Here is a 57671-nt window from a genome sequence, read left to right on the forward strand (position 1 = left end):
TGTAAGGACTGCGAGGTCTTGAGCTAACTGATACTAATTGCCCGTGAGGCTTAACCATACAACACCCAAGTAGTTTTTGACTATAAAGTGTGTGTGAGACTGACATAAATATATAAAACACGTACTCGTGTTACTTGAATTGCTTTTGTAAACTTTTTATATCAAATTTCTAGATTGTACCCTTTTTTGTTTAGCGACCATAGCGCTGTGGCCCCACCTGATCCCATTCCGAACTCAGAAGTGAAACGCAGTTGCGCCGATGGTAGTGTGGGAGTTCCCATGTGAGAGTAGGACATTGCTAAACTTCTATTTAAGAAACCCGTAGTTGATGCTACGGGTTTTTTGCTTTCTGGGATTTTAAAATAAGCGCGAATAAATTCCCGCCTACAGTATGAGAGCTGTGTAGGCGGGATTTCAATCGCGCAAGGTAATAGCACCGAAGATAGTAAGCGTGTGGGTGTATTTCTCTTTATGTGAGGTCACTCCTTTGCATCAGGACAATATGCTCAGGATAATTTCTCAGGATAATATGCTCCTGCATTATCCTAATAAGTGGCATCCATGCCACGTCTGCATTATCTAATAAGGTACATCCTGTACCGTCTGCATTATCCTAATAAGTGGCATCCATGTACGTCAAGTAGTTGTGTCGAAGCTAGTAAGTGTGTGGGTGTTCTTATTTTATGTGAGGTCACTCCTGTGAATCCATTCACGTCAGTAGGACATTCTCGATTTCTATTAAGAAAAACCCGATTCATAAGAGTCGGGCTTTTTGCTGTCTGGGATTTGAAACAATTACTAATAAGTGCGAATAAATTCCCGCCTACATATTGTGGCCCCACCTGATCCCATTCACTCTTCTCTAACGGAAAGTGCCGCAGCGCTTCAAAAGTTGAATATGCTGCTTGCCATCAGGATATGTGCTCTTGCATTATCCTAATAAGTGGCATCCATGCCACGTCTGCATTCTCTATAAGTTACATATATGAACCCACTCCGTTTGCAAGATATTTGATCATAGTGTGAGAGGTAAATCATTGCTCTCATATATCCGGCCTGTTTATGGAAGATTTTTACTTCCTGGCCCCGATGGTTATTTGCGCTCATTCTCCTCATCATCCATACGGCTTATTAAGAGCCGAAGCAGCTAGAAGGTTTTGAATGAGCCGGTCTGACCTATCTCACCATCCGATCTTTTATCTTTTGCAACTGAAGTAAAGGGTTTTACCTTTATTTAATAAGTAATAGTGTTTTTCACTAATACGATTAAATTTCTATTACATGGCTGGGCGGTATGTTTCACCCTTTGCCATAATGACCCATGCTATTCTTGCAAGCTTGTTGGCGACTGCTACACAGGCTTTATTGTGCCCCCTACGTTTGAGTAGTGCCTGAGCCCAAAGACTGAAACGATCATTTTTCTTCTCCGAATGCCTTAATACCACTCTTGCTCCATGTATCAATAACGTCCTCAAATAGCTAATGCCTCGTTTACTGATATCTAATAACCTCGGCTTTCCACCCGTTGAATGTTGACCTGGAACTAAACCAATCCATGCGGATAAATGACGCCCATTAACAAAGTCTTTTCCATCGCCAGCCGCGGCATAAAGTGCAATCGATGTGATAGCACCAATACTTAACACATCACCTAGCCGAGTACATACGTCATTATTTTTATTCGCTATTTGTATTTTCGTATCACAATGTACAAGCAGATCATCCATAGCGCGAAACTCTTCAAGTAGCTTGTTAAAAAACGCTTTGGACATCACAGTTAAGTCATTTTCTGCATCTTCAATAATTGAAGGTAATTCATTTCGTATTGCTGAGATACCTTTTTTGATCACGATGCCATATTCAGCGAGCAACCCTCGTATTTGATTGGCTAAAGCCGTTCTTTCTTTTTTACACGTTCTCGTTGGCGATGGACATTTTGCAAGTCTTGCTATTCAACCGATTTAATGGGCACAAATCGCATGCTAGCACGTTGTGATGCTTCCGCTATTGCTTGAGCATCGTTGGAATCATTTTTATTTCCTTTAACAAAAGGCTTTACATATTGTTGTCTATTAATTTGACTTGGTGACCTTGCTTGATAAATTCTCTTGCCCAATAGTTTGCACCACCACAAGCTTCCATCACTACAATACTAGGCTCAAGTTTGGCAAAATAAGCTAATAGCTGTTTACGCTTGAGCTGCTCCTTTATAACCAATCGCCCGGTATGATTAATCGCAAACGAATGAAAGATAGATTTTGCTATATCAAGTCCAACTGTTGTAATCTTCATTATGCCCACTCCGCTTTTGTTAAATGGTATGTTTACACTTCCATTTTGGCCCATTCCGAGGCCGTTAGAAAGTGGAGTGGGTTCATACCATTATCCATGTAACCTCATAGTAACGCGACATGAGTTAATCCTTTCATGTCAAAGTCGGTGCGTTGCAGGAATTGCATGTGGATGTTCTTCTCTTTATGTGAGGTCACTCCTGTGCATCAGGGCAATAAGCTCAGGATAATATGCTCCTGCATTATCCTAATAAGTGGCATCCATGCCACGTCTGTATTATCTTATAAGGTACGTCCTGTACCGTCTGCATTGTCAAATAAGTAACTCCATGTAAAGTCATGATACTTATAGCATTAGTGAATACATTCACGTCAGTAGGACATTGTCGATTTATATTCGTTCTTAGCTACAAAGGAAAAGCCCGTTAGGTAAGTAACGATTTTGGTAATTGTGTGATTTTTTGTTGTCAGCAAGAAGCATCTGTCGCGTTTTTAAGCTCTATATCATCGTTGATCGCTAGACAACCTGCCTGCTATTTATTTTAGCCTTAAACAGGTCAAATAAAGCGTTTAATTCAATAATCTCTATGGTACTTAATGAGATGATAACTTCTTTGTTGAATATATGATAAACGCACAAATAAAGGAAGTTGCCTGCCCTAATATCTTGCAAAATAACCTGAGTTCAGTATACTTACGCAAACTTTTTATAGTTAAAGTTTTTACTTTAAAAACTATAACACATACGAGTTTTTTCGTAATTTAGAAACAAGTCAACTATGAGTAATACATTAACAAAAGTTGGACGGGAATTTGCTTTTAAGCAAATTCTGTTAATGATTGTTGTCGTTTTTATTATAACGCTGACAGTCTATTTTTTTTGGGGTTTTTTACATGCTAAGTCAGCCTTTGTCGGTGGTTTTGTTGCCATAGTCCCGAATATGATTTTTGCATACAAAGCTTTCCGTTATGCAGGAGCTCAGTCGTCAAGCAAGGTGATGGAATCTTTTTATAGTGGCGTAAAATTTAAAATGTTATACACCGCGTTATTATTTGCACTAGCTTTGAAGTTTTTAGTGCTTATACCCGCAGCATTCTTGACTACATATTGCGTAGTAGTGTTTTTACCACTATTACTGCCAGTTTTTTTAATAAAAAATAATTAACTGGCGCTAACAAATTTATAAACTTTAACTTTTGGGATAAGACATGGCAGAAGAAGTTACTCTCTCAGCTCATATTCAGCACCATTTAACTAATGCAAAAATGTGCTCAACTGATACCGGTTGGGCATTTAATAAAGCATGTAGTGATAGTGGTTTCTGGACATGGCATATAGATACCCTTGCATGGTCAATCGGATTAGGCATTATGTTTTTATGGGTTTTCCGACGGGCCGCTATGAAGGCAACCACAGGTGTACCTGATAAATTTCAATGTTGTATTGAAATGGTCATTGAATTTGTTGGTGATAATGTCAGCAAAACCTATCATGGTAAAAGTAAATTGATCGCGCCGCTAGCCTTAACAATTTTTGTTTGGGTATTTTTGATGAATTTAATGGATCTGATCCCCGTTGACTTCTTGCCTGCACTTGCTGGTCTAGTAGGTGAAACTGTATTTAATATGGACTCACATGATGTCTATATGAAAGTTGTTCCAACAACAGATATTAATATGACAGCTGCATTAGCAATTGGTGTTTTCATGCTGATGATAGGTTATTCAATTCGTATTAAAGGTATTAAGGGGTTCGTAGCAGAACTTACTCTACACCCATTTAATTCGAAAAATAAAACTTTGCAAGCTGTGCTAATACCTTTCAATTTATTACTTGAAACCATCTCGTTAATTTCTAAACCGTTTTCATTGTCATTGCGTTTATTTGGTAACTTGTATGCAGGTGAATTGATCTTTATATTGATTGGTGCTGTGGGCTTAGCGCAGTTACCGTTACACTTCATGTGGGCTGTATTCCATATTTTGGTCATAGTATTACAAGCGTTCGTATTTATGATGCTGACAATTGTATACCTCAGTATGGCAAGTTCAGACAATCATTAAGTAGAAAACTTTTTTAATTTTTAATTTTAACTTTGGAGAAAAAAATGGAACTAGTATTAGGTCTTAAATATATCGCAGTAGCGCTACTAATTGGTTTTGGTGCTATTGGTACAGCAATTGGCTTTGGTAACATGGGTGGTAAATTTTTAGAAGCGTGTGCACGTCAACCAGAACTTGCCCCTTCTTTACAAGTCAAAATGTTTATCTTAGCCGGTCTTATTGATGCCGTAGCTATGATCGGTGTTGGTATCGCAATGGTATTATTGTTTGTACTTTAATTTTATCATTTGAACAGCTTACTATTAAGGAGGAGCGGTTGTGAATTTAAACGCCACTCTAATTGGGGAATTAATAGCATTTCTATTTTTTGTTTGGTTCTGCATGAAGTATGTATGGCCACCATTAAACGGTGCTATTGAAGCTCGCCAGGAGAAAATCAAAGATGGTTTAGCTGCTTCAGACCGTGCTGAAAAAGACTTGGCTCTAGCCCAAGAAAAAGCAACGGCACAACTAAAAGAAGCTAAAGCTCAAGCCGCATCAATTATTGATGCAGCGAAAAAGCACGAAGCTAAAATTGTTGAAGAAGCTGCTGGTAAAGCAGAAGTTGAGAAAGAAAAAATCTTAGCTGCTGGCCAAACAGAAATTGAAACTGAACGTAACCGAGTGAAAGAGGAATTGCGCATACAAGTTGCACTTCTTGCTGTTGCCGGTGCCGAGAAAATTCTCGAACGTTCAATAGATGCCGCTGAACATAGCGATATCTTAGATAAACTCGTCGCTGAGTTGTAAGGGGAGCTTTATGTCTGAATTGGCAACTATCGCACGTCCTTATGGTAAAGCAGCGTTTGATTTTGCTGTTGAAACAAATGCTCTTGACAGTTGGCTTAGCCAACTAACATTTGCTGCTCAGGTTTCTGAAAATGAAACTATTGTGGACTACCTTACTGGCGGTGCATCGGTTGAGCAGGTCACCTCATTATTTTTAAATGTATGTGGTGAACAAGTAAATAGTCAAGTCCAGAATTTATTGAAAATAATGGCAGAAAATAGACGCTTGCAAGCGCTACCACATGTTTTAACCGAGTTCTGTTTACTTAAAGCAGAATACGAGAAAACTATTGAAGTGGACGTAACCTCTGCTGTAGAAATTACAGTTGAGCAGGAAACGAAAATTAGCGCCGCGCTTGAAAAACGCTTGGCACGTAAAGTTAAGCTCAATTGTAAAGTAGATGCGTCCATTATTTCTGGTTTGATTATTAAAGCAGATGATATGGTGATTGATGGTTCTATCCAAGGTAAATTGAACCGTTTAGCACAAACATTACAATCCTAGCACTGATAAATTAAGGGAACAGAGCATGCAACTGAATTCCACTGAAATCGCTGAACTGATCAAAAAACGTATTGGACAGTTTAACGTTGTCAGCGAAGCTCGTAACGAAGGTACTATCGTTTCTGTAACAGACGGTATCATTCGTATCCATGGCCTTGCAGAAGTAATGCAAGGTGAAATGATCGAACTTCCTGGTGGCCGTTATGCTATCGCATTAAACTTAGACCGTGATTCGGTCGGCGCGGTAGTTATGGGACCGTACGCGGATCTCGCTGAAGGACAAAAAGTAAAATGTACTGGTCGTATATTGGAAGTTCCAGTAGGACCAGGCTTATTAGGTCGCGTAGTAAACACTTTAGGTGAGCCAATTGATGGCAAAGGCCCTATCGAAAACGATGGCTTTGCTCCTGTTGAAGTACAAGCTCCAGGTGTTATCGAACGTCAATCAGTTAACCAACCAGTACAAACTGGTATCAAGTCAATTGATGCAATGATTCCAATTGGCCGTGGTCAACGTGAATTAATCATTGGTGATCGTCAAATTGGTAAGTCTGCCATCGCAATAGATGCCATTATTAACCAAAAAGATACCGGCATTAAATGTATTTATGTTGCGATTGGTCAAAAATCTTCTACCGTTGCTAACGTAGTACGTAAGTTAGAAGACCATGGCGCTCTAGAAAATACTATTATTGTGGTTGCTTCAGCTTCTGAAGCTGCTGCCTTAATATACTTAGCACCATACGCGGGTTGTTCAATGGGTGAATACTTCCGTGACCGCGGTGAAGATGCGTTGATCGTATATGATGATTTGTCTAAGCAAGCTGTTGCTTACCGTCAAATTTCATTACTACTTCGTCGTCCGCCAGGTCGTGAAGCCTACCCAGGTGATGTTTTCTATCTTCATAGTCGTTTATTAGAGCGTGCTGCTCGAGTAAATGTAGCTTATGTAGAAAAATTCACCAAGGGTGCGGTAAAAGGTAAAACGGGTTCTTTAACTGCCTTACCTATTATTGAAACTCAAGGCGGTGATGTATCTGCATTCGTTCCAACGAACGTTATCTCAATTACCGATGGTCAGATATTCTTAGAGTCTAGTTTGTTTAACTCAGGCATTCGTCCAGCGGTAAATGCAGGTTTATCTGTATCGCGTGTTGGTGGTGCTGCACAAACAAAAATCATCAAGAAACTTGGTGGTGGTATCCGTTTAGCATTAGCTCAATACCGTGAATTAGCTGCGTTTGCTCAATTTGCCTCAGATTTAGATGACGCCACTCGTGCTCAATTAGAGCATGGTCAACGTGTGACTGAATTAATGAAGCAAAAGCAATACAGCCCATTATCAGTAGCTGAAACTGCAATATCATTATTTGCTGCAGAAAAAGGTTTCTTGATCGATATTGCGGTTAATAAGATCAATGATTTTGAAGATGCATTACATATTTATGTAAATAATGAGTATGCTGAGTTGATGGCTAATATCAACGAAACAGGTAACTACGATAAAGACATCGAAGCCAGTTTGACTAAAGCACTTGAAACATTCAAGTCTACGCAAACTTGGTAAGACCTATCTATTAACTAGTTTCGGAGAGAAGAGTCATGGCCGTTGGTAAAGAAATAAAAACCAAGATTGCGAGTGTGCAAAACACTCAAAAGATCACGAAAGCTATGGAAATGGTTGCTGCTTCAAAAATGCGTAAAGCTCAAGAAAGCATGAGAGCCTCTCGTCCATATGCAGAAAATATACGAAATGTGATCGGTCATATCGCGCTTGGTAACTTAGAATATCGCCATCCATATATGGAAGAGCGTGAAGTTAAGCGTGTTGGCTATATTGTTGTATCAACCGATCGTGGTTTGTGTGGTGGTTTAAATATTAACTTATTTAAGCAAGTACTAGCTGATGCTGCTAAATGGCAATCATCTGATGCTGAAGTTGAGGTTGAATTTTCGGTAGTGGGTGCAAAAGCCACGTCGTTTTTCAACAACATGGGCGCTAAGGTTTTAGCTCAAATCTCAGGTCTGGGTGATGCTCCTTCACTTGCCGATTTAATCGGTAGTGTGAAGGTCATGTTAAATGCATATAACGATGGTAAAATTGACAGACTATTTATTGTTTACAATAAGTTTGTTAATACCATGACGCAAGTGCCAACAATTGATCAATTGTTACCTTTGCCTAAATCTGACGATGAAAATATGAAATATCGTTGGGATTATATTTACGAACCTGATGCTAACGTATTGTTAGATCAATTATTGGTTCGTTATGTAGAATCGCAAGTATATCAAGGCGTGGTAGAAAACATCGCCTGTGAACAAGCTTCCCGTATGGTAGCGATGAAGTCAGCGACAGATAATGCTAGTGACTTGATTGATGATTTACAATTGATATACAACAAAGCGCGTCAATCAGCAATCACTCAAGAGTTAGGTGAAATTGTTGCTGGTGCTGCTGCGGTTAGCTAAGTTTTTTCTTAAATAGATGAGCTTAGGGCAAATAACAAATTTCGTAATTTAACGACAAGCTAATTAACTATTAATATTTAGTTAGCTTAAATTAAGAGGAATAAACATGAGTGCAGGTAAAGTCGTCCAAATAATTGGCGCAGTTGTGGATGTTGAATTTCCACAAGATGCCGTACCTCAGGTATATCACGCAATAAAGATAACCGAAGGTGACCTAGCAGGTTTAACACTTGAAGTTCAGCAACAGCTGGGCGGTGGTGTTGTTCGTACTATTGCAATGGGTTCATCAGACGGTTTACGTCGTGGTTTGACTGTAGAAGATACAAAAGAAGCTATTCAAGTTCCTGTTGGTGTTGAGACTTTAGGTCGCATCATGAACGTCTTGGGTGAGCCTATCGATGATGCAGGTCCAATTGGCGAAAAAGAACGTTGGGGTATTCATCGCGAAGCACCAGCATACGTCGACCAAGCATTATCTAACGAATTGTTAGAAACCGGTATCAAAGTAATCGATTTAATTTGTCCTTTTGCTAAGGGTGGTAAAGTTGGTCTTTTCGGTGGTGCTGGTGTTGGTAAAACCGTTAACATGATGGAACTTATCCGCAACATCGCTATTCAACATAGTGGTTACTCAGTATTTGCTGGTGTTGGTGAGCGAACTCGTGAAGGTAACGATTTCTACCATGAAATGAACGACTCAGGTGTACTTGATAAAGTATCACTTGTTTACGGTCAAATGAACGAGCCTCCAGGAAACCGTTTACGTGTTGCCATGACAGGTTTAACCATGGCTGAAAAATTCCGTGATGAAGGTCGTGACGTATTATTCTTTATTGATAATATTTATCGCTATACTCTTGCGGGTACTGAAGTTTCAGCATTACTTGGTCGTATGCCATCAGCGGTTGGTTATCAACCAACCTTAGCTGAAGAAATGGGTATATTACAAGAACGTATTACTTCAACTCATAAAGGTTCAATTACTTCAATTCAAGCGGTATACGTACCTGCGGATGATTTGACTGATCCAAGTCCAGCAACCACCTTTGCGCATTTAGATGCAACAGTGGTACTGTCGCGTTCTATTGCTGAGTTAGGTATTTACCCGGCAATTGATCCACTAGATTCTACTTCTCGTCAGCTTGATCCTTTAGTTGTTGGTCAAGAGCATTATGATGTAGCACGTGGTGTACAATCGATATTACAACGTTATAAAGAACTAAGAGATATTATCGCTATTTTAGGTATGGATGAACTTTCTGAAGAAGATAAACTGACAGTTACCCGTGCTCGTAAAGTTCAGCGTTTCTTATCTCAACCGTTCTTCGTTGCTGAAGTATTTACTGGTTCTCCAGGTAAATATGTATCATTAAAAGACACCATTGCTGGCTTTAAAGGCATAATAGCGGGTGATTATGATAACTTACCAGAGCAAGCATTCTACATGGTTGGTACTATTGAAGAAGCCGTAGAGAAAGCGAACAAGATGTAATCATTTGTAGGTCGTCCTTTAGGGCGTCATGGTTTTTATAAATATGTGATGGGCTAAAGCCCAACCTACAATTAAAGAGGTCAAGTTAAATGGCATTATTAAGTGTTCATCTAAATGTAGTTAGTGCAGAAGAAAGCTTGTTTTCTGGTAGCATTAAATCATTGCAGATCACAGGTAGTGAAGGTGAGTTAGGCATTTTGCCTGGTCACGCACCTTTATTAACCTCACTAAAACCTGGTATGGTATTGATCACCAAAAGTGACGGCACTGAAGAAGTGATCTATCTTTCTGGTGGTATGTTAGAAGTTCAACCAAACAAGGTTACCGTGTTAGCTGATGTAGCTACCCGTAGTGCTGATTTGGACGAACAAGCAGTACTTGAAGCTAAGCATAGGGCAGAAGAAAACATTAACGCTAATGGCGGTGATGTTGACTATGCTGCTGCCGCGGCTGAATTAGCTCGTGCTGTAGCGCAATTACGTGTTATCCAAGTGACTAAGAAAAAGGTTAGCTAGTTTATCTAGTGATCATATCTTCAGGGTTAGTGATTTCTGACTTTTATAACTAAGAGTTAAGAAGTGAATAATGATACTGATTTTAAAAGCCGCTTACTCCTAGAGTAAAGCGGCTTTTTTGTCTCTGTCACACTCTGAGTGAAGAGTATATAAAGAATAGCAATAGACACTTTATAAAGAGTCAGTAAGTTCGCAAGCAGTATTGATTCACTGTCGGTATCAATTACGGGGATTAACCATCGACATTAACTTTGGTACAGCAAGGGCGTGTGCACTAGCAAAATGGTCGAAGGCAGACCACTGCTCTATAGCTAAGGCATATAATCGATTGTCTGCTGGTAAGTTTTTACTATTATCAAAATACCATAAACCATTAATATAAAAGCTATAGAGAATGTAGTAGTTCAGTAATTTAAGATTAGGCTGGTAACTAGCGACTAATTTTCTATAGTCATTAACTATCCCCGCTATATGGTGGTCAGCAATATTGTTTACTGCGATAAACATGGCCAAATCGAATTCCACCGGTGCGAAATGTGCACATTCAAAATCTATTAGCCAAGATTTTTGCTGCTCATCTAGTAAAATATTAGTGAAATTAATATCACCATGACAAAGCATGCTAGGGCTCTGTGAAGCCTCAATTAGCCTGTTAATAGAGCAAGACAATGACTTGCTCACATTATCTAAAAAGTGCCTCTGTTTTGCTAGTAAAGGGCTAGGGTCAGTTAATAAGCGGCTGACTGACTGTCTAATGTTCAGAGGATGAATCGCTTGTTTGGTAAGTGAACTAGGTAATTGATGTAACTGTGCCATGAGCGTCAGTGCAATTGAAATCTTGCGCTCAATTTTAAGCTCAGCATCAGCAAGCGCGATACCGTTAATAAACTCAGTCACTAACCATTGTTCATCATGATAAATTACCTCTGGGCTAAAGTGGTTTTTTTTTACTTGCCCTGAACTTTCCTTAACACAATAAAGGGCAGCAAGCAGGGCACAAGATACTTCAGTATTAGCGGTATCTTGATTAAGTTTTTTAGCAAAAAACACCTGCGAAGCGGTGCTAACCTTAATAGCCGTTTGACTCAAGCCATCCGTTAATAAACTAATGGCCTGAATCTCGGTAAAACAAGGCAAAGATTGCAGAGAGTTAATAATATCTATAGGAACAAGCATATAACAACTATAGCCTTAGCTACTAGTAGCTGGCTGTAACTTGACTGCTGACTTTTTATACAGGATTAACCACTTGCCATAACCGTAACATGCAGCAATAACAAAGATAACGAATAAAACCGTGGTCGGTATTAAGCCTTTTTCGATATATAAATAGATAGAAACAAGATCAATAACAATCCAATATAGCCAGTTTTCCAAGACCTTATTAGCAACCAAGTAGGTAGTAAATACAGCATAAACCGTAGTAAAGGTATCTAAGTAGGGCAAGTGCGCAGAGGTATAGTTAGCCATAAGATAACCCAAGCCAACAGCGAGTATTGCTAAGCCAGAACAGCTTTTAACGTGCCAGCTTAAATCCCAGCTAACTATAGTAAGTCCAGCGTTATCATCTTGACTATTGTTGCTATTTTTTGACCATTGCCAGTAACCATAAACTGCCATTAGCAGATAATAGCCGTTTAAGGCGCTATCCATTAATAGTAAAACATCATAAAAAATAACTGTGTACAGTGCGGTACTAACAAAGGCAGCCAGCCAACACCATAAAGAACCTTTAGCAGCCAAAATAACATAGGCAAGTGATAGCAGCATAGCTATCAGTTCAAGCCATGGCAGTTGTTGGAAGTAACTTATTACACTAGCTAAAATTTCAGCCATTAACTTTCTGCTTCTACTTGTGAACGATCACCATTAATAAATTTACAGACAAAAACCGCCGCGCCAGTGTTTTGATGCACATGTTTGATTGCAGCCATAACATGATTAACAGCAAGATCGTAATCACCAAACACTTGGGTACTCATGCCGTTAGTGACTACTTGCAAACCTTCTACAGCTCTAAGCCTTTTGATAAACGCCCAAATCTCGGTTTTATATTGCTCTTCTGCTAAGGGATATAAGCTCAGTTCGATAGAAATTTTCATAAGGTACCTTTTATATAATAGGGGAGAGTTAATACTCCCCCTATTTCGTTGACATAAGTCGGTCACCATAAGTAACCAGCGATGGAGCTAAAATTGGTAATCTAAGCTAGCACCAAACACTAATGGCTCAGATAGCTGAGTATATTGTTTTGGCGTATAGCCATCACGCGGGTCATTAGGAAAGTAAAAACCACGGTTAGCATAATCTTTATTAGCAAGGTTACGGCCCCAAATTTTAAGCTGCCAATTATCTTGTAAATAACTTATAGAAGCATTTAATAACACTACGGCTTCAGATTTAATATCATCTTCAGGAATTGGACTAAAAATATCATCTTCATATTCATAATAACGGGTATCAGAGAAGTAGAACTCATCTTTGCCGTCAACAGAGATATTAAATAGCCATTCATCCGTTGGTTGATAATTAATACCAACATTAAACTGATAATTTGGCGCATGGGCTTGCTCTGCACCGGTTAGTGAGTTGCCGTCAGCATCAACAAAATCGTTAAACTCGGTTTTAAGTAAGCCTAATGAACCATAAATATTAACATAGTCATTGATAGTCCAAGCAGTTTCAATTTCAGCACCATAATTACTGCCAGAGGTAGCATTACCTAAATAGCTAATAAACTCAGTACTACCATCTTCACGGACAATAGTTTTTGAGCTTTTAACTTGCATATCAGTGCGATCCATATAAAACAGGGCAGTGCGAACATAGGCATTGTTGTCTAGTAAAGATACTTTATAGCCCAGCTCATAGTTCATCAGATACTCAGGATCAAAGCTACGTAGATTTGCAGGTAAGGTACCATCGGTATTATGGCCACCAGCTTTATAACCTCTGTTAACAGAAACATACCAAAGGTTATCGTCGCTTTGTTGGTAACTCAGCACTAACTTACCACCAAGCATAGTATCGTCAATACTGTCATCAAACAGATCTGAATTGTTATAGTCAGCGCTATAATTTTCAATACGCAAACCCGAGATAAGCGACCAACGCTCGCTCAGTTGAGTATCTAATTGGCCATAAACGGCAACGCTAGTGCGCTCATTAGTTGAGGTGAAATCAAAACTTTTAATAGGCTTATCATATCTAGTATATTGACGTAATAAATCTTCATCATCTTGCTTATAGAATACACCGACAACCCAGCTAGTGCTGCCATTAAAAAGTTCTTGCCCTTGCTTAGATATTGCACGAAATTCTGCAGTGGTTACTGATTTTTCACGAAAGTAATGATCGGTAGAGTTATATTCCCAGTATTCAAAATCAGGATCAATATCAGGGTTGATAGTAGGATCTGAAATGCCAGCATAGGCCCAATCTTCATCAAAGCCATACGCTAGATCTGAATCAGCATTACTAAAAATGGCTAATACAGTGGCACTTTCAAAGCCTTGATAGGTAAATTTAGCCGAAAAAGCAGTGGTCTCTTGTTGGTCAAAGCCAGGCTCATCCGAATAGGTTTGTCTGGTGTTATCTAGCGAGAAGGTATCATAGCCATTATCGAAATCAAAATAATAGCCAGCAAGATCAATGGTTAAATCATTACTTGCTTCTATGGCTAACTTGCCGCGGATAGTTAATTCATCGCGGTTGTTGGTATCATTTCGTTGCAAATGGATATTTTCTATATAACCATCACTATTACTTTGATTCACAGCTAGGCGATAATTAACAAAATCATTGGCGGGGCCTGATAAGGCAACACCCATATCATAACTATTATAATTGCCAACGCCAAATTGCATGGCACCTTCAAAGTCTTCGGTTGGCTCATTAGTGGTAATGTTTATCATGCCAGCAATAGCATTGGCGCCAAAACGAGTACCTTGTGGGCCGCGAAATATTTCCGCTTGTTTAACATCAAATAATGAAGCAATACTACCAATACCGGTAAAATCCACCTCATCAATAATCACCCCAACTGATGGGTTAATCGTCTCTTGGAATTGACTACGCTCACCAATACCGCGAATTTGATAATAACGTGCTCGTTGTGAACCACTGGCAAAATTTACATTGGGGCTAACGGCAATTAATTCTTCAAGATGTTTAGCATTGCGCTGTTTAATATCAATAGCGGTTAATACCGTCATTGAAGTCGGCGATTTTTGCAGGCTTTGCTGGCGAAAATCACTGGTGACAGTAATGGTTTCAATATTGTGAGTGTTACGAGTGTCATTACTCGCGTGCTGTTCAGCGAAAGCGGTAACGTTAAAGATACTGGCAGTGATAGCTAAACTAATAGCCGATTTGGAGAAGGTCATAAAAATCTCATCAAAAGAAATAAAAAATTGGGCTGTGCAAGTAGGATAATTTTTGATGAATTTTAATATTTATCTATAACCATCCCTATGCCAGAAAAATAATTAAGCTAATTTTCTGCCCAGGTTCAAAGAGTATATATCTCAGCGACTAGTCAGTTAAAAGCTAAATGACAGCGCACCCCTTGGTTGCACGCTATTCTAACAAATAATTACCCTGGAATCTTGTTATTGTTGAGCCGCTGTTAAAAGGTTTTTTGCAGCGTTATTGCGGTTAAATAGGCAGTTACTGGATGTTGCTCATTAGATAAGGTCGGAGCATATTCTGTTGAATATCCTTTATTTTCAATGAATGCTTTACCTAAAGTCTTTTAAATTGACACTGAATCCTGCATTATGAAGTAGCACGAATATCATGATTAATCCACATTGTAATAACTTTCCGATAAAATAATAGTAGCGAGTATTTATGTTTCCTAATTGGCAATTAGTGCTGTTAAGTTTGACTTATATTGGCTTATTATTTTTAATTGCTTTTCTGGGGGACCGATACCGACATCAGCTGGCGAAAAAAGGTCAGAGTATTATTTATGCACTAACGCTTGGTGTTTATTGTACCTCGTGGAGTTTCTTAGGCACCACAGGACAAGCATCTACTAGTTTACTATCGCACTTACCGATCTATTTAGGCCCGATACTGCTTTTTGTTTTTGCCTGGCCCTTTATTCAACGCATTATTCGTGTCAGTTTAAAGTTACATTTAACCTCTATTGCTGACTTACTAGCAGCGCGCTTTGGCAAGTCACATAATCTCGCTATTATGGTGACCATAGTTGCCCTCGTTGGCACCATGCCATATATCGCCTTGCAGCTTAAAGCCATGGTGTATTCTTTTCAGCAATTACAAATAGAGCAAAGTTTCACTAGTTGGGGCATTGGCTTAGTGGTCAGTCTAGTTTTAGCGGTATTTACTGTTTTATTTGGTATTAGACACATTGATGTCACTGAGCGACACCCCGGCGTGATGTTGGCCATTGCCTTTGAATCATTGGTGAAGTTATTTGCCTTTTTAGCTGTGGGTATTTTTGTCTGTTTTGTTTTGTATGATTCACCGGTAGATATTTGGCAGCAAGCCGATGCTAATGCTTTACTTGAGCAGCAATTGACCGTTGATAACGTCACTTCTATGTTGGCCATGTTAGTGATTGTTATGGCAGCATTTTTATCATTGCCGCGTCAATTTCAGGTGATGGTGGTTGAGCTGAAAGATCAGAAAGATACCTGGCTTAGTCGTCGAGTCTTTCCGCTGTATTTATTAGTCTTTGCTTTCTTCGCCGTGCCGCTGGGTTTAGCTGGTCAAATGTTACTAGGGAATACTGTGCCCTCAGATACCTATGTACTGTTTTTGCCGGATGTTACCGAGCAAACCTGGCTGACCTTGTTTGCTTTTTTAGGCGCGATATCGGCAGCAAGCTCTATGGTAATTATTTCCGCTATCGCCCTAAGTACCATGCTCAGTAATGAAATTGTTTTCCCGCTACTTTATCGTCGACAAAAAGTGGCGCAAACTGACTATGATCATTTTCGCAAACGTTTATTAAACATTCGAAAGCTACTGGCCTTGTTTGTTATTCTCCTAGGTTATGGTGTTTTTATCATGGCCTCACCCGATACACTCTCTTCCTTAGGCGAAGTGGCTTTCGGCGCTTTTGCCCAACTAACACCAGCGTTAATTGCGGCCTTTTATTGGCGACGTGCTAGCTTAGTAGGGGTCTATGCGGGTATATTGGTGGGCTTTATCTTATGGCTGACCCTTAACTTCTTACCGCAATTTGGTTTATACGCATCACCTTTTGCTGAAGGGTTTTTACCGGCAAAAACCACCGCCACGCTCTTTAGCTTAGGCGCCAATATCATAGTGATGTGGGCTTTATCACAAATCAGCCGACAGAGTGTACAAGAGCGGATACAAGCCTCGCTGTTTCTTGAGTGGCAGTCACCCAAGCTGCTTAGCGTAGAGAAAAAACGTCATTTAGATGTTAGCGAGTTAGAATTGTTAGCGTCTCGGTTTGTTGGCATAGACAAAGCGCGCGATAGCTTCAAGAACTTCTTATCGGTTAATGATAAAAAGCAATTGGGCAATGTTGGCTATAACCAACAATTATTGCAGCACACTGAAAATACGCTAGCAACTGTGATGGGCTCATCATCTGCTCGTTTAGTGTTGAGTTCAGTACTTGATGGGCGTGATTTTGCCCTAGATGAATTGGCTGTTTTTGTTGAAGAAGCCTCCAGTCATAAACAACAATTTTCCCAAAACTTACTGCAAAGTGCTATAGAAAATGCCAGTGAAGGCATTTCCATCGTTGATGATAAATTACAGCTAGTTGCCTGGAATAAAAAATATATAGACTTATTCGATTACCCAACAGAGTTAGTCTATATAGGCAGCCCGATATCTGACCTTATTCGTTATAATGTGCAACGCGGCTTATGTGGCTCTGGAGATATAGAGTCGCAGGTGAACCGTCGCTTAGACTTCTTACGTAAAGGCAAGCCACATAGTTCAGAACGGCAACAAGCAGGTGGGAAAACTATTCGCATTGAAGGTAACCCTCTGCCGGGTGGTGGTTTTGTTATGTTGTTCTCTGATATCACCGCCTATCGACAAGCAGAGCAAGTACTTAAAGAGGCCAATCTTGATCTGGAAACTCGCGTTTATGAACGTACGCTAACGCTAGCTAAAACCAATGAAGCTCTGGCGAAAGCGCATGAAAAAGCTGAACAAGCGCATTTGAAAAAAAGTCAGTACCTGAAAGCTTGTAGTCATGATTTAATGCAACCCTTAGAAGCCGCAAGATTATTTACTTCGGCTCTGTCAGAGCAAGGTGATTTAACCAAGGTTCAGCAAAGACAAGTCGATAATATTGACCGTTCGTTAAAAGCGGCCAATGATTTATTGGCTGATTTAGCCGAAATTGCTCGTTTAGAAAGTGGCAATATAAAAGCCAATGTGCAAGTTTTTGCGCTCAATGACTTATTTGAGGACTTATCACAAGAGTTTGCCGCCCTTGCTATTGAACAGTCGGTCGAGTTTCGTCTAGTGGCCAGTAAAGTTTGGATTAAGTCAGATAGACATTTACTCAGGCGTATTATTCAAAATTTGGTTGGCAATGCTTTTAGATATGCCAGCCCAGGAAAAGTGTTATTAGGTGCCAGAGTTTTTAATAACAAAGTTATTATACAAATTTTAGATAATGGTCCAGGTATTCCGCTTGAAAAGCAAGAGTTGGTTTTTGAGCAGTTTACCCAACTTAATACTCCTAATAATCAAGCGGGTAGAGGCTTGGGTTTAGGGCTTAATATCACCCAAAGTTTGGCGCAGTTATTGGGACATAGCTTAAGTTTACAATCGAAAACCATGCAAGGTTGTAAATTTTCTGTGCAAGTAGAGCAAGCGAAGCCTGTGGTGCAAGCGAGAATGGTTACAAAACCTAGCTTTCATGTCGCGTTAAAAGATATCACCGTTTTATGCATAGATAACGATCCAGATGTACTCAGTGGTATGGTTGAGCTACTTTCAGCGTGGCAATGTAATATCCTAGCGGCGGACTCTAGAGAAACAGCACTAACAGAATTTGCTAATCACAGTAATGAAATAGATATATTATTGGTTGATTATCAATTGGGCTATCAGGCTGGTGATCGACAAGAAATGCAAGTGGATGGTTTAACCTTGATTAAAGACATACGTAGTCAGTGTCATCATTCACTCCCAGCAATATTAATAACCGCGACCACAGACACAGACATTGAAGCTAAGGCCAAAAGTTACGATGTCGGTTATATGCGTAAATTAGTAAAACCGGCCGCGTTACGGGCAATGATGAGCGCTATGTTGGCGAAGAAGTTACAAGCTGATTATGTTGGCTATAGCTAGATTTAACATAGCCTATAGGTGGAGTGGCTCATGATGAGCGCGTGGTTATAAGGTAAGGTGAAGAAGCTGCAAGCGGATTATGTTGGCTATAGCTAGATTTAACATAGCCTATAGGTGGAGGGGCTCATGATGAGCGCGTGGTTATAAGGTAAGGCTAAGAAGCTGCAAGCTGATTATGTTGGTTATAGCTAGGTTTAACTTGGCTATGTTATATATGTTATAGCATGCTAGGGAACTCTAATGGCTTTTTGTGTTCTACCTTTACCAGAAGATGGTTAATAGCATTAAGTTTTATATATGGAGATTGCCCTTGTTATTTAAGAAAAAAAGAGTGTTTAGCCTGCTTACTAGCCTTGTCTGTGTAACGTCTTTAACTACGTTTGCTAGCAAGTCGAGCGCCATTGATTTTGATGAAGTTATTATTAATACGCCCTATAAACTCACACAAGAAATTATTGCCGCCGATATACTGGCAGGTAAAGGTAAGGAGCTAATTACTTTTTCTGTCGATGAACAGAGTAATCGTTGGTTAATAATTTACCAACTAGATAGTGACGCTAATCAGTATGTGATCGCGGAAAAAGCTATCATACCGAAACAGTTTTATCGCTTTGATTTAAGTGAATTACACGCAGAGAAAAAACAACAGCTCTACTTCCTTTCTGCTGATTTATTAAGCCTTTATCAAAATCAGCAGTTTAAGCCCCTAGCAAATATTGAGTCGTTATACATTCAAGAGCAAGCCGATTACCTCAGTCGCGGCGATTTTATTCAAGATCTAAATAATGATGCTTTTGCTGATGTAATTATTGCCGACTTTAATAACACCCATATTCTTATTGGTCAGGAAAAGGGTGGCTTTATTAGCCAAGTACTGCCGATAAAGCCTGAAGTTCGGGTGTTTTCATCAGGTGCCAGTTATAGCCAAGAAAAGCTGTATTTTAGTGATGTAAACTTCGATGGCAAAGTTGATATTTTACTGATCGGTGATGGTGAAATGATTATTTATCTGCAAACGGAACAGAGTATGTTTGCTAGCACGGCAGTTCACTTAACCATTAATGCAGCGATCAGTGGTACTGAATGGTGGAATAAACGCGATGAAAGTGGTGAGCAACTTGACCAAAGTGATTTGGAATACCGAAAATTAGAGCAGCTGCGTGATGTTAATGCCGATGGTATTGTCGATATGGTGGTGCGTTATACTAAGGTTTCAGGTGTACTCGACCGCGTTAATGATTATGAAATATTCCTCGGTCAGAACAAAAACGGCGAATTAAGTTATGCTCAAACTCCCGACAGTGTTATTCATGCCGAAGGTACACTGACAGGTTTAGAGTTTGTCGATATTGATAGTGATGACAAACTTGAGGTTTTACTCGCTGGCTTTGATATCGGCCTATCGCAAATTATCGGTGCCTTAATCACTGGCAGTATTGACCAAGATGTTTATGTATTTAAAATGAATGCAGAAGATAAATTTCCAGAAAAACCAACGATTAAAAAAGGTGTTGAACTGACTTTTAGTTTAAGCTCAGGGCAAAGTGGTAGTGCGGTAGTTAAGTTGGCTGACTTAAACGGTGACGGCCTAAAAGAGCTTATCTTGTCAGATGATGATGATGATGAGTTGAAAATATACCTAGGTATAAAAGCGAGCAAGAATAACAAATCATTTAAAAAACGCAGTGTTAGCTATAGCACTCAGTTACCTAAAGATGGCAAACTGGTCATGGTTGAAGATTTAAATGGTGATGGTAAAGATGATTTACTAATGAAATTCTCTCGCCTTGACGGTGAAGATAAGGCTAAAGAGTTTAAAGTACTCTTTTCAAAGTAACTTATACCATAGCCCCCAGAATGCTAAAATAATACTGAGTTAACAATGAAACAGGCGATTTGTGGTTATCATCAAGATGAAGAAGACCATTGGGTAGCAGAGCTAGTTTGTGGACATTTTCAACATGTTAGGCACAAGCCGCCGTTTATTAATCGACCTTGGGTTGTGTCATTACATGGACGGAAAAGCATGTTAGGGCAGTTACTCAAATGTAAAAAATGTGATGAGGGTGCAGCAAAAGATACCTGCTAAGGGTACTATACCCGTTACCATTCAAAGTGCTCGATTTCAGTGGGAATTAAAAGGGCTTTAGGCAAGGGAAATAATTGAAGCATAGTCATTCTATGGTTTAATTATTTAACGCGGTATAAAGTCATTTTAAACCCATCGAAGAAGCGTTTGAGCAACATCACTTCATCGTTGCTGTAACTCATAATGGAACAACCATTATTTCATCACAGCGCCTTGAATTGAAATTGCTCAAGCACTCTGAAACATGCATCTTGAATGGTCACGGGTATATACCATAGCCCCGTAATGCTAAAATAATACTGAGTTAACAATGAAACAGGCGATTTGTGGTTATCATCAAGATGAAGAAGGCCATTGGGTAGCAGAGCTAGTTTGTGGACATTTTCAACATGTTAGGCACAAGCCGCCGTTTATTAATCGACCTTGGGTTGTGTCATTACATGGACGGAAAAGCATGTTAGGGCAGTTACTCAAATGTAAAAAATGTGATGAGGGTGCAGCAAAAGATACAGGCTGAAGCACTGAAGGGTTATTACTTTGCTAAGCAATAACCCTATTACCTTATCTATAAAGCGCTGGCTTTTAACCAAATAGAATCGGCAGCTTGATACCGGCCTTGTTGGCTATGAGCCTGTGCTAAAGCGTGCAAGTCTTGGCGATCATATTGCCTACCATCATCATCGGCTAGCTTTATCAGGCTACCAAAGGCTTTTTCTGCCATAGAATATTGCCCGCTCATCAAGGCTAAATGACCTAAACAGCTTAACCATTTACCGCTATGAACATTTTTATGCAGTTGTTTTTGCACAATAACAATCAGCTCGTCGGCTTGGGTAATGGGCAGGTTACGGATTTCCTTTAAAAACTCACTACTAGGTGATTTTTTTAATAGTGGCGCTAGTAAGTTATTTATTGGCGCTATGATTTTGTTTTCGGCTAAAACTTTGCAATAAGCAAAAAGTACGGCTTCCTGTTGTTTAACCTTACGGCTAAGTGCCTGCCAATTATCAAACAAGGCTTTACTATCATGCTGGGTGATAATGTCATTAAAGCTACCGTAATAGGCTTGTCGTTGCCAAGCTTGAAGTACCTCATCGGTAATGGTCTTCTCTTTACGTGCTGCCGCTAAGTATTTTATCGCTTGGCTAAAACGTTGCTCAATAATGCATAAATCAATTTCTAGCGCCAGTAAGCGAGCGTCATGGCCAATCTGTTTATGGTGTTCATCAATTAAGCTGCGAGCTTGGCTGTAGGTTTCCGCCTTATCTTGATTCATTAATAATTTAATATTAACAAGAACACTTGCTAAACCAACATCTTGCAGCTTAACGGTTTCTTTTTCTAGCAATGCTAGGTAATGATTTGTATTGCTATCTAGGCTTAATTTTGCTGCTGCAGAGGCGGCAAGTAGGTAAGCACTTTGTTTACGTTTTGATGGAATGGCACTCTTGGCGAATAGCGCTTCTGCTTGGCTATAGTCCTCTAACATATAAGCGGCCAGACCTTTGTTAAAGTTGGCAATACCACGGCGTTGCCCGGCAAAAGCGAGCTTGTTCCAGGCACCAAAACTTAAGTTTAAACCTCCGCGCAACAGCTTTAAGCTAATAATGAGGGCAATGAATAGTAGTGTTAACATAATGCCGGCAGATAACACGGTTAATTCTATGGTGGTGTTACCCATAGCAATAAGAATGTAACCTTTTTCATCAATTAAAAAGGGGCTTATTGCCATTACGCTAAGAAAAAGGATTAAGGCAATGATAATACGGATCATAACTGGCCTCCGCTCGCGGGCTCATTGTCAACGGGTTTGTTTTCTTCGGGTGTTGGCGTTTGTCCTACCGACGGGGTTGATTTTTGCTCTAGAGGGGCATTTTTTAACTTAGGGCTTTGTGGCCGCGTAATTTGCTTAGTATCATCAAGCAAACGTTTTATTGCCGCTAATGAACGTAAATCACTGGGGTAGTCGTAATAGATAGTCTGCTGTTTTAGCTGCTCTATTGCTTGATAGAACTTTTTGTTTACCGGTGAACTCATATCAAAGAATTCATTTAGCCATTGTTGAATATCAAGCAAGGTTTGTTGATAAACTTCTTCCTTTTGTTCGCTGGCAGCCCATTGCACTAACTGTACTTTTAGACTTATATTTTGTTTTAAATGCTGCTGTTGCTCAGGAGTCATTAATGGCTCAACTTGTCCGGTTCTTCGGCGTACCGTGATAAAGTCGTTGAGAAATTTCTGCCAGGTTTTTGCGAGATTTTCTTGCCAATCACCGATATCATCGGACAAAGCAAGGTCTTCTTTGCTTGCATCGACTACGGCCGTTAGGTTCACGCTGGCCAGTGTTAATGTGGCTACCTGTTTGTTAAGTGCCATCAAGGTCAAAATGGCTTGCTGATTGTTCAGTGTTGGCATTAACGCCAAACTTTCAATATCTTCATTAATTAATGCCCGCACAGGTAGGAACTTTGGCTGATTTAATTCTTCTAGGCGATTGTCAGCATCACGGAGCAAACCGATAGCGGCTTTAGTGTCACGCTCTAGCCACATAGTACGCGCGGCCACACGCACTAAGTATTCTGCTTCATGTATTAACCAATCACTGGGCTGGCGCTGAGTCACTTGCTGTGCTAACTGGCTAATTTGAGCCGCTAATCGCTGCACCTGGGTGTCATGTTCAATATGTACTTGCTGAGCGCTTTGTTGTGATTGGCTATTGGCACTATGCTGTTGTTGCAATTGCTGGTTAAACTCTGCGCTTAAGCTGCTCTTTAGTTGAGCTTGGCTTTGTTGTAGCGCTTGGCTATTTTCTTGGCTTAGTGCTAGAAATTGCGCGCTAGTTTGTTGCTGTTGCCAAGTATAATGGCCAAGTGAAGTAAAAACACTTATCGTGGCAAGTACCAAAGCAATAGTCGCGGTTTTATTTGATGATTTTTTCTGCTCAGATTTTGTCTGGTTAGTGTTAGCGTTACTGTCAGATGATGTTTTAGCGGCCTCTTGCTGCTCGGTGCCGCTATGAGCCGATAGTTTGTTGTTAGAGACTTTTTTATCCGACATAATTCTATATTCCATCGTTATTTATTTTATAAATAGGCTACGAACCAGAGAGTGTTTGCAAGGTCTCACTAAGTATTTGAGCGCTAGCGCTATGGCTATTAATCACCCGTGTTAAACCTAAGGTTTGGGCATTTCTTTCAATACGATCACTGACTACTAACCACAAACACTGGCATTGCCAATAATTATCTGGGTTATCAGAGGTGCTGACTAGGTATTTTACTAATGCTAATAATATATCGTTACTGGTAACGACAATACAGTTAATTTGTTGTGCTCGCCATTGCTCAGCAATATTTATTGCTAATGTTCGCCATACACGTAGGTAACTTTCGACATAACTAACGTTAGCACCGCGTTGCCTTAAACAATCGGCAATATGTTCTCGCCCACCATTACCACGAATTATGACGACTTTTTTACCAGTAACCTGTGCTAATTGCGGTAGCTTAAGTATACCTTCACTGTGCTCTTGCTGAGGTGGTGGCGATATAACGCTAGTAATACCTATTGCCTGTAGCGCTTGTTTGGTGGCATTACCAACAGCAAAAAACTTTTTGCATACCTTGTTATTTAGTGGGTAGCTGGCGTGAGTAAATTCAACGGCGGCAACACTAATAAAGATCAGTATATCGGCGTGTGCTAGCGCTGTGCAGATGTCGTTAGCACTGGCGTTACTTTGATAGTCAAATAAGGTTTGGCTGGTGTTGGCTATGCCTTGTTGGTTAAGTAATAAGGCAAGTTGTTGAGCTTTAGCCTTAGGTCTAGTGATTAAGACCTTAAGCGGTTTACCTAAGGTAAGTAAAGACGGCTCTGGTGTAGGTGTCTCAAGTGCTATCACTTGAGAGCTATGTTCGGCAGACTTAGGTGTTTTCGGCATTACTTTCTGCATACACTTGCTGTAAGATTTTATCGGCACCTCGATTAAGTAATTCTTGCGCAAGCTTATTGCCGAGTGCTTCAGCTTCTGCAACCGGGCCAGTAATTTCACTTTTAATTATTTCACTGCCATCAACAGCACCCACTAAACCACGTAAGTAAAGTTCTTTACCATCTGCAGAGATAACACCATAGCTGCCAATAGGTACCTGACAGCCACCTTGTAAGGCTCTGTTCATCGCACGTTCGGCTAAAACACGTATACGAGTGGTGCTACATTCTAACGGTGCCAACAAGGCTTTAATGGTTTCATCATCATTGCGACACTCAATGCCAACAGCGCCTTGGCCATTTGCCGGCAGCATGACTTCTGGTTCGATAAATTCTGCAATACGCTCAGGCATAGCTAAGCGAATTAGCCCGGCAGCGGCTAAAATGATGGCATCGTATTCACCGTCATCTAATTTTCTTAAGCGGGTGTTTACATTGCCACGTAAATCACGAACATCTAAATCTGGGCGGCTGGCTTTTAATTGACACTGGCGGCGTAAGCTTGACGTACCGACAATGGCGCCTTGTGGTAAATCGCTTAATGACTTGATGGTATTAGAAACAAAAGCATCACGGGGATCTTCACGAGGACAAATCACTGTTAAGCCTAAGCCATCAGGAAAATCCACCGGTACATCTTTCATAGAATGGACCGCAATATCAGCACGATTTTCAAGTATTGCCACTTCAAGCTCTTTAACAAATAAGCCTTTACCACCCACCTTGGCTAAAGGCGTGTCTAAAATGATATCGCCCTTGGTGGTCATAGGTACTAATTCAACGTTAATACCGGCATGAAAATGCTCAAGTTGAGCTTTAACATATTCAGCTTGCCATAAGGCGAGAGCGCTTTTGCGTGTGGCAATGCGAACTGTAGTGTTAGTCATTCTATTTATCCAAATATATCAAGGTTACTGAGCTGAAAGCGTTAATTCAGTTTCAGCTTGTATGCTTACCGCTTTTGATAAAAACTGCCAAAATTCATCACCACTGCGTTTATCTATCCAACGCTCGTTGTTAAAGACAAAGTGGTGACCGTTAAATTTTGTTGCTACCCATATTTCATGTAAGGGCGCTTGCTTGTTGATGATCACTTTGCTGGAATTTAGAAAAGTGAGCGTTAATAATCCGCCTACGGCTTCGTAATCTATATCGACACCAGAGTCTTCGACAGCTTCTTCTATAGCGAGAAGAAGTTCATCAGTGAGTAAGTTGTATTGGCTATCGTTCATTGCCTATCCTTTAACTATCATTATTTTTCTAAGTGAGTATTATTGTTGATAAGCATGTGAGTATAATGGTAATCAGACCAAATAAATATAGATATAGAGCGGTTAAGTTAAGCTAAAAACCTTGATTTAAACGACTTTCATGGTAAAAACCATCATGAGTACCAATAGACAGCGTTACTTACATCGTAATTTAAATATCAAAAAGATTTTACTGACTTTTCTCGCTGCAGTTTTTTTATCTGCTTGTGGTATTAAAGGTGATTTATATCAAACACCTGAGCAAGCAGTTACCGAGCCAGCTGAACAAAACCAAGCACAAACCGTAACAAGGCTTGATGAGTCAAAAAAACAACAAGCTGTGCAGCAGCCAATAGAGTCAGCAGTTATTCCTTCAGTAAAACAGTCAACAGACCAAGTTAAAGAGTCACCCTAATGTTAGTCAACTTTTCTAAAATGCATGGTTTAGGTAATGACTTTCTCGTGCTTGATAATGTCACGCAAAATGTTTTTTTATCACCAGAACAAATCGCTAAAATTGCTGACAGAAACTTCGGTGTTGGTTTTGATCAACTATTAATTGTTGAGCCGCCCTATGATCCCGATTTAGATTTTCATTACCGTATTTATAATGCTGATGGCAGTGAGGTCGGGCAGTGTGGTAATGGCGCTCGCTGTTTTGCAAAGTTTGTCCGGATGAAAGGCTTGTGTAATAAACATAAGATTAAAGTTTCTACCAGTACAGGCAAGATGAATTTACACATAGAGCGTGATGGTAATATTTCCGTCACTATGCCTGTGCCGCAATTTGAACCGAGTAAAATCCCTTTTACTGCCAAGAAAATGGAAGGCACTTATATTCTGCGCAGTGAAAGTGAAACTGTTTTATGTGGCGTTGTCTCTATGGGTAATCCACATTGTGTCGTTACCGTTGATAGTGTCGCGGAAGCGCCTGTTGCCTCACTTGGCAAAGAGTTATCAACCCATGAGCGTTTTCCTAAAGATGCCAATGTTGGTTTTATGGAAATCGTCTCGTCGAATTATATTAAATTAAGAGTCTATGAGCGTGGTGCAGCAGAAACCTTAGCTTGTGGTAGTGGTGCCTGTGCAGCCGTTGTTATTGGGTATATGCAGAAAAAACTAGCCAAACAAGTAACCGTAGAGCTGCCAGGTGGTAAATTACGCATATTTTGGCAAGGACCGGGTCACCCGGTGAAGATGTCAGGACCCGCCACTCACGTATTTGATGGCCAAATATCTATATGATACTAATCCCCAACCCTATTAGCGATAGCATGCAATGAAAGAAGAAACCAGTAACATGAATGATGTACAACAAGGTATCAATAGTGAAGATCTGCCATTAACGGATGAGTTAGTGGTCAGTTACTTACAAGATAACCCTGAATTTTTTAATCGTCATAATAGTTTAATGACCAGCTTACGTTTAATCGATGAGCAACGTGGCACTGTCTCTTTAGTTGAACGCCAACAACAGCTACTTCGCCAAAAAATACACGGTTTAGAAGATGAAATTACTCAGTTAATGTCGGTCGCTAATCATAATGAGCAGTTATTTGTGCTCTATAGTGATCTCTATTTACGTTTACTTGATTGTCAGTCTGCGGGGGAATTACTCGATTGCTTACATCACACAACTATTGAGTTGTTATCGCTATCATCGTTCAAATTGTGGTTACTTCCGGCAAATAATACCGCACTTACTCATCACAGCTTATCAACAAATGATTGTGCTGACATAATGCAAAATCGTTTAAGTAAGGAGGAATACTATTTTGGTCGCTTGCAAGAAAGTGAACAAACCCTGATATTCTCGCAGCCGTGTGCAGGCTCAGTGGTATTGATTAAACTAACTCATGAAGAAAAAGTACTTGGTTTTATGGCGATTGGTAGTGCCGAGGCCCACCATTTTGATCCACGAATGGATACCTTATTACTTAATCAATTTAAACGACTAGTGGCAAAATTGTTACAACAACAGTTAGCACTGTAGTACTCGCTTTTGCTAAATCAATTTAAACGGCTGCTTACCGAGTAAATGGCAAAATTGTTACAACAACAGTTAGCACTGTAGTACTCGCTTTTGCTAAATCAATTTAAACGGCTGCTTACCGAGTAAATGGCAAAATTGTTACAACAACAGTTAGCACTGTAGTACTCGCTTTTGCTAAATCAATTTAAACGGCTGCTTACCGAGTAAATGGCAAAATTGTTACAACAACAGTTAGCACTGTAGTACTCGCTTTTGCTAAATCAATTTAAACGGCTGCTTACCGAGTAAATGGCAAAATTGTTACAACAACAGTTAGCACTGTAAATATTTTAAGTATTATCAGGGTCATGTAAGACTATGCGATTTTACCGACGATTAACCACGATTAAGGCCATCAGTTTTGATTTAGATGACACCTTATATAATAACCGCCCAGTAATGCTAGCCATTGAAAAGCAAATGTTGCAGTATTTTACTGAAAGGTTTGCCCTTTTATTGCCTGAGTTAGTTCCTAAGCTAAAGCCGATTTTTAATCGACGTTTCTGGGCACCATATCGTCAACAAGCCCTGGCAGCTACACCTGACCTTAGCCATGATGTTGTTAGAGTTCGTTATGAAACTTATCGTTTGGGGTTGCTGGCACATAATGTCTCGGCAGAAGACGCGGTACAAGAAGCACAAGCGGGCTTAGATTTTTTTATTAGCTTACGTAGTGATTTTACCGTACCGAAAGCGAGCCATGAATTGTTAGCGAGTTTAAGCAAGGAGTTCCCTTTGGTAGCCATCAGTAACGGCAATGTAAATACCAAAACCTTGGGTATAGCTCACTACTTTCAACACATTTACCATGCGGGTTTTCAACGCGGTGCTAATCATGGTGAAAGTGGACACTTGCTAAGGCAAAAGCCTGCGGCAGATATGTTTACTTTGGTCTGTCAGCAGTTAACCATTCCAATGGAGCAGTTACTGCATGTCGGTGACTGTGGCTTTGCTGATATTTATGGTGCGTTAAATGCGGGCTGTCAGACTGCTTGGTTACCGCAATACGGTGTCGGTAAAAAATTACAGCAATTACCTCATATTGAATTGACCCAAGTAAGCGAACTGTTGCAATTACTTGATTATAAACAATAGGCATACCTAAATCCGTACAGTTGCTATAGCGCTTAGTGCTATAAAACAGATCAAAAACCTTATCTTTTGCTTGCTCACTACGCAGTAATTCAGTACGGGTTAATTGCGGTAACTTCATCTTTATTGAGCATGGGCACTGTCAGAATTAAAGATAAATAACGCAGCAACACTTGTTGGGGTATGCATCATAGCTTTGAAAGTAAACAGCAGTTAAATGCTCTAGTCGCTTGTTTTATAGTGTTATTTATCCTTGTTTTCTTTATTAATTCCTTGGATATCAAAATCAGTGTAGCGAAATTGACTAGCAGGAACGAGCTATAATGCGCTGTAAGGGTACTGTAAAAATAAACAGCAGATCACAACAACTAGTTTTAAATGGTGATATACTTTTACCTATTATTATTTAGCACCACTATCTACTTCATTAGATAATGCCACCGCAAGAAAGGTTTTTAACCCTATGGACGTTTCAGAATTACTCGACTCTCTTAATGATAAGCAGCGTGAAGTTGTTGCTGCCCCTAAGCAAAATATGCTTGTTTTGGCTGGCGCAGGTAGTGGTAAAACTCGAGTATTAGTGCAGCGTATTGCCTGGTTAATACAAGTAGAAAAAGTTTCATCACACAGCATATTGGCGGTAACCTTTACCAATAAAGCGGCGGCAGAAATGCGTGCTCGTGTTGAACAGGTAGTGGCTGGTAATACTCATGGTATGTGGATTGGCACCTTTCACGGTTTAGCACATCGTTTGTTACGTATGCATTTTAAAGAAGCCAATTTACCGCAAAGTTTTCAAGTATTAGACAGCGATGATCAATTACGCCTAATCAAAAGAATCGTTAGGTCACTAGAACTTGATGAGAAAAAATGGCCGCCTAAGCAATTTGTTTGGTATATCAATGGTAAAAAAGATGAAGGTCTACGTCCTAAGCATATAGATGCCCAATTTGATCCCACAGAAGAGTTATTTGTTAAAGTGTATAAAGCTTATCAAGAAACTTGTGACCGAGCCGGCTTAGTCGATTTTGCGGAATTATTATTGCGTGCCCATGAATTATGGTTGGAAAATCCTGTGTTGTTAGAACATTACCAACAGCGTTTTGGCCATATTTTGGTGGATGAATTTCAAGATACCAACGCCATTCAATATGCTTGGCTTACCATGTTAGGTAAAGCTCGCAGCAAGGTAATGATTGTTGGAGATGATGATCAATCTATTTATGGCTGGCGTGGCGCAAAAATAGAAAACATTGAACGATTTTTAAAAGAGTATGATGATACTAAAACGATTCGACTCGAACAAAACTACCGCTCCACCGCCAATATTTTGCAAGCAGCGAACCAATTAATTAGCAACAATAATAATCGCATGGGCAAAAAGTTGTGGACCGATGGTGAGGCTGGCGAAAAAATCTCAATTTATACCGCTTTTAATGAAATTGATGAAGCGCGGTTTATCGCCGGTCGTATTAAACAATGGCGTGATGACGGTGGCAAACTGGATGAAATAGCCATTTTGTATCGCTCTAATGCGCAATCTCGTTTACTTGAGGAAGCTCTATTACAAGGACAATTACCTTATCGTATCTATGGTGGCCAACGATTCTTTGAACGACAAGAAATCAAAGACACCCTTGCTTATCTGCGCCTTATCAATAACCGTGATGATGATGCCGCCTTTGAGCGTGTTATTAATACGCCAACCCGTGGCATTGGTAATCAAACCTTATCGTTAATTAGAGATGCCGCCCGTGGTATGGAAGTAACGCTGTGGCAAGCTTGTCAGCATATGTTGCAAGCAGAGCAACTAAAAGGGCGAGGTGCTAAAACCATAACCGCCTTTATCCAGCTTATTGAGCAATTAGAAGATGATACCCAGAATTTAGATTTAGATCAGCAAGCGAATTTTGTCATTAATAATAGTGGTTTAAAGGCTATGTACCAGGCAGAAAAAGGTGAGCGGGCTGCCCAACGTATAGAAAACTTAAATGAGCTGGTTACCGCCTGCCAAACTTTTGAAAGTGATCCTGAGTTAGTCGAAGAGCAAAGCCCATTAACCGCTTTTCTCACTCATGCGGCATTAGAGTCAGGTGAGTCACAAGCCGATGAATTTGAAGCCGCCGTACAGTTAATGACCATGCATTCAGCTAAAGGGTTAGAGTTTCCTCTGGTGTTTATTGCGGGACTTGAAGAAGGCATGTTCCCATCACAAAAATCGGTTGAAGAAATAGGGCGTTTAGAAGAAGAGCGTCGTTTGTGTTATGTCGGCATGACACGAGCAATGCGTAAGCTATACTTATGCCATGCTGAAAGTCGTCGCTTATATGGGCAGGAAAAACACCATAAAGCCAGTCGTTTTTTACGTGAATTACCTGAAGAGTGTATAGAAGAAATTCGTATGCAGGCGCAAGTAAAACGACCGAGTAAAGTGGGCAGATTCTCCAACACCTTTACCCTTGAAACCTTTGAAAATACAGGTTTTAAGTTGGGTCAGCTGGTTAAACATGCTAAGTTTGGTGAAGGGGTAGTGCTTAACTATGAAGGTAGTGGTACTCAGTCGCGTATTCAGGTGAATTTTGCCGATGTTGGTAGTAAATGGCTAGTGGTGGAGTATGCCAATTTAGAAACAGCCTAAGTTCAGCAGTGAACCTAACGTCCATAGAGTAGCCGATTTAAAATCTGAAGGTGTAGTGATGTCGCAAAGATTATTAGTGGTAGAAGACAGCAAACCGATAGCAACCGTTATCAAACAGATAGCCCATTCATTAAAATTTGAGGTGGTTATAGCGACCACCTTGGCTGAAGTAGAAGATATTTTATCTGCCGATACTGACTTTTTTGCCGCGACCATAGATTATGCGCTACCTGATGCGCTCGACGGTGAAGCCATCGCCTGTGTCTTATCCCATGGTATTCCTAGCATTGTGATGACAGGGAAAATGGATGATGAAACTCGGCAGAAAATATTATCTCAGCCGGTAATTGATTATATTCCCAAAGAGAATAGCCAAGCCTTTTTGTATTTAAAGCGCGTTTTACATTGGCAGCTAACCAATGATCAAAATACCATTTTAGTGGTGGATGACTCCTCGGCAGCGCGTAATCATATTGTTGAATTATTAAAACGTCGTAATTTTACTGTGGTAACCGCTAATAATGGTGTGCAGGCATTAGAGAAACTAGCTCAACACAAAAATATTAAAATGGTGATAACCGATTTAGAAATGCCGGAAATGGATGGTATCGAGCTGACCAATGAAATTCGCCGTATTTATACACGTGAGCAATTAGCCGTAATAGGTATCTCTGGCGCGACTAGCGGCATTCATTCAGCGCGTTTTATAAAAAATGGCGCTGATGATTTTTTACGGAAACCCTTTTGCCCGGAAGAATTTTATTGTCGTATTACCCAAAACATTGAGAGTTTGAATAATATTGCCAAAATTCAACATGCCGCCAATACGGATTATTTAACTGATCTTGCTAACCGTCGTGCTTTTTTCCATGCGGCTGAATTGCGCATTAAAGAATATATCCAGAAAAAAGTACCTTACTGTTTAGCTATGATAGATATCGACTTCTTTAAGAAGGTTAATGATAGCTACGGTCATGATGCGGGTGATCAGGTATTAAAAGTGATTGCGCTTTATATGCGTAAACACTTTAGTGCAGGGCTAACAGCACGTTTGGGTGGTGAAGAGTTTGCGGTATTATTACACGGCATTGATGTCGATAATTTGTATAACAGGTTAGACGACTTTAGACGCGAAATTTCCGTGTCGACTATTCCAGTCGGTGGAGTACCTATATCAATAACGTTAAGCCTTGGCGTGATTTTTGATAGCAAAGATAAGTTCGCTAAGCAAATGAATGAAGCCGATAATGCCTTATATTTAGCAAAAGAAAATGGTCGTAATCAAGTGGTTATCTCAGGCGCTGAACTCGAAGACTAACTTGCCACCTTAAAAAATAAATAAAAGAGCGCTTATCACTGCTGAGGATAAGCGCTTTTTTTTCGCCTACTTTTATGCGCGTTTTCTTAACGAGTCTAAGGTATAGAGTGCTAATGCCGCCCAAATGAAAATAAAGGTGATCAGCTCAGCACTTTTCATGGTTTCTTGATAATAAAAAGTCGCCAATAAAAACATAATACTTGGCCCTAAATATTGAAAAAACCCTAAGCTTGACAGTGTTAACCTTTTTGCTGCTATAGTAAATAATAATAATGGTGCTGTGGTTACCAGGCCTGCCATGATCAAAGTAAAATTCAAACTAGAGCTATTTAACGCCATATTACTGGTACTGCTTTCAACAAAGAAAAACCAATAAATCAGGGCTATCGGTAGCATTAACAATGACTCAATAAATAAGCCAATAAATGAATTAACCGGCAGTTTTTTTCTTATTAAGCCATAAATGGCAAAGGTAGTGGCTAAGGCGAGTGAAATCATTGGCAGAGTACCTAAGGCAACCAACTGCACCAATACACCCGTCAGGGCTAAACCTACCGCTATTAATTGATTACGGCGTAAACGTTCATGAAAAAATATCATGCCAAGGACAACATTAAAGAGTGGGTTAATGTAGTAACCTAAACTGGCATCGAGCAAGTGGTTATTATTAATTGCCCAAATAAACAGAAACCAATTTACCGCCAGAAAGCTAGCTGATAAAGACAGCAAGAGTAATATCTTTGGCTGACGGAAAACAGTAACGAGCTGTGACCATTTTTTCATAACGACAATCATCACTAGCAAAAATAAAGCTGACCAAATAACCCTATGCATTAATATTTCACCGGGCTCAATTTCGTTGAGTAATTTAAAATATATTGGCGCAAAGCCCCACAGTAGGTATGCGCTTAAGGCACTTAAGGCGCCGTTACGGCTGCTATTGGCTTCAAGTTGATCAGAGGTTGCTGTACTCATCAGTTAATCATTCCAGGGCAAGCTATAAGGAAAGGCGGAATAATAACATGACCTTAAGCTGTGTAAGTACTAAAAGTTCAGTACTTATTGTTGGCGGTGTAAACTTGTTAATACGAGGAACGGTAAGCTGGCTATACAGCCATAATAGTCACCATGGGTTTTTAGTATGGCAGCGAAAATTATGTTCAAGGTGGGTTTTTTATTAATGGCGTGGTCTTAAAAATAGGGGCTATCAAGAGCATGAATTATGAATTTTAAGGTAACTTGGCCATAAATATCAATAAGATCGACGCTAAGTTAAAAATATATTTTTCTGTACTATGTTTTCACTGCACCGCTGAGTTAAAATAGCTTTATTACTCCTTAGAAAATTAGTCGACACCTTCTTGAATTCCTCAGTAGCCACAGCCAATACAGCAAGCAGTGCAATAGATAATGCCTTATTGCTTGAAACCTTAAAACACTATTTTGGCTATGAAAGTTTTCGTACCGGTCAAATCGAGATTATTAATAATTTATTGCAAGGGCGAGATTCTCTGGTATTAATGCCTACCGGCGGGGGTAAATCGCTGTGTTATCAATTACCAGCGGTGTTGTTGCCAGGGGTTACTATTGTTGTTTCGCCTTTAATTGCCTTGATGAAAGATCAAGTAGATGGCTTAACTCACCAAGGCATATCGGCGGCGTTTATTAACTCTAGCCTAGAGCAAAGCGAGATCAATGATATTTTTGCTCGCTTAGGGCGAGGTGAAATTAAGTTACTGTATGTGGCGCCGGAACGTTTAACTAATTACTACTTCCTACAAAGCTTAAGGCAATTGCCCTTAAGTTTATTTGCTATTGATGAAGCACACTGTATTTCTCAATGGGGCCATGATTTTAGGCCAGCTTATACCAAGCTACAATGTTTAAAACAAAATTTTCCTACGGTACCTGTGATGGCATTAACCGCTACGGCGGATGTCACCACCCGCAAAGATATTTTGCACCAGCTGGCGCTGCCAAACCCCTATATTCATCTTGATAGCTTTGACCGTCCCAATATCCGTTTTACCTTAGCGCCTAAATATAATGGCGAAAAGCAGTTGCTCGGTTATATCAAAAAGAAAGGCGAAGATAGCGGCATTATTTATTGTAACAGTCGTTGGCAAGTAGACAAACTGACTAAGTATTTAGCGGCCAGCGGTATAAATTGTGCGGCTTACCATGCCGGTTTAGAGAATGAAATCCGTACCATAGTACAAGAAGGATTTACTAAAGATAACATTCAGATAGTGATAGCTACCGTTGCCTTTGGCCTAGGTATTAATAAACCTAATGTCCGTTATGTTATACATTTTGAGCCACCACGTTCCTTGGAATCTTATTATCAAGAAATAGGTCGCGCTGGGCGTGATGGTTTAGACGCAGAAGCCTTATTTTTGGTTGATGAAAAAGATGTCGCCCGCATTAAGAAACGTATTAGTGAGGGCGATAACCCTGAGCGAGTAAATGTTGAAATGCAGCGCTTTGCTGCCATGAATGCTTTTATTGACGCACAAACCTGTCGTCGACAAGTGGTACTGAATTATTTTGCTGAATATACCGAAAAAGGCTGTGGTAACTGCGATATTTGCTTAGACCCACCGAGTCAGTTTGATGGCACTATAGAGGCACAAAAAGTATTATCATGTGTATATCGTATCGAGCAACAAGGTGATATTGACCATGTAATTGCCGTGTTACGCGGTGAACTTACCGATAAAATTAAACAGTTAGCACACGATAAAGTCTCTACCTTTGGTTTAGGCAAGGGAAAAACTGCCGGTTATTGGTACTCGATTATTGGTCAGCTAATACACTTAGGCTATTTGCAGCAAGATATCGAGCAACAATCTATTTTATGTTTAACACAAGCCTCGGGTGTGGTATTAAAAGCGCAAGAGCCATTAATGTTAGCCAGCCCACGTTTACAAAAAGCCAGCTACTGGCAGCAAAAAATCCCACAAAAGAGTTATGATCGGGCTTTATTTGCCAAATTGCGTGAACTGCGTAAAGCCATTGCCGATGGCGAAGATATTGCACCCTTTATTGTCTTTAATGATGCCACCTTATCTGAATTAGCACGGGTAAAACCGAAAACCTCTCGGGGCATGCTTGCTATCAGTGGTATAGGTGAAGTGAAGTTATCCCGTTATGGTCAACCATTTTTGGCCTTGATTAAGGAACATGGCTAAACAGTTCCTTGATTACTTGAAGTAGGTAGGAATCAATTTGTAGTAAGCCCGTTACCATTTTCTTTATTGAGTATCTGGTTAGTTTCTCTATTCGCCATAGCGTCTTTTAACCTGAGTTCGATAGAATATTTAACCGCAGATAAAAAAGCCACTGAACTTAAATAAGTTAGTGGCTTGGTCGTTAACATGAAATAACTGAGCGAAGCCAGGATAAGAAGGCTAATTTATACTGATTTGAACCGATACCAGTTTAAAGCAAGTGTAGTTAATCTTTCTCAGCAGCTTCAGTTTGTGCTGTTGTTTTATCTTGAGCTTGTTCTTGCGCTTTTTTTTCATCATGGCCTTCGCCACCACAACCAGCCATAATTTACTCCATTATTAACGTTGAGAAATAAAGTCTCGAAATGCTTTTTTGACATAACACTTCGAATTAAATAGGACTTGTTGCAATAGTACCTGAGTAATATTCTCAGGTACTTGCTCAAGATCAGCTTTGCTCATATAAAGTAAAGGTTAACGATACTTTGACTTTTTACTCTGCTACTTTGGTAACACCTTAAAACCCATGTTAAACAAGGTAAAGGCATAGATATCGGCATATTGATCGATAGTTTTAGATACCGGTGTACCAGCACCATGACCAGCATTGGTTTCAATACGGATAAGCATTGGTGCATTGCCAGCTTGTTTTGCTTGTAACTCAGCAGCAAACTTAAATGAATGTGCCGGCACTACACGGTCATCATGATCGCCAGTAGTGATCAAGGTCGCTGGGTAGCTAACACCAGCTTTAACATTGTGTACGGGCGAATAAGCTTGTAAGTATTTGAACATTTCTTCACTTTGCTCAGCGGTACCGTAATCGTATGCCCAACCTGCACCCGCAGTGAAGGTATGGTATCTCAGCATATCTAATACACCAACGGCTGGTAAAGCTACTTTCATTAGATCAGGACGTTGTGTCATAACAGCACCAACTAATAAACCGCCATTAGAGCCGCCATTAATGGCTAAGTAATCACTAGACGTATAATCTTTTTTGATTAAGTACTCAGCAGCAGCAATAAAGTCATCAAAAACATTTTGTTTGTCTAACTTGATACCAGCGTTATGCCACTTTTTACCGTATTCACCGCCGCCACGTAAGTTAGCAACAGCATAAATACCACCTTGCTCTAGCCATACCGCACGAGCAACACTAAATCGTGGCGTTAAACTAATATTGAAACCACCATAACCATATAAAATAGTCGGATTTTTACCATTAAGTTCAATACCTTTTTTATAGGTAATGATCATAGGTATTTGTGTGCCATCTTTTGATGGATAAAATACTTGTTTTGATTCATAAGCATTACTGTCAAATTTAGCGCCTGACTTACGGTAAACGTCACTATTGCCATTATCTATATTGTAGCTATAGATGGTACCTGGCGTTTTGTAGTTGCTAAATGAGTAATATAAGATACTTTCGTCTTTGTCACCTTCTAAGGCAGAAGTACTACCAATACCGGGTAAGTTGATTTCACGCACTTGTTTACCTTGATAATCGTATTGGTAAACTTTCGAAATAGCATCAACCATATACTCAGTAAAGAAGTAACCGCCACCCGTAGAAGCGCTTAGTACATATTTAGTTTCGGCAATAAAGTCGGTCCAGTTTTTACTTGCTGGTGCGCTCGCATTTACCGTGACAATTTTCTTATTTGGCGCATTTAGATTAGTCACTAAAAATAGCTTATCGCCCTCATTTTCAAGTAGATAAGTATCGGCATCAAAGTTATCGGTAATGGTTACTAATGGGCTATCTGGCTTACTTAAGTCTTTAAGATAAAGATCGTTACCTGAGGTTGAAATTGCACCTGAGATAAGTAAGAAGCGGTTATCTTCGGTGACAGTACCACCAACGTAACGACGCTTTTGTTCGGCAGTGTTACCAAAAATAATTTTATCGTCTTTTTGTGGTTGACCTAAGACATGGTAATAAAGTTTATGTTGATCGGTTTTTGCCGATAACTCACTGCCCTCTGGCTTATCATAACTTGAGTAGTAAAAACCTTCATTTTTAAACCATGAGATACCTGAGAATTTCACATCAACAAGTGGTGTCTCTAATACTTTTTTTGTTTCTACATCAATAATGATGATTTTACGCCAGTCACTACCACCTTCAGAAATAGCATAAGCGGCAATTGAACCATCTTTTGAGAAGCTAAGTTGTCCCAAAGACGTGGTGCCATCTTCACTGAAAGTGTTTGGATCTAAAAATACTTCAGCAGTGCCACCGTCTTTTTGACGATAAACCACATACTGGTTTTGCAAACCATCATTTTTATAAAAATAGGTATAGTTACCCTCTTTGAAAGGAGCACCCACTTTTTCATAGTTCCATAATTCAGCTAAACGAGACTTTAGTTGGTCGCGGTAAGGAATTTTCGCTAAGTAATCAAAAGTCACTTTGTTTTCGGCTTTAACCCAAGCGCTAGTTTCTTCACTACGGTCATCTTCTAACCAACGGTATGGGTCGGCAACATCAGTACCAAAGTAATTATCAACTACGTCACCTTTAAGCGTTACTGGGTAACTAATTTTTTGTGCTTGAGTGACTGCGATTGGGTCTGATGTTTGTTTAATGCTGTTGCCAGTACAACCGGCTAATACACTAGTGACCAAGATACTGGTCAAGAAAATACTTTGTTTGTTCATTTGAGTCTCGCTTGTTGAAGTGAGTATTATGCCGCGACTAGTACTTAGCGACATATTGACATTTATTTTACAAATCGTTGAGCAGTGTAGCAGAGGAGGCTTTAGTAAAACTATGGCTTACCTCATTGAGTGGTGAGGCAAGCGGCAGTATTTTGTTACAGAGTATTACTAACTGTTTGTCGGAGGTGAAATTAGCGCATAACTTGCTAAGTTTAAGCTAGGTTAATGAATACTGTAACCTTCTCATGGTGGGTAACTAGGTACTTATTAACATAGCTTATGCATCATATTGGCATTAATAGCGATTTCTTAGCTCAGGCACGTCGGTGTGGTATTGCACAAACTCTACTTCGTAACCATCGGCATCTAGAAAATAGATGTTCTCTCTATACTTATCAGGGGTGCCGTCTTTATGGATAGGGAAACCAGCTTGGGTTATCCGCGCTATGGTACCTTTTAAGTCACTGGTAACATAGGCAAAATGCGCTAAACCTACTTGATGGCCGGTTAAGTCTCTATTGTCACCAACACCATTATCGGCAAAGGCGATATATTGATAGTCATCACCAAAGTGTAGCCAATTTCTTGGTTTGCCAGACCATTCACCTTTGTCACCACCACGTACATGCCAGTGAGGAAAAGCGGCGCGGTAAAAAGCTAAACTTTTTTCTATATCACTGACCACTAAGTTAATGTGTTCTAAGGTAATCATAATTGCTCTCCGTTACCTATTTTGTAGGTATATTTTTAATAAGTGTAGTCGTTTTATGCCTGGTATTTTTTCTCAATCCGCCAAGGCGGATTTAAACGATTTTCTCCTGCCCAATAGAGTTTTATGTTGTTGCCACTAGGGTCAACTAGGCTTGCTTCGCGCCACAGGTAGGACTGATCTGTTGGTAACTGTTCAAATTGAATGCCTCGTTGTTGATTTACTTTAGTCTGACGATTAATTTACATACCGTACGGGTATAAATACTCGTTGTTATAGGTATTGCCTTGTAAGGTTTCACGTAATATTTTCATCGCCTGGCTGTAATAAAACAGTGTATGTAAGCTATAACCAATACGGTGGCGGATACTTTTATCTCGACGAGTTATAGCGTGATCTTCTTGCTGGTTATGTTCATTAATCGTATTAAGAATTTCTTCAACATTTCTAATAATTAGGTGATCGGGAATAGCAACTAACTTGTTATTGGAAAAGGCATTCATGCGTAATTCTGCGATAGGGTAAGCGCCGCTAATACCATTAACCACAGACACTAGCAGTACTGGTTTATGACCAATATCGGCCGCTTGCGCCATCATTAATAAGTTTTTTAATAACGGTGAGGCTGTACCGCCCCATTCCGGGGTAATAAGTATTAAGGCATCCATCGTTTGTAATTGAGCATTTATGGCCAGCCAATCACTATCATCTTGTTGTTTACTCATCTCTTCACCATCCCATAGTGGTAGGCGCTGTTTACATAATTCAATATGCTGAACGGCACTAAATTGACTACTGTTGTCAGCTAGGTAATTAGCAACTTTAGCGCTTTGTGATTGAGTACGTTGACTGGCACTGATAATAACTAAATTCATCACAATTCTTTCCCGGTATTAAGTAAAGCTTTCTATTTATATAATAAGGTAAACACTTTACAAAAGAAGATCAAGTAAAATATAAACAAAAAACTTTACTTAATATGATGCTAGACGATGAAATCATGCTAAAAATGGGTAATAATGGCGTTATACCTACCTTTCGGCCGGAGATCTAATGAAGACTCATGAAAAAATAATTCAGCTATTAAAGACCGAAGGGCCTTTAACGGCAAAAATACTGGCGAGCGAATTAGGTCTTACCACCATGGGAATTCGCCAGCATGTGCAAGGACTAGAAGACTCTGGCGATGTGGTTTTTAAAGATGAAAAAGCGCCTCGTGGCAGGCCAACCAGGTATTGGTCGTTAACGGATAAAGGTCATAGTCGTTTTGCTGATCGTCATGATGAATTAACCGTGCAGTTACTCGATTCGGTGATTAGCATCTTTGGTGACGATGGCATGGAAAAGCTGATCAGTCATAGAGAAGAAACGGCGATGGCAAACTATCGATTAGCATTGGCCGATAGATTTGGTATCGAAGAAAAATTACAGACTTTAGCGAAACTGCGTAGTGATGAAGGTTATATGGCGACAGTGGAACAGCATGACGGCGTTTTTTGGTTAATGGAAAACCATTGCCCTATTTGTGCCGCGGCCAGTAAGTGCTTAAGTTTTTGTCGTTCGGAATTACAAATGTTTCAAGCGCTTATGAGTGAGGTAGCTACCGTTAGCCGAGAAGAGCATATTATTGATGGTGCACGGCGCTGTGCTTACAAAGTAACACCCACTTAAAGTGGACTTACCTAGCAGTGCTGCAGCATGAGTATATTGTTTTAATGCAATTTCTTTATTACCAACAAAAACAATATTGCCCCGTAATAAGCGCTAGCCCGAAAGGAAAGAGCAGTAGTGCTAATGAAGACTTTAATTTAAGTGTATTTAGAAAGGTAAACATTTTATCACATCCATGATGTTTAAATAAAAACATTGATGGCTAGGGAATATCCAGAAATCATAAGCTAATAAAAGTATTTGATTAGGCTTTAATTACTTGTATTTTCTTTGAATTTATAGTGAAAACAGGCACCAGACTTCGTTTTTTTTACTTCGATAGAGCCATTGATTTTTTGGTTAATTAAGTTAAAGACAATAGACATGCCTAAACCTATGCCACCTTGTGCGCGCGCTGTGGTAAAGAAAGGTTCAAAAATATGTTGCTGTGCTTTTTTAGATAAACCACGGCCATTGTCACTGTATATAACGTCGACTTCACCCGTAGTGAGCTGTTTAATCTCAATAGTAATTTTATTTTCTTGACGGGCATTATCTACCTCAGCATTGTGCTTGCTAGCAAAACCATGTTTAACACTGTTACTGATTAAATTAGTTAATATTTGTGCATGGATACCCGGGTAGGTAGCCAAAACTATTTGCTCTTGACACTCTATAGTAAGGCTAACCTTTTGCGGTTTAAGGATAGAGCGCAAGGTCGAAATGACTTGTTGATAATATTGACCAATATCAAGCGTTTCAATTTCTAATTGATGCTGATCAGCAGCAGTTTTTTTAAAGCTGCTAATTAATTTTTTAGCCCGGTTTAAGTTCTCTCCTTGCATCGCTATGGCACTTTCTGACGTTTTACGGAAGCGCTCCATATCTTTCATACTTAGGCTTTTAGTCGCCAGTTTATCTTGTAATTTATTAAATTCATCGGCCAAAATACTGTGGGTAGTTATGGCGATACCTAGAGGCGTATTTACTTCATGTGCAACACCGGCAACTAAGTTACCTAAAGCAGACATTTTTTCTGATTCTACTAATTGTTGCTGTGTTAGTTGTAATTGTTTTACTGTTTCGGATAGCTCTAAGGTGCGCGCAGCTATTTTATCCTCAAGGGATTGTTCATAATCAAGGCGTTCCAGTTCGGCGGCAATTCTACCTGAGAATAATTGAAATAGCGCCGATGTTTCTTTTTCCTTTTTATGCTCAGTTTCGAATAAGGCGACAATTATGCCGATCACTTGCTGTTTTGAATCAAGGAGCGGTGTACCTAAATAGGCTTGAATTTTCATATCAAACAATAATTGGTCTTTAGGGTAATACTTACAAATATCTTTAGGGTAGAAGCATACCGAATCATCAGCGACATTAGCGCAAGGGGTATTTTCTAGGGAATACTCAAAGTTATCAACAATTTTTCCTTTGGCAACTAACACCTCTGTTCTACAACTATGAGCATGCGAATCTAACCGGGCAATAAAGGTGTAGTCAGCAGCAATCACTTTATTGAGCGCTAAGGTTACCTTAGTAAAAAATTCATCGCCATAACTGTTTGATACTGCCTCAATAATTTCTTGAATGTGAGTTAACATAGATACTCCCAAGTGCCACCATAACTTAACTATGGCATAAGCCATTTTATTTTTCATAAGTTATCTTCGCCTCTGTAGCGAAATAAAAATAACTTACTGATAAATAATATTATTGGCCTTATGTGCAACTATGAGTGAAAATTACTCGCATTTACTTTTGTTTTAGTTAATTATAGAAAAGGTAGTATTATTCTTGGGATAACTATGGTGCATTATAAGTATTTACATAGACGTTCATTTGTTCGAGATGGCTTGTGGTTACTGGCAATAAATGCCATTTTGTTTGCTTTCTTTGCTCATTATGACGTCTTAGAAGTTATTATTAATTTGGTCAAAGAGTATGAGCATTGGGAGCTTGATGAGTTTTTACCTTTAGGCGCTAGCTTAACGTTTAGTTTAGTTATTTTTATTTATCGTCGCTTGGTGGAATTGGGGCGAGTCACTCAAGCTTTTGAAGACCTTGCCAAACAAGACCCTCTAACACATGCTTATAATCGGCGTGCAGGTCAGGTTATATTGCACAATTTTTGTCAAAAAGCGCACCGTGAGGGCGAAGGCTTTAGTTTATTACAGCTTAATATTGATAATTTTAAGCGCATTAATGACTGCTATGGCCCGAGTGTTGGTGATGATATTTTAATAAAATTGGTTGCTATCATTCAAAAAAACATCCCGGCAAAGAGCGAACTTATCCATTGGCACAGCGATAATTTTCTTTTAGTTTTACCAACAAGTATCACTTCCCCTTATGAGTTTGCTAACAATCTTAGAGAAACCATAGCCCAGCAACTTTTTACTACCGATACTATTACTTGCAGTATGGGTTTAGCCACGTGGCAAAAAGGCTTTTCTTTATCCGATATGCTGCATAATGTTGAAGATGCCTTGTTGGATGCTAAAGCGGCAAACAAAAATACCATTAAGGTCGCTTAACGGTATTTAGCTGCAGTTGTCATCACTCTACATTCCGAATGTGAATGTAGATTAATGGCGTTAGCTGAGACGCTAGATTAAAGGCCTTATCGGTATCATAAAATTTATTGGCAAAAGCGGGTATACCGCAGTCATGAAATAGTCCTAGGGTATATAAATCGCCAGCTGACATCCCTAGAGATAACTTTAGCAAAATCGGCAAGAATGGCTTCATTATCATGCATTAGGCGTTACTTGCGGGTTAATTAAATCAACAATTATTCACTATCGAATAGCTCAGTTAATGTAGCTACTTGCTCTGTTAATGAGGCAACTTGTTGCTCTAACTCAGTGACTCTCTGAGCAAGTTGATTTTTATTGTCTGTGGGGGCTATTTTAACTGGATTATCACTGAATTCAGCCAAGCTGCTTTCATCAAAATCTGATAGTAAATGTACATAGCGTGAATCACGCCTTCCTGGCTCACGTGCCAGTTTTTTCACCAGTGGTTGACCGTTTAAGTCTTGTAATTGCTTTAAGGCATCTTCAACGGCACTAACATCGCTAAAGTCAGTCAGGCGATTAGTACGCGTTCTTAACTCACCCGGCGTTTGCGGTCCTCTTAGTAACAGTACACAAATAATGGCTCTTTGCTGGGCGGTGAATTTTAAACTGCCAAATTCGGTATCACAAAAGCGATGGAAATATTTATTTACTCGGCTGGAGGCCTTATGGTCGACCATTAATTTATTCAGTTGCACCAACTCATCGACTACGTTTTGCACGTCACTTTCTGATAATGACATTACTGGATCACGGTTGCTTTTTTGATTGCAGCCGAGAGTAATACCGTTTAATGACAGTGGGTATTGCTCTGGTGTGGTGGTTTCTTTTTCAAGCATGACGCCGATAATGCGGCATTGCTCAGCAGAGAGTGAGATCATTTGAAGGCATCCTGATAAATTAGATGTCGATGTTATAGCAAGCAATATGCGACATTACTAGACTAATATTGTTGATTGCTAATAAAAAAGCCACAGTTAATGATGGAGCTAACTATGGCTTTTTTATCGATAATATTGGCTTGAGTATTATTCTATATTCGCAATCTACTTATTGGTTTATTTTTTAAGTAATTGAAATATTTTGTTTTAATTTCATTGTTGGGCTATTTTTTATTCTTTGCCCACCATGTTTTCCACCAATAGGTAGGGTGAATTGAAAGTATTAAATAATTCAAATCATAGTTCTATAGCTAGAATAAATATTTACCTCTAGATATAAACCGCGGAACGACCTTACCGTTTTTTATACCAGTTATCATTTCATCTATATCATTAATAAACTCTTTGCTTGATGAGTTAATATATGTCCAGCAACTAAAAGTGTTAGATGTGTCAACTAGCCATTCTTTTATATGATAGGCAATTTTTAAAGCTTTATCTGAATCTCCAATAGCCCAGTAGCTCAATGCGATGCATTGCTTGAAGTTCGTATCACCTATATTAAATACATCCACTTCCTCTATATCATTTATAACTAATTGAAGTAGGTCTTGAGGCGCTTCATTTGTGACACCCCATTCAGCCATGGCATAATTAAAGATAGTGCTGACTTGATCGCTATGGCTTGGTCGTTTACTACCCATTAATTCTATAGATTTTTTAAATTCACCTTTTGCTAAATAGATCAAAGATAAATGTAATTTCGCATATTTGATTTCATCTTCTAATTTTTTATCTTGTAACTTTTCATTTGATTCAATTAAAAATAAAAGAGCATGAATGGCTAAATCTAGTCTTGAATATTCAGAAGTAAAATACTTATTAATTAAGTTTATTAGCTCATTGTTTTCAAGGTTTTGAAATGCAGGGCTATTAATTATCATCGTTAGTTTTGATGGATCTATTCTGACAACCATATTCACAGCAAGTCTAATACTTGAATATTCTAAGTCGGTAGACTTCAGTGCACTAGATATGGAGTCAAGTGCCTCGTTATTAGCATTTAGGGCTATATACAGTCTAGCCTGTCTTAATTTAGTCGTGGCTTTTATATCACCGAGTTCTATAGCTCTATTAATTAATGATAAAGACTCTTCGACATCACCATACCGTTCAATTATCTGACTTAATAAGTTTAATATTGAAGGATTGTTATTGTGCTTTTCCTGTATGGATTTCAATCTGTCTTCAGTGACTTTTTGGCTATCAGGGCTTCTAGACTTAACTAATGTCTGTAGGTAAGAAGTTGCACCTTCAACATCCTCATCATTTTTTAACATTATTTCATTTGTTAATTTTCTATACTCTTGAGCCAACTGCGTTCTTGGTCGGTGCAAAGTAAAGATCTGCTGATTTAGTAGTGCTAGGCTATTATATCTATGTATTTCTGCCGTTAATTTATCGTAATTTAAGCTTTTTGAAAAATTTGCTAAAGTGTCACATAAAATCTGATTCTCATCATCCAAATCAGGAACATTAGATGAAACAAAATGCATTTCAATTTGTGATAGGTTATTAGACTCTATGGTATTTTGCTTCTCTACGGCACCAACTACTTTTTTAAGGCCTGTAAGATTCTGCTCATTTGGAAAGAAAAGAAATACTATTGAATTAGGAAGTTGCCTTGTGCATATTCCTCCGACATCAGTATGGCCTGTCCTTGAATCAATTAGTACATAGTCAGGGTTATATTTTTCTTTCCATTGTGCTTTGAGGTCTTCAAAAAATAGATATCCAGATCTATTCTCGTATAAATCATTCCAATCTAATCGAGATAATCTTGTTGAGTATGTATCATCTAGGTTTCCTGATGGCATCAACCATAACTTTCCATCATTTAATATATCTAAATTACAGTCATAAATGTGTTGGGTGACATCAGGAGATTCATTACTTTCTAGGTAAGACTCAATATATTCAACAACACCACTTTTCGGGGCTTCGTTAAGCCCAAAGTCAAAAGTGTGTAGTCCTGGCGCTTCTAAATCAAAATCAACCATCAGGACTTTTTTGCCTCTATTTGCCAACTCAGTAGCAACATTTGCAAGAGACATTGAGCGGCCTACGCCACCTTTAAATGAGTAAAAAGTTACAACATACATTTTATTAAAACTCTATAATTGAAAGCTTCTTGATTTTTCGACAAGAGTAGGAACCAACTGAATATAATAAAATTTAGGTGTTGGTTGTGAACTAATATTAGTTCGTATATCTGAAAACAATCTATTCATAATTTTTTCATCGGATAGAAGACGAAGAAGTACATCATTTGATTTTGACTGGTGCAATAAACCCGACTCCCATCTAGTAATACTTGCACTTCCAAAGCCAGTCAAATTAGAGAAATCCTTAACAGACAGTTTATGTTTTTTACGGATATCTTGTACTTCGCTAGGAAGTAATATGTCCAAATATTTACAAATAGCATTATGCTTAATCTGCTCAGCTTCTTGTGCAGTATATTCAAATTCACATTCTGAACAAGAATACACAGGTAGTTGAACCTCTAATATTACAATTTTTCTTCCATGCTTATACTCAAATTTGGAGTCTATACAATCTAGTGTTACTTGATCACTTCCACAACACTCACATGACATCACTATTTGATTTGAATTATTATCATTCATAAATATAATCCTTAATTTCTGTCGCTAATATGAAAGCTTCTTCCAATAACTTTGTCTTTTGCACCCATGTGTACTTTTATATACAACGGTGTTTGACCTTGCACTAGAATGTGCAGCATCACAGAAGCTTCTTTTCCTGGGGGCTTGTTTAATATTATATATTTAACTTCTTGGTTTTTATCTTCCAATAAATCTGCTATAAGGTGCCATGCTGAGTCGTCTGAAAAGGGGAATCCAACTTTTGGGTTTTCAATTTTTTGAGGCGCCCAATCTGAAGGAAGTTCTGGTGAGTGCCTGTTCACTCGAGAACGCGTATGCCTTGCTTTAGATGCCATCAAAATTCTTATTGGTTCTAATTCTGTCGTCAAAATCCACTTCCTTTAACTGATTCTATCATATGATAGGTTTTTTGCTATGTTATTTTGTTTTATTCGTTTAGCGGTAAAAAATCATATCATATGATTGTTTTGTTCAAATTTAAAACGATTCCAACCAATAATATTTTTATTAACCTTGATTTTATCATATGAGGTAATTTGTAAATATGATAATTATCAATACTATAGTAACTGATAAGTAAACTTTAGGTTAGAAATAGTTAAGTCTTATAAAATGTGACGCGTCACACCTAAAATATCATTCCTCGATCTTGGTAAGGTCAGAAACTTTTTAATACGCGCACGTAAAAAAAAGCCTGAGGGTACGGTCACCATGCTATAGGCTCTAGAGATTTTACCTCCCCCCCCTATGCAGCCCTTTTTAATAAAGGGTCTAATATAATAGACTCATTATCGTGCGAGTAAAAAATAGCAGACACCCACTCAAAGGAAAAAAACTTCACGACTCTACTAGCTTTAAATAATCATCAAATACTGTTTTTTGAGAGTTTTTATGGCTACCGCAAGAAAACAGTAAATAAGTTTAGCTGATACCCATTACTGTAATTAACTAGCCATTAACTAGGGCAGCCACCGATAACTCTGAATATGATTAGAAGGTTCAACGCAGGGAAAAAATCTTAGATTATGTAGTTTTAGAATACTGCAACGCCTTCAATTTTAATGAAGCTTGGTGACATTGATTCTTATCACGATTAAAATTGGTACCCTAATCAACTACATCTTTTTTTATTCGTTCTTTTTATTAGATAATGTTTTTATTGCGTCAGCTAAATCTTGATCAACTTGGCTGGGCTTTAAATCAATAACGCGTCTAAATTTATCGTATTCTTGTTTTGCTTTTTGCTTGGCCTGTTCTGCAGATATTTTCCCTGCATGGGTTAATACATCAAAATCGCTTAACTTAAGGAAGTCACTTAATTTATTAGCCCAATCAACCATCTTCATTAGCTTACCGTTTCGTGCTTGCAGCTCAGCAAACTCCAAGTAAGAAGTAACTAAGCGATTTAATATTTCAAGCTCATCCTCAGCTAAGAAATTCTTACCTGTGACTACTTCTTTACGAGTTGGCTCTTTTCCTGAATCTTTTCCCGCGTAATTTGTTAAACCTAAATGTGGCTTATCGGCATCAATACGTTGGTAAACTACTTCTGCAGCAGTATGGCCATGTGCGGCCCAATGCATTTTATTTTGTACTTGAGCAAAAAAGTGCACACTTTGCTGAGCTTTACCGTCGTAATCGATACTGGTTGCGTAGATATCACAAACTTTACGGTAGAAGAGCTTTTCGGATGAACGAATATCACGAATACGATTAAGTAATTCTTCAAAATATGGGCTAGATTCAGGTTGTTTTAAACGTTCATCATCCATGACAAACCCTTTAATCAAGTATGATTGCAAGGTGTTAGTTGCCCATTGTCTAAATTGAACACCTTCTTTAGACCTTACTCGATAACCGACAGCAAAAATTGCGTCTAAATTATAATATTCAAGTAACCTTGTTACCTCTCTCTCACCCTCTATTTGAACTGTTGCATATTTTGCAATGGTTGCTTCTTGTACTAATTCAGCATCCTCATATATGTTCTTAAAGTGCTTAGAAATAACTGACTTATCACGCCCGAATAATGTAGATAACTGGTTGAGGTTTAACCATAACGTATCATTTTCAAGTCGACACTCAACTTTAGTTTGTCCGTCAGAGCTTTTAAATAGGAAAAACTCTCCGTTAGGAGCATTAGGTATTAAACTGTCACTCATTAACTACTCCGTTATTTCTTATGTTCTAGTGTTTTTGTGATGGTCTTTACTTACCATTTAGCTTGCCGACAATACTACAACTTGTATAAAGAAATGAAAACATGCAGACATAAAAAAGCCCCGAGTTCCGAGGCTTTATTTGCTGTTGCGTATGCTTATAAATGCACAGGTTAACTATTCGATGTTCGCAATCTGCTCACGCATCTGTTCAATCAAGACTTTTAATTCTACCGCGCTAGCCGTTATGTCGGAATTGATGGATTTAGAGCCTAGGGTATTGGCTTCGCGATTAAATTCTTGCATCATGAAATCTAAACGGCGACCTTGGGCGCCACCTTTATTCAAGATCTTTTTAGTTTCGCTCACATGGCTGTTTAAACGGTCAAGCTCTTCAGCGACATCCATTTTTTGGGCCAGTAATACTAGCTCTTGTTCAACACGACCTGTGTCTAGCTCAATTTTAGCATCGGTAAACTTATCGATAATGCGTTTACGCTGCCATTCAATCACTTCAGGCATACGGCTTTGTACTTTATCGGCTTCAACAGATATTGCCTCAAGGCGTTGTTCAATCATGGCTTTAAGGTTTTCACCTTCACTAGCGCGGGCAGCAATGAAATCTATTAAGGCGGTATCAAAGGCCGCTAAAAGTTCAGTTTGAATAGCCGACATATCGGCTTCGGGTGCTTCCATCACGCCAGGCATACGCATTATTTCAACAGGATTTACTTGGCTGTTTAAGGTTTGTTCATTAATCCAGTTAGCATGTTGTATCAGTTGTATCGCTAAGGTTTTATTAAGGGTCAAGTCACTTTTGTTGGCTGCATTGGCATTAAAGCGTAAGTTACATTCTACTTTGCCGCGATTTAACTGTTTGCGAAAACGCTCACGTAACACCGGCTCAATGCCACGAAACTGTTCAGGTAATCGAAAATATGTTTCTAAAAATCTTTGATTTACTGAGCGTATTTCCCAGACTGCATTGCCCCAGTCACCTTTTATTTCAACGCGTGAAAACGCCGTCATGCTGTAGATCATAATCTTTCCTATTATTACTCAAAAAGTTTGTTTTATAAGAATGAACAGCAGGATTATGCCTGACCTTGTTATATCTAGCCAGAAATTCAGTGCTGACAAAACCCCTTTTGTCAATTAAGGGGTAAATTCCATTTGGCCAAAGTTAGCATTAAAATCGGCACACCAAACACTTAGACCGGTTAAGTCATCTAAGGTTTTATTACGGGGTAATTTAATAATAAAGCTAGCATTGTCAAACACCTGACCATTAAGTCTGTTACCTATTGAAAAAGCCTCATTGCCAGCATATAAATGCTTTGTAGCGCCGTAGATGTATACATCGGGGCCACCACCATCATAACTAAATTGCGTTATTTCAATGGTGCAGTCATCTATAATTGTCGCTTTGCCTGAGACATTGTGGGCAAAAGTATTGAAGAAACCACTATGACCAACTTTGTCATGTTCTTTACTGCAGCTTGCTACATTGTTATCACTGATCTGATTCAGTGTTAACTGAAAGTGCTCGATTGCCATTGAGGCAGGAATGAGTGTTTGGTAAACGCCACCACTTTGGCTGACGAGTTCCGCGACTTGTTGGGCAAAATCACTGGCAGAAAAGTCAATAATCAAGTTAGTGGCTAATTGGTGCGCCGATGCCGTTATTTCAATGCCATTACTACTATCACCATCACTATCTAAACTTTGTAATAGCCGCAGCAGGTTAATGACTTCAATTTGATTAATATCGGTGGTTTGAAAGAGCTCTAACGGGGTTAAATAGAGACGGGCAAGTGTGGTGGGCAGTTCAATGTCACCAATTGAGAAAGTGATCATTTCATTGTCTTGAAAGTTAAATTCGCCCAGCTCATTGGTTTGGCCACTTTGGCTAATCGTTTTATAGTTTAGCCCAGTAACCGCTGAATCTAGAAATATACCAGTATAAGTGGTAACCGCCGAAGGGGGCGGATTTAAATTATTTGCTACTTCAGCAATCTTGTCATCTGAACCGCATGCGGTTAATAACAGGGCTAATATGGCAGTTAATAGTAATTTGACAGTCATATCCGGTCACCAATAATAAGTAAAATATAGAGACCGATATTGACGGTATAACTTCACAGAGATATCACAAATTGATAGTTTTTTAATATTTCTGCTAATGCTTACGCAAATAACACTGAGTTGTTAGGGCTTATTTGTCAGCGTTAACCAATGTGCTTTAATTTTATCCGCTACGCGGAAGGCATTGGCATAAATGGTAAAGGTGTAGGGTACGCTACCGCCAGTGGGCATAAACGAGCCATCAGTGACATACAAGTTATCAACTTCATGGGCTCGGCAGTTTTTGTTTAGCACTGAGGTTGTTGGATCATGGCCAAACCGACAACCGCCTGCCATTAAGTTTGTTGACGGGTAACCACTGACCGAGGAGGAAACATTTTTTGCCCCTAGGGCTGCTAGCAGTTTTTCTGCTTTTTTCGATAAGTACTCTCCGACTTCAAGGTCATGGTCATGATAGCCAATGCGCACCTTAGCGACTGGATCGCCCCATTGATCGGTAACTTCTTTATCTAAGCTGACAAAGCAGTCGTCAGTAGGCAGCCAATCATTAAATACTTCAAAACGTAGGGTTTTATAGCTGGTAAATTCTGTTTTTAAACTTTGCTTGAGATCTTCGCCCCAGAGTAATTGTGCAGTACCACTTTCATCACTAGCCCACTGTGTGCCTTGTGCTCTAGCGATAGGGTTTTGGTGAAATAAAAAGTCGATAGTGCCACCTTTGGCTTGGCCTTTTTTGTTGGCACCAGTAAAATTCTTGTCGTTAATTTGATACCAGTCTTGTAGTGCCCTATTAATAAAGGGACCCACTTGCTTTAAATCATTCACTTTTTGCTCGGATAAATCGGCATAAATGAAGTCACCTTGGCCGGTGCCACCACCACTAAAGAGTAAATTCTTGCCAACCTGACCACTATTATTCGCTAGGCCTTGAGGGAATTTTTCACCGGTTGAAGCCAGTAATAAGCGCGAGGTTTCTACTGCCTGACAAGCAACCACATATATTTTGGCACTGACAGATTTTTTACGACCGATTTTATCGTAATAATATACACCGGTAATTTTACCCTGTTTATCACTGGCAATTTTATAAACCTTGGCATTGGCTTTAATGGTGCAATTACCCGATGCCACGGCATGGTTTAATAATGCGGCTCTGCCACTACCTTTAGCGCCAGAAGAGCAGCCATAGCTGCTGCAATAACCTGAATACTCGCAACTGCCTCTGCCCATGGCTGGTTTAGATAAAATGGCTCTAGGAACGGGAATGGCATGATAGCCAATTGCTGTCGCGGCTTTATCGATCCATGCAGACATGGGTAATTCGGCAATAGGAGGATAGGGAAAGTCGGTAGAGCGCGGCTCTTGATGTGGGTGTTTAACCACACGGCCAGATACGCCAATTTCACGCTCTACCTTGGCATAGTAGGGTTCGAGTTCGTCATAAGTAATCGGCCAATCTACGATATTGGCACCTTTTATCGCACCAAATTCAGATTCTAAGCGAAAATCTATCGGTTTTAACCGGTGAAAGTAGCCACTCATAAAATTAGATGAGCCACCAACCACAGTACCATTCCACCAACTCCAACCCGAATCACTGGTTTTTTCACCTTGCCAGAAAGGTTGGTCATTTTCATCTAGGTACTCTTCTTCAATAACGTGCTGTTCATCACTTAACTTGGGGTTGTAAGCATCATGAATACTGATGGTCAGCTCATCTTTGAAAAATTCTTTTTCCGTTAACCAAGGGCCTTTTTCTAGCACTAAGACCTTGGCACCGGCTAGCGCTAATTGGTGGGCAATAGGGGAGGCGCCTGCGCCGCTACCAATGATGCAAATATCATAACTCATTGAAAACTCCAAGATTGAGGCGAGGTAAAGGCGTTGTTATCAATAACTCGGTAGCGGCGTGCAGTACCGTCATTACCAGTGCAGCAAATGTCATTATTTAACGAAACGGTCATGCTTTGCGGGTTCCTTGATGGGCTTTTTTCCGCCGGCTTGCGAGGCGTTTATTATCGTATTGCTCTGGGCTAAGTAAATCAATGCGGGCGCGAGTAGGTAATTCAAAATAGCGTTGACCTTTTTCTGGCAGGGGGAAACCTGCTTGATGTTCTAACCATTGCCAACCGATACCGTTAGGATTGCCGCCGTAACTAGGGGCTGATAACATGGCTTCAAAAATGTAACCGAGTAGGGTATTTAACCAATTTTGTCCCGCGGTTGATTGGCTAATACCACGTAATAGCTGTTCTTTATCGGTAAAACTTAATTGGGCAAAGTCGGCAGATTTTTCGCTATTAGCATAAGCATTTAACCAACCAACCCCCTTGAGAATAAAATCTTTTTCATCTTGCTCGGTCGGTTGTACATTCATCACTTGATATAAATAAGCGGTGGCCTTTATTTCTCTGGCACTTGGGCCTGTTGCTGAGCTGGGCAATAAATGATTAAGTGTGGCATCTAGAGTTAACCAGGGCTCTGTTTTAACTAAGCTGTTAACTAACTCATGCAGCGAAGTTTGTGTTTTTGCGGTGATACTAAAGCTGGATAAACTGGCTAATGCGCCCATTCCTGCAGCCGATTTAAGAAAATGACGTCTATTGTGCTGTAGTTGCTTTTGTTTCTCTTTGATAAATTCAGGTGTTTGGTAATTTTTATCAAAAAAAGACCTACATTGCTCTTCATTAATCACTAACTTGCTCCCCTAACCTAGGCCGATCTGATCTCGGTATTACTCGGTTTATGTCTTGCTACTCATTTTGAACTATTCTGCCGCGTTAGTTGTTACTAACTGTGCTGGTATTGCGGTGGCCTGCACTGACCAGTCGCTGAGAAAACGTAACCATTGTGATTTTGAATAATTATTGTCGGCCAGTAATTCGGCGGTATCTTTAGATAAAATCATTTTACCTTGTGCTGTGGAGACATACATATGCGGATAACCCAATACCGGCGGTAGTGATTTCATAAAGTCATTATTTTCATTACTGTCACTGACATTCATTTTAAGCAAAACATATTGGCTATGCAAAGCTTGATATACCTCAGGATTTTTAGCAAGAAAGCTATCCATCTTATGGCACCAGCTACACCAGTTACCGCCAATTTCAATTAATACTTGGCGATTAGTCTCTTTGGCCAAAGCCAGTGCTGCTACCGCATCTTTAAAAGGGTCGCGTTGCTCATCGTATACTTTGCTGTAAGTGGGTAAGTCAGAGGCTATTGCTGTTGGTGCAGTATAACTAGTAGCACTTACGGTAATAACAAAGCTTAAAAATAAGCTTAAACTGATAACTAAGGCGGTGATAATTTTCATGGTGCTCTCTGCTGATTTTCGGTGCTTGGGACAATTAACATGACCTTACTTTGTTGAACTATATTTCAAAAAAGTCTGATAGGCATTATAATAGCGGCAATTATTTTATCCGTCTTTATATATAGGAACACTTCATGCGTCCAAGCGGCAGAACATTAGGGCAAATTCGCCCAGTAACGATTACCCGTCATTTTACCACTCATGCAGAAGGCTCAGTACTTATTGAGTTCGGCGATACTAAAGTGATTTGTACTGCTTCGGTTGAGGTTGGTGTACCACGTTTCTTAAAAGGCCAAGGTAAAGGTTGGATTACGGCGGAATACGGCATGTTACCTCGCTCTACTCATACACGTATGCGTCGTGAAGCGACTACTGGTAAGCAAAGTGGTCGTACGTTAGAAATTTCTCGCTTAATTGCGCGTGCCTTACGTGCCGCGGTTGATTTAAAAGCGTTAGGTGAAAATACCATTTCTATCGATTGTGATGTTATTCAAGCCGATGGTGGTACCCGTACTGCTGCTATTACCGGTGCTTGTGTGGCTTTAGTTGATGCACTTAACTATATGCGTGCTAAAGATATTATTAAAACTAACCCGCTAAAACATATGATCGCTGCCGTTTCTGTTGGTATTTATAAAGGTGAAGTGATTACTGATTTAGATTACCCAGAAGATTCAGCCGCAGATACCGATATGAACGTGGTGATGACAGATACCGGTAAACTTATTGAAATACAAGGTACTGCTGAAGAAGAACCGTTTAGCTTTGAAGAGATGCAAGCCATGCTTGAATTAGCAAAAAATGGTATCAACGAATTATTCGACATACAAAAAGCAGCATTAAGCTAAGCTATATTCAGTTAAGTAAACAGGAAAATAACTATGAAAGATTATCAACGCGAATTTATTGAATTTGCTATCGAAAAGCAGGTATTACGTTTTGGTGAGTTTACTTTAAAGTCTGGTCGAGTGAGCCCGTACTTTTTTAATGCTGGTATGTTTAAAACCGGTGGTGATTTAGCGCGCTTAGGTCGTTTTTATGCGGCGAGCTTAATGGACGCAAAAATTGATTTTGATGTGATTTTTGGTCCGGCTTATAAAGGTATTCCCATTGCCACTACCACGACTATTGCTCTGTACGATCACCATAATCTCGATGTGCCTTATTGCTTTAACCGCAAAGAAGCCAAAACCCATGGTGAAGGTGGCTCATTAGTAGGCGCTGATCTTGAGGGTAAAATCATGCTAGTTGATGATGTTATTACCGCAGGTACTGCCATTCGTGAATCAATGGAAATCATTAAAGCACACGGCGCACAGCTTTCTGGTGTCTTGATTGCTCTTGATCGTCAAGAGAAAGGTCAAGGCGAGTTATCAGCGATTCAAGAAGTTGAACGTGATTTTGGTACGCAAGTTGCGTCGATTGTCACTTTAGGTGATGTGGTAGCTTTTCTTGAAGAAAAAGTTGCCGCGCAAGGTGCTGAGAGTTCAGAGCTAGCAGAAAACTTAGCCAGTATTAAAAAATACCGCTTAAGTTACGGTATTTAATTTTTCAGGCTTACCGTGCTTTAATGGTAAGCCTGAAAATAATGTGCATAAATTTTAACGCCTTTGCCGCATAATGCTGCAAAGGCGTTATTTTTTTGGCTACTATATGACCTTATAGCTCCGCTTGTTCATCGATAAAATACAATTAAAGGAAATCATCATGCAATATGTTAATAAGTACACGTTATTACTACTCTGGTTGGTGAGTACCTTGTCCTATTCCCAAGGGCAGCAAGATTGTCTGAGTATTCAAGATGACTATGTATCCCTAATTGAATCTGGTAAATATCGATTCTCTAATAAGCTAGCTAAGGATTCTTCAGGTAAATTTTTAGCCAGTGTTAACTTTAAAAAACTATCAAGTTATCAGCAATACCTTAATGATGCTTACCAGGTCATTGTTAATACCAACCCTAGGGCTAATATGCCTTGCCCCATTGTTACTGAGACCTACCGACAATTGGCAAAACAAAAGCAATGGTCAAAAATACCAACAATCAGCCAGTTGCTTGCTCCGTTTGAATTAGCTCAGCCTAATAATGACAAAGCTATTTTACTTATTCACGGCTTAACTGATTCACCGTTTTATTTTCATGATCTTAGCCAGTTTTTCTATCAACAGGGTTTTACCGTACGTACGCTGCTATTGCCTGGGCATGGTATGGCGCCTTCAGCATTGTTGACTACTGATTATAGTGAGTGGCAGCAGGCGACAACGTTTGCTATAGAGCAAACGTTAACTGATTATCAGCAGGTGTATCTTGGTGGTTTATCTACTGGCGGGACACTTATCTTTAATTACTTGATGCAGAAAAACAGTGTTGATGAAAAAATTAAAGGCCTCTTTATGTGGTCACCCGCATCCAAGGCCAAAAGTGATTTAGCTTGGTTAGCCCAATATATTGATGCCATCCCCTTTGTTGACTGGCTTGATCTCGATGCCGATATTGATTTTGCTAAATATGAGTCATTCCCTTATAACGCGGCCGCGCAAGTACATGCCTTAATGAGCCTTGTTGGTGGTGATCAAGCTATGGCGAGTCGAAATATGCATGATATTCCGGTCTTTGTTGTTGCCAGTGAATATGATCAAACCATAGCTACTGAGTCTACTTTACAGCTAATTCAGCAGTGGCAGTTAGCATCACCGCAAGAGAAAATGAAGCAAAGTGTGTTGATTTATTATGGTGATAACAACAAATTGACGAAAAAATTAGCGGAAGTCATGTCAGTGGTAGTGCCTGAATGTTCTGCTGATAGTTT

The 57671-nt window shown here is 39.5% G+C and carries 49 protein-coding genes, 1 rRNA gene and 2 pseudogenes (1 of these 52 running past the window's edge); 26 read left to right on the top strand and 26 right to left on the bottom strand.

Features of this window, described 5'->3' with window-relative positions; genetic code table 11:
• Positions 1 to 189 precede the first annotated feature (189 nt).
• Positions 190 to 304 (top strand): 5S ribosomal RNA (gene rrf, locus MTCD1_RS02585).
• Positions 305 to 1277: 973 nt separating this feature from the next.
• On the opposite strand, the pseudogene MTCD1_RS02590 reads toward rrf, so the two are convergent.
• Positions 1278 to 2292: pseudogene (locus MTCD1_RS02590) on the bottom strand (IS110 family RNA-guided transposase).
• A gap of 778 nt (positions 2293 to 3070) precedes the next feature.
• Here MTCD1_RS02590 and MTCD1_RS02595 point away from each other — a divergent pair.
• The 9 genes from MTCD1_RS02595 (at position 3071) to MTCD1_RS02635 (ending at position 10167) form a co-directional block, all read left to right on the top strand.
• On the top strand, positions 3071 to 3457 hold the full coding sequence (locus tag MTCD1_RS02595; RefSeq protein ID WP_057179167.1) for an ATP synthase subunit I: 387 nt from the start codon (positions 3071 to 3073) through the stop codon (positions 3455 to 3457).
• A 43-nt stretch (positions 3458 to 3500) separates the two neighbouring features.
• Positions 3501 to 4355, top strand: a complete 855-nt coding sequence (gene atpB, locus MTCD1_RS02600; protein ID WP_057179168.1) for a F0F1 ATP synthase subunit A — start codon at positions 3501 to 3503, stop codon at positions 4353 to 4355.
• A gap of 44 nt (positions 4356 to 4399) precedes the next feature.
• Positions 4400 to 4633: a F0F1 ATP synthase subunit C gene (atpE, locus tag MTCD1_RS02605; RefSeq protein ID WP_004335261.1), complete on the top strand. Its 234-nt coding sequence runs from the start codon at positions 4400 to 4402 to the stop codon at positions 4631 to 4633.
• Positions 4634 to 4673: 40 nt separating this feature from the next.
• Complete coding sequence (gene atpF, locus MTCD1_RS02610) at positions 4674 to 5144, top strand: F0F1 ATP synthase subunit B (protein WP_057179169.1); 471 nt, start codon at positions 4674 to 4676, stop codon at positions 5142 to 5144.
• Between the two features lie 10 nt (positions 5145 to 5154).
• Complete coding sequence (gene atpH, locus MTCD1_RS02615) at positions 5155 to 5688, top strand: F0F1 ATP synthase subunit delta (protein WP_057179170.1); 534 nt, start codon at positions 5155 to 5157, stop codon at positions 5686 to 5688.
• Between the two features lie 25 nt (positions 5689 to 5713).
• The gene (gene atpA / locus MTCD1_RS02620) at positions 5714 to 7255 is read left to right on the top strand and encodes a F0F1 ATP synthase subunit alpha (protein ID WP_057179171.1); all 1542 of its coding nucleotides are present in this window, start codon (positions 5714 to 5716) and stop codon (positions 7253 to 7255) included.
• Between the two features lie 35 nt (positions 7256 to 7290).
• Positions 7291 to 8160 (top strand): F0F1 ATP synthase subunit gamma, encoded by an 870-nt coding sequence (atpG, locus tag MTCD1_RS02625; protein ID WP_057179172.1) that lies wholly within the window; start codon positions 7291 to 7293, stop codon positions 8158 to 8160.
• A 106-nt stretch (positions 8161 to 8266) separates the two neighbouring features.
• Positions 8267 to 9652: a F0F1 ATP synthase subunit beta gene (gene atpD, locus MTCD1_RS02630; RefSeq protein ID WP_057179173.1), complete on the top strand. Its 1386-nt coding sequence runs from the start codon at positions 8267 to 8269 to the stop codon at positions 9650 to 9652.
• Between the two features lie 89 nt (positions 9653 to 9741).
• Positions 9742 to 10167: a F0F1 ATP synthase subunit epsilon gene (locus tag MTCD1_RS02635; protein ID WP_057179174.1), complete on the top strand. Its 426-nt coding sequence runs from the start codon at positions 9742 to 9744 to the stop codon at positions 10165 to 10167.
• Positions 10168 to 10386: 219 nt separating this feature from the next.
• On the opposite strand, the gene MTCD1_RS02640 is transcribed toward MTCD1_RS02635, so the two are convergent.
• The 4 genes from MTCD1_RS02640 to MTCD1_RS02655 all read right to left on the bottom strand — a co-directional run bounded on the left by MTCD1_RS02640 (position 10387) and on the right by MTCD1_RS02655 (position 14552).
• Positions 10387 to 11343: a phosphotransferase gene (locus MTCD1_RS02640; RefSeq protein ID WP_057179175.1), complete on the bottom strand. Its 957-nt coding sequence runs from the start codon at positions 11341 to 11343 to the stop codon at positions 10387 to 10389.
• Between the two features lie 15 nt (positions 11344 to 11358).
• Complete coding sequence (gene pnuC / locus MTCD1_RS02645) at positions 11359 to 12003, bottom strand: nicotinamide riboside transporter PnuC (protein ID WP_057179176.1); 645 nt, start codon at positions 12001 to 12003, stop codon at positions 11359 to 11361.
• Positions 12003 to 12269, bottom strand: a complete 267-nt coding sequence (locus MTCD1_RS02650) for a hypothetical protein (RefSeq protein ID WP_057179177.1) — start codon at positions 12267 to 12269, stop codon at positions 12003 to 12005. Before MTCD1_RS02650 ends, pnuC begins: the two co-directional genes overlap by 1 nt.
• An 87-nt stretch (positions 12270 to 12356) precedes the next feature.
• Positions 12357 to 14552 (bottom strand): TonB-dependent receptor, encoded by a 2196-nt coding sequence (locus MTCD1_RS02655; RefSeq protein WP_057179178.1) that lies wholly within the window; start codon positions 14550 to 14552, stop codon positions 12357 to 12359.
• Positions 14553 to 15018: 466 nt separating this feature from the next.
• Here MTCD1_RS02655 and MTCD1_RS02660 point away from each other — a divergent pair, with 466 nt between their 5' ends.
• The 4 genes from MTCD1_RS02660 (at position 15019) to MTCD1_RS02675 (ending at position 21095) form a co-directional block, all read left to right on the top strand.
• Positions 15019 to 18489: a hybrid sensor histidine kinase/response regulator gene (locus tag MTCD1_RS02660; protein WP_057179179.1), complete on the top strand. Its 3471-nt coding sequence runs from the start codon at positions 15019 to 15021 to the stop codon at positions 18487 to 18489.
• A 331-nt stretch (positions 18490 to 18820) separates the two neighbouring features.
• Positions 18821 to 20326 carry an FG-GAP repeat domain-containing protein gene (locus tag MTCD1_RS02665; RefSeq protein WP_231732929.1) on the top strand — a complete coding sequence of 502 codons (1506 nt, stop codon included), beginning with the start codon at positions 18821 to 18823 and terminating at the stop codon, positions 20324 to 20326.
• Positions 20327 to 20371: 45 nt separating this feature from the next.
• Positions 20372 to 20578: a DUF3565 domain-containing protein gene (locus tag MTCD1_RS02670; protein ID WP_057179181.1), complete on the top strand. Its 207-nt coding sequence runs from the start codon at positions 20372 to 20374 to the stop codon at positions 20576 to 20578.
• A 310-nt stretch (positions 20579 to 20888) separates the two neighbouring features.
• Entirely contained in the window at positions 20889 to 21095 is a 207-nt protein-coding gene (locus tag MTCD1_RS02675) for a DUF3565 domain-containing protein (protein ID WP_057179182.1), read from the top strand.
• A gap of 48 nt (positions 21096 to 21143) precedes the next feature.
• On the opposite strand, the gene MTCD1_RS02680 is transcribed toward MTCD1_RS02675, so the two are convergent.
• Genes MTCD1_RS02680 through cyaY form a run of 5 tightly spaced genes read right to left on the bottom strand, consistent with a single transcriptional unit; the run spans position 21144 to position 25797 of the window.
• On the bottom strand, positions 21144 to 22352 hold the full coding sequence (locus tag MTCD1_RS02680) for a heme biosynthesis HemY N-terminal domain-containing protein (protein WP_057179183.1): 1209 nt from the start codon (positions 22350 to 22352) through the stop codon (positions 21144 to 21146).
• A complete protein-coding gene (locus MTCD1_RS02685) occupies positions 22349 to 23635 on the bottom strand; it encodes a uroporphyrinogen-III C-methyltransferase (protein WP_082606368.1) in 1287 nt (428 codons plus the stop codon). Before MTCD1_RS02685 ends, MTCD1_RS02680 begins: the two co-directional genes overlap by 4 nt.
• 37 nt (positions 23636 to 23672) lie before the next feature.
• Positions 23673 to 24515, bottom strand: a complete 843-nt coding sequence (locus MTCD1_RS02690) for a uroporphyrinogen-III synthase (RefSeq protein WP_057179185.1) — start codon at positions 24513 to 24515, stop codon at positions 23673 to 23675.
• On the bottom strand, positions 24499 to 25452 hold the full coding sequence (gene hemC / locus MTCD1_RS02695; protein WP_057179186.1) for a hydroxymethylbilane synthase: 954 nt from the start codon (positions 25450 to 25452) through the stop codon (positions 24499 to 24501). Before hemC ends, MTCD1_RS02690 begins: the two co-directional genes overlap by 17 nt.
• A 24-nt stretch (positions 25453 to 25476) precedes the next feature.
• Complete coding sequence (gene cyaY / locus MTCD1_RS02700; RefSeq protein ID WP_057179187.1) at positions 25477 to 25797, bottom strand: iron donor protein CyaY; 321 nt, start codon at positions 25795 to 25797, stop codon at positions 25477 to 25479.
• A 154-nt stretch (positions 25798 to 25951) separates the two neighbouring features.
• Here cyaY and lptM point away from each other — a divergent pair, with 154 nt between their 5' ends.
• The 6 genes from lptM to MTCD1_RS02730 all read left to right on the top strand — a co-directional run bounded on the left by lptM (position 25952) and on the right by MTCD1_RS02730 (position 32895).
• Complete coding sequence (lptM, locus tag MTCD1_RS02705) at positions 25952 to 26230, top strand: LPS translocon maturation chaperone LptM (protein WP_082606383.1); 279 nt, start codon at positions 25952 to 25954, stop codon at positions 26228 to 26230.
• Positions 26230 to 27060 (top strand): diaminopimelate epimerase, encoded by an 831-nt coding sequence (dapF, locus tag MTCD1_RS02710; RefSeq protein WP_057179189.1) that lies wholly within the window; start codon positions 26230 to 26232, stop codon positions 27058 to 27060. The genes lptM and dapF overlap by 1 nt, the downstream gene beginning before the upstream one ends.
• Positions 27061 to 27094: 34 nt before the next feature.
• Positions 27095 to 27808, top strand: a complete 714-nt coding sequence (locus tag MTCD1_RS02715) for a DUF484 family protein (protein ID WP_231732930.1) — start codon at positions 27095 to 27097, stop codon at positions 27806 to 27808.
• 357 nt (positions 27809 to 28165) lie between these two features.
• Positions 28166 to 28942 carry an HAD family hydrolase gene (locus tag MTCD1_RS02720; protein ID WP_057179190.1) on the top strand — a complete coding sequence of 259 codons (777 nt, stop codon included), beginning with the start codon at positions 28166 to 28168 and terminating at the stop codon, positions 28940 to 28942.
• A gap of 460 nt (positions 28943 to 29402) precedes the next feature.
• Positions 29403 to 31577: a DNA helicase II gene (gene uvrD / locus MTCD1_RS02725; protein WP_057179191.1), complete on the top strand. Its 2175-nt coding sequence runs from the start codon at positions 29403 to 29405 to the stop codon at positions 31575 to 31577.
• Between the two features lie 58 nt (positions 31578 to 31635).
• Positions 31636 to 32895 carry a diguanylate cyclase gene (locus MTCD1_RS02730; protein WP_057179192.1) on the top strand — a complete coding sequence of 420 codons (1260 nt, stop codon included), beginning with the start codon at positions 31636 to 31638 and terminating at the stop codon, positions 32893 to 32895.
• A gap of 72 nt (positions 32896 to 32967) precedes the next feature.
• Here MTCD1_RS02730 and rarD read toward each other — a convergent pair whose 3' ends face one another.
• Positions 32968 to 33870, bottom strand: a complete 903-nt coding sequence (gene rarD / locus MTCD1_RS02735) for an EamA family transporter RarD (RefSeq protein ID WP_057179193.1) — start codon at positions 33868 to 33870, stop codon at positions 32968 to 32970.
• 386 nt (positions 33871 to 34256) lie between these two features.
• On the opposite strand from rarD, the gene recQ reads away from it, so the two are divergent.
• Positions 34257 to 36086: a DNA helicase RecQ gene (gene recQ, locus MTCD1_RS02740; RefSeq protein WP_082606369.1), complete on the top strand. Its 1830-nt coding sequence runs from the start codon at positions 34257 to 34259 to the stop codon at positions 36084 to 36086.
• A gap of 540 nt (positions 36087 to 36626) precedes the next feature.
• Here recQ and MTCD1_RS02745 read toward each other — a convergent pair.
• The 4 genes and pseudogenes from MTCD1_RS02745 to MTCD1_RS02760 all read right to left on the bottom strand — a co-directional run bounded on the left by MTCD1_RS02745 (position 36627) and on the right by MTCD1_RS02760 (position 40376).
• A complete protein-coding gene (locus MTCD1_RS02745; RefSeq protein ID WP_057179194.1) occupies positions 36627 to 38792 on the bottom strand; it encodes a prolyl oligopeptidase family serine peptidase in 2166 nt (721 codons plus the stop codon).
• 295 nt (positions 38793 to 39087) lie between these two features.
• Positions 39088 to 39504: a VOC family protein gene (locus tag MTCD1_RS02750; protein WP_057179195.1), complete on the bottom strand. Its 417-nt coding sequence runs from the start codon at positions 39502 to 39504 to the stop codon at positions 39088 to 39090.
• A 53-nt stretch (positions 39505 to 39557) separates the two neighbouring features.
• Positions 39558 to 39719, bottom strand: a pseudogene (locus MTCD1_RS21650) (VOC family protein); the annotation flags it as partial.
• 24 nt (positions 39720 to 39743) lie between these two features.
• On the bottom strand, positions 39744 to 40376 hold the full coding sequence (locus MTCD1_RS02760; protein WP_057179196.1) for an NAD(P)H-dependent oxidoreductase: 633 nt from the start codon (positions 40374 to 40376) through the stop codon (positions 39744 to 39746).
• Positions 40377 to 40554: 178 nt separating this feature from the next.
• Here MTCD1_RS02760 and MTCD1_RS02765 point away from each other — a divergent pair, with 178 nt between their 5' ends.
• Positions 40555 to 41172 (top strand): helix-turn-helix transcriptional regulator, encoded by a 618-nt coding sequence (locus MTCD1_RS02765; protein ID WP_057179197.1) that lies wholly within the window; start codon positions 40555 to 40557, stop codon positions 41170 to 41172.
• 251 nt (positions 41173 to 41423) lie between these two features.
• On the opposite strand, the gene MTCD1_RS02770 is transcribed toward MTCD1_RS02765, so the two are convergent.
• Positions 41424 to 42809: a GAF domain-containing sensor histidine kinase gene (locus MTCD1_RS02770; RefSeq protein WP_057179198.1), complete on the bottom strand. Its 1386-nt coding sequence runs from the start codon at positions 42807 to 42809 to the stop codon at positions 41424 to 41426.
• A 147-nt stretch (positions 42810 to 42956) separates the two neighbouring features.
• Between MTCD1_RS02770 and MTCD1_RS02775 the strand changes: the two genes are divergently transcribed.
• Positions 42957 to 43685, top strand: coding sequence for a GGDEF domain-containing protein (locus MTCD1_RS02775; RefSeq protein ID WP_057179199.1), 729 nt, complete (start codon positions 42957 to 42959; stop codon positions 43683 to 43685).
• 257 nt (positions 43686 to 43942) lie between these two features.
• On the opposite strand, the gene MTCD1_RS02780 is transcribed toward MTCD1_RS02775, so the two are convergent.
• From MTCD1_RS02780 to MTCD1_RS02825, 10 genes are all read right to left on the bottom strand, one after another.
• Positions 43943 to 44608 carry a YceH family protein gene (locus MTCD1_RS02780; protein ID WP_057179200.1) on the bottom strand — a complete coding sequence of 222 codons (666 nt, stop codon included), beginning with the start codon at positions 44606 to 44608 and terminating at the stop codon, positions 43943 to 43945.
• Positions 44609 to 44919: 311 nt separating this feature from the next.
• On the bottom strand, positions 44920 to 46770 hold the full coding sequence (locus MTCD1_RS02785; RefSeq protein WP_082606370.1) for a KGGVGR-motif variant AAA ATPase: 1851 nt from the start codon (positions 46768 to 46770) through the stop codon (positions 44920 to 44922).
• 12 nt (positions 46771 to 46782) lie between these two features.
• Positions 46783 to 47298, bottom strand: a complete 516-nt coding sequence (locus MTCD1_RS02790) for a type II TA system antitoxin MqsA family protein (protein ID WP_057179202.1) — start codon at positions 47296 to 47298, stop codon at positions 46783 to 46785.
• Between the two features lie 11 nt (positions 47299 to 47309).
• On the bottom strand, positions 47310 to 47666 hold the full coding sequence (locus MTCD1_RS02795; RefSeq protein ID WP_143760081.1) for a hypothetical protein: 357 nt from the start codon (positions 47664 to 47666) through the stop codon (positions 47310 to 47312).
• Between the two features lie 759 nt (positions 47667 to 48425).
• Positions 48426 to 49460: a virulence RhuM family protein gene (locus MTCD1_RS02800; protein ID WP_057179204.1), complete on the bottom strand. Its 1035-nt coding sequence runs from the start codon at positions 49458 to 49460 to the stop codon at positions 48426 to 48428.
• Positions 49461 to 49634: 174 nt separating this feature from the next.
• Positions 49635 to 50498 carry a YicC/YloC family endoribonuclease gene (locus MTCD1_RS02805; RefSeq protein ID WP_057179205.1) on the bottom strand — a complete coding sequence of 288 codons (864 nt, stop codon included), beginning with the start codon at positions 50496 to 50498 and terminating at the stop codon, positions 49635 to 49637.
• A 114-nt stretch (positions 50499 to 50612) separates the two neighbouring features.
• On the bottom strand, positions 50613 to 51542 hold the full coding sequence (locus MTCD1_RS02810; RefSeq protein ID WP_057179206.1) for a DM13 domain-containing protein: 930 nt from the start codon (positions 51540 to 51542) through the stop codon (positions 50613 to 50615).
• A gap of 123 nt (positions 51543 to 51665) precedes the next feature.
• Positions 51666 to 53393, bottom strand: a complete 1728-nt coding sequence (locus MTCD1_RS02815) for a GMC family oxidoreductase (RefSeq protein ID WP_057179207.1) — start codon at positions 53391 to 53393, stop codon at positions 51666 to 51668.
• A 109-nt stretch (positions 53394 to 53502) separates the two neighbouring features.
• On the bottom strand, positions 53503 to 54237 hold the full coding sequence (locus MTCD1_RS02820; protein ID WP_057179208.1) for a gluconate 2-dehydrogenase subunit 3 family protein: 735 nt from the start codon (positions 54235 to 54237) through the stop codon (positions 53503 to 53505).
• Between the two features lie 72 nt (positions 54238 to 54309).
• On the bottom strand, positions 54310 to 54861 hold the full coding sequence (locus MTCD1_RS02825; RefSeq protein WP_057179209.1) for a thioredoxin family protein: 552 nt from the start codon (positions 54859 to 54861) through the stop codon (positions 54310 to 54312).
• Between the two features lie 134 nt (positions 54862 to 54995).
• Here MTCD1_RS02825 and rph point away from each other — a divergent pair, with 134 nt between their 5' ends.
• From rph to MTCD1_RS02840, 3 genes are all read left to right on the top strand, one after another.
• Positions 54996 to 55709: a ribonuclease PH gene (rph, locus tag MTCD1_RS02830; protein WP_057179210.1), complete on the top strand. Its 714-nt coding sequence runs from the start codon at positions 54996 to 54998 to the stop codon at positions 55707 to 55709.
• A gap of 33 nt (positions 55710 to 55742) precedes the next feature.
• On the top strand, positions 55743 to 56408 hold the full coding sequence (gene pyrE, locus MTCD1_RS02835; protein ID WP_057179211.1) for an orotate phosphoribosyltransferase: 666 nt from the start codon (positions 55743 to 55745) through the stop codon (positions 56406 to 56408).
• 160 nt (positions 56409 to 56568) lie between these two features.
• Positions 56569 to 57671, top strand: partial view of an alpha/beta hydrolase gene (locus MTCD1_RS02840; RefSeq protein WP_057179212.1) — the 5' portion only. It continues 286 nt past the right edge of the window; 1103 of the gene's 1389 nt are visible here — the first part of the coding sequence; the start codon lies at positions 56569 to 56571; the stop codon falls past the right edge of the window.

Source organism: Colwellia marinimaniae, assembly GCF_002207865.1.
Taxonomy (GTDB): Bacteria; Pseudomonadota; Gammaproteobacteria; order Enterobacterales; family Alteromonadaceae; genus Colwellia; species Colwellia marinimaniae.

What these genes read in the sequence shown, in the direction of transcription:
- atpE (WP_004335261.1), top strand. Translation starts at nt 4,400, where the DNA reads ATGGAACTAGTATTAGGTCTTAAATATATCGCAGTAGCGCTACTAATT.
- MTCD1_RS02800 (WP_057179204.1), bottom strand. Translation starts at nt 49,460, where the DNA reads ATGAGTGACAGTTTAATACCTAATGCTCCTAACGGAGAGTTTTTCCTA.
- MTCD1_RS02650 (WP_057179177.1), bottom strand. Translation starts at nt 12,269, where the DNA reads ATGAAAATTTCTATCGAACTGAGCTTATATCCCTTAGCAGAAGAGCAA.
- MTCD1_RS02670 (WP_057179181.1), top strand. Translation starts at nt 20,372, where the DNA reads ATGAAACAGGCGATTTGTGGTTATCATCAAGATGAAGAAGACCATTGG.
- uvrD (WP_057179191.1), top strand. Translation starts at nt 29,403, where the DNA reads ATGGACGTTTCAGAATTACTCGACTCTCTTAATGATAAGCAGCGTGAA.
- MTCD1_RS02595 (WP_057179167.1), top strand. Translation starts at nt 3,071, where the DNA reads ATGAGTAATACATTAACAAAAGTTGGACGGGAATTTGCTTTTAAGCAA.
- cyaY (WP_057179187.1), bottom strand. Translation starts at nt 25,797, where the DNA reads ATGAACGATAGCCAATACAACTTACTCACTGATGAACTTCTTCTCGCT.
- MTCD1_RS02760 (WP_057179196.1), bottom strand. Translation starts at nt 40,376, where the DNA reads ATGAATTTAGTTATTATCAGTGCCAGTCAACGTACTCAATCACAAAGC.
- MTCD1_RS02635 (WP_057179174.1), top strand. Translation starts at nt 9,742, where the DNA reads ATGGCATTATTAAGTGTTCATCTAAATGTAGTTAGTGCAGAAGAAAGC.
- MTCD1_RS02810 (WP_057179206.1), bottom strand. Translation starts at nt 51,542, where the DNA reads ATGACTGTCAAATTACTATTAACTGCCATATTAGCCCTGTTATTAACC.
- atpH (WP_057179170.1), top strand. Translation starts at nt 5,155, where the DNA reads ATGTCTGAATTGGCAACTATCGCACGTCCTTATGGTAAAGCAGCGTTT.
- MTCD1_RS02690 (WP_057179185.1), bottom strand. Translation starts at nt 24,515, where the DNA reads ATGCCGAAAACACCTAAGTCTGCCGAACATAGCTCTCAAGTGATAGCA.
- MTCD1_RS02765 (WP_057179197.1), top strand. Translation starts at nt 40,555, where the DNA reads ATGAAGACTCATGAAAAAATAATTCAGCTATTAAAGACCGAAGGGCCT.
- MTCD1_RS02685 (WP_082606368.1), bottom strand. Translation starts at nt 23,635, where the DNA reads ATGTCGGATAAAAAAGTCTCTAACAACAAACTATCGGCTCATAGCGGC.
- MTCD1_RS02790 (WP_057179202.1), bottom strand. Translation starts at nt 47,298, where the DNA reads ATGAATGATAATAATTCAAATCAAATAGTGATGTCATGTGAGTGTTGT.
- MTCD1_RS02655 (WP_057179178.1), bottom strand. Translation starts at nt 14,552, where the DNA reads ATGACCTTCTCCAAATCGGCTATTAGTTTAGCTATCACTGCCAGTATC.
- dapF (WP_057179189.1), top strand. Translation starts at nt 26,230, where the DNA reads ATGTTAGTCAACTTTTCTAAAATGCATGGTTTAGGTAATGACTTTCTC.
- MTCD1_RS02775 (WP_057179199.1), top strand. Translation starts at nt 42,957, where the DNA reads ATGGTGCATTATAAGTATTTACATAGACGTTCATTTGTTCGAGATGGC.
- rph (WP_057179210.1), top strand. Translation starts at nt 54,996, where the DNA reads ATGCGTCCAAGCGGCAGAACATTAGGGCAAATTCGCCCAGTAACGATT.
- MTCD1_RS02805 (WP_057179205.1), bottom strand. Translation starts at nt 50,498, where the DNA reads ATGATCTACAGCATGACGGCGTTTTCACGCGTTGAAATAAAAGGTGAC.
- MTCD1_RS02785 (WP_082606370.1), bottom strand. Translation starts at nt 46,770, where the DNA reads ATGTATGTTGTAACTTTTTACTCATTTAAAGGTGGCGTAGGCCGCTCA.
- pyrE (WP_057179211.1), top strand. Translation starts at nt 55,743, where the DNA reads ATGAAAGATTATCAACGCGAATTTATTGAATTTGCTATCGAAAAGCAG.
- lptM (WP_082606383.1), top strand. Translation starts at nt 25,952, where the DNA reads ATGAGTACCAATAGACAGCGTTACTTACATCGTAATTTAAATATCAAA.
- MTCD1_RS02750 (WP_057179195.1), bottom strand. Translation starts at nt 39,504, where the DNA reads ATGATTACCTTAGAACACATTAACTTAGTGGTCAGTGATATAGAAAAA.
- atpD (WP_057179173.1), top strand. Translation starts at nt 8,267, where the DNA reads ATGAGTGCAGGTAAAGTCGTCCAAATAATTGGCGCAGTTGTGGATGTT.
- MTCD1_RS02770 (WP_057179198.1), bottom strand. Translation starts at nt 42,809, where the DNA reads ATGAAAAATAAAATGGCTTATGCCATAGTTAAGTTATGGTGGCACTTG.
- MTCD1_RS02660 (WP_057179179.1), top strand. Translation starts at nt 15,019, where the DNA reads ATGTTTCCTAATTGGCAATTAGTGCTGTTAAGTTTGACTTATATTGGC.
- MTCD1_RS02680 (WP_057179183.1), bottom strand. Translation starts at nt 22,352, where the DNA reads ATGATCCGTATTATCATTGCCTTAATCCTTTTTCTTAGCGTAATGGCA.
- MTCD1_RS02780 (WP_057179200.1), bottom strand. Translation starts at nt 44,608, where the DNA reads ATGATCTCACTCTCTGCTGAGCAATGCCGCATTATCGGCGTCATGCTT.
- pnuC (WP_057179176.1), bottom strand. Translation starts at nt 12,003, where the DNA reads ATGGCTGAAATTTTAGCTAGTGTAATAAGTTACTTCCAACAACTGCCA.
- hemC (WP_057179186.1), bottom strand. Translation starts at nt 25,452, where the DNA reads ATGACTAACACTACAGTTCGCATTGCCACACGCAAAAGCGCTCTCGCC.
- MTCD1_RS02745 (WP_057179194.1), bottom strand. Translation starts at nt 38,792, where the DNA reads ATGAACAAACAAAGTATTTTCTTGACCAGTATCTTGGTCACTAGTGTA.
- atpA (WP_057179171.1), top strand. Translation starts at nt 5,714, where the DNA reads ATGCAACTGAATTCCACTGAAATCGCTGAACTGATCAAAAAACGTATT.
- MTCD1_RS02640 (WP_057179175.1), bottom strand. Translation starts at nt 11,343, where the DNA reads ATGCTTGTTCCTATAGATATTATTAACTCTCTGCAATCTTTGCCTTGT.
- atpG (WP_057179172.1), top strand. Translation starts at nt 7,291, where the DNA reads ATGGCCGTTGGTAAAGAAATAAAAACCAAGATTGCGAGTGTGCAAAAC.
- rarD (WP_057179193.1), bottom strand. Translation starts at nt 33,870, where the DNA reads ATGAGTACAGCAACCTCTGATCAACTTGAAGCCAATAGCAGCCGTAAC.
- MTCD1_RS02730 (WP_057179192.1), top strand. Translation starts at nt 31,636, where the DNA reads ATGTCGCAAAGATTATTAGTGGTAGAAGACAGCAAACCGATAGCAACC.
- MTCD1_RS02715 (WP_231732930.1), top strand. Translation starts at nt 27,095, where the DNA reads ATGAAAGAAGAAACCAGTAACATGAATGATGTACAACAAGGTATCAAT.
- MTCD1_RS02825 (WP_057179209.1), bottom strand. Translation starts at nt 54,861, where the DNA reads ATGAAAATTATCACCGCCTTAGTTATCAGTTTAAGCTTATTTTTAAGC.
- MTCD1_RS02675 (WP_057179182.1), top strand. Translation starts at nt 20,889, where the DNA reads ATGAAACAGGCGATTTGTGGTTATCATCAAGATGAAGAAGGCCATTGG.
- MTCD1_RS02720 (WP_057179190.1), top strand. Translation starts at nt 28,166, where the DNA reads ATGCGATTTTACCGACGATTAACCACGATTAAGGCCATCAGTTTTGAT.
- atpB (WP_057179168.1), top strand. Translation starts at nt 3,501, where the DNA reads ATGGCAGAAGAAGTTACTCTCTCAGCTCATATTCAGCACCATTTAACT.
- MTCD1_RS02815 (WP_057179207.1), bottom strand. Translation starts at nt 53,393, where the DNA reads ATGAGTTATGATATTTGCATCATTGGTAGCGGCGCAGGCGCCTCCCCT.